This window comes from Acinetobacter kyonggiensis (genome assembly GCF_900107285.1).
GTDB lineage: Bacteria > Pseudomonadota > Gammaproteobacteria > Pseudomonadales > Moraxellaceae > Acinetobacter > Acinetobacter kyonggiensis.
In genome coordinates this window covers 57,672-115,342 of the sequence record NZ_FNPK01000004.1, presented here as the reverse complement: position 1 = coordinate 115,342, position 57,671 = coordinate 57,672, and the positions used below count along the sequence as shown (strand labels likewise).

The following is a 57,671-nucleotide window of genomic DNA, read 5'->3' as shown; positions in this document are numbered from 1 at the left end:
TAAACTGGCTTTCGATATGTTTAGCCGCACTCATCCCATAGACAAAACACTCTAAAAGTGAGTTGCTTGCCATTCGATTCGCACCGTGTAAACCTGTATACGAGGTTTCACCAATGGCATATAGTCCTTCGAGGTCGGTCTGACTGTGTTTGTCGACCACAACACCACCACAGGTATAGTGAGCGGCAGGAACGACAGGAATCATCTCTTTGGTGATATCAATGCCTAATTCTAATAAGCGAGCATAAAGAGTCGGGAAGTGCTCTGTGACAAATTCAGCAGATTTATGTGTAATGTCGAGCCAGACATGACGAATACCTAAGCGCTTAATTTCATAGTCAATGGCACGTGCCACAATGTCGCGTGGCGCAAGTTCAGCGCGTTCGTCAAAACGCAGCATGAAACGTTCACCATCTGGAAGGCGTAAATAGGCACCTTCACCGCGCATGGCTTCAGTAATCAGAAATGAACGTGCTTGAGGATGGTAAAGGCACGTTGGATGAAACTGGTTAAATTCCATATTGGCAACACGGCACCCAGCTCGATATGCCATGGCAATCCCATCACCTGTAGCGATATCAGGATTTGAGGTATAGAGATAGGCTTTCATCGCCCCACCACAGGCCAAAGCAATGGAGGGAGCTAAGAAGGTGTGTATTTTTTCAGTTTTCTCATCTAGAACATATAAACCGAGTGCACGATTCTTTACATCTTCTAAGCCCAGTTTTTGTGAGGTAATGAGATCAATCGCAATGTAGTTTTCAAAAATGGTAATATTTTTCTTTTCTTCAGCGCGTTGTACTAAGGTGGTTGAAATAGCACGACCAGTTGCATCTGCTGCATGAATAATGCGTCGCTGTGAATGCCCACCTTCACGGGTTAAATGCAATTGTTCTTGTTCATCTAAGGTGAATTGAACGCCATGCTTTAACAGGAAATCAACCGAAGGTTTTCCACCCTCTACCGTTTGTTTGACTGCTTCTAGTTCACATAAGTGCGCACCTGCGATCATGGTGTCATCAATGTGCTGTTCAATTGAATCGGTTTCATCTAGAACCGCAGCCACACCGCCTTGCGCGTAAAATGTACTTGCATCTGTTAAAGCCGATTTTGCCAAAACTGCAATGTTGAAATGATCAGGAAGTGACAAAGCCAGACTTAAACCTGCGCCGCCACTTCCCACAATGATCACATCAAAATGATGCGTTAAGTTTAAATTAGACATGTCCATCAGCTAATTTGAAAAAAAGTTTGCTAATGACAACGCTTTTTTGATCAAAAAACAAGAGCTAATATGCTAATGTATGATGAGAAAAAGCAATAAGCCAACACAATTTTAAGCAATCTTTAAGCTGTTGTTTATACAAATATAATCAAACATATTATTACTTAAGATAGACAATTTTTATGCTAAAAACTGTTTACAGACATTTATAACGCAATGGAGCGCATGCTTTACATGAAAAATCGCTATGTACAAAAAGGAATATATGCTGCTGTTTTTACAATGGCAGCGGTGCAAACACAAGCAGCATCTACAGTCGACTTTTCTAATTTAGTTGAGCAAGTGAGTCCTGCTGTTGTGAGCGTAAATGTCGTTAAAAAAATGACACAGGAAGAATTATTACAGCAGCAAGTTCCTGAAATTTTGCGTCGTTTCTTTGGGAATCAAGTGGTTATTCCGCAACCCAAAGCACCACAAGAAAAAACAGCGTATGGCAGTGCATTCTTTATTAGCAAGGATGGTTATTTACTAACTAATCATCATGTGGTGGAAGATGCATCAAAAGTCACCATTATGTTAAGCGATCGTCGTGAAATTGATGCGACAGTGGTTGGCAGTGATGAACGTACAGATGTTGCGCTCCTTAAAGTAAAGGGTTTAAATTTTCCTGAATTACGGACAGGCAGTGTTGATCGACTTCGAGTAGGAGAACCTGTACTTGCCATTGGTTCGCCATTTGGTTTTGATTATTCTGCTTCTGCTGGCATTGTCAGTGCCAAAATGCGTAACATGATGGGTGAAACTTCCGTACCGTTTATTCAAACTGACGTTGCTTTGAATCCGGGGAATTCAGGTGGCCCATTGTTTAACCAAAATGGTGAAGTGGTTGGGGTCAATTCACGAATCTTTAGTGGAACTGGCGGATATATGGGCTTGTCTTTTTCCATTCCGATTGATGTGGCGATGGATGTCGCAGACCAATTGAAAAAGAATGGTAAGGTCACGCGTTCATACTTAGGTGTGATGCTGCAAGATATCGATCGTAACCTTGCTGAATCTTATAATTTACCAAAACCAGAAGGTTCATTGGTTACACAAGTGACGCCAAACTCACCCGCAGCTAAAGCTGGCTTTAAGTCAGGTGATGTGATCTTAAAATATAATGGTTCAGCAATTTCAAGAACATCTGATTTATTGAATTATTTAAATCGAACTTTGCCAAATCAAGTCATTCAGTTACAAGTTCTACGTGATGATAAAATACGTAATATTTCAGCCACATTAACCACAGCTCCAGATGATACTCCTGCAAAAGCAGAACAAACAGCGCAACAAAAAGGGCCAGTTTTAGGGGTCACGATTCGTAATTTAACAGCCACTGAACAATCACAACTGGATGTTAAAGGAGGGATTCTGGTACAAGAAGTGAAATTAGGTGGAATTGCTGCGCAATCACGCATGATCGCAGGGGATATCATTACTCAAATTAATAATAAAACCATTCTTAATAGTGATGATTTTATTAAGTCTGTTTCTGAATTGAAGAAAGGTTCAATTGCCCGTGTTTCGATTATTCGTCAAGATCAACATGCAATGTTGGGCATGCGTATTGAATAACAGCATGTGTGTTCTGATTTGGAATTGCTACAGCTTAAAACCACTCTAAAAATGAGTGGTTTTTTTATATTTTGCAATTTTACTCGATCTCAAAATTACGTAGACTGTTTAGCTTGAACGAAATTTTCCAAAGAGTAAGGATCGTAAAAATAGATGAGTACAGTTTTTGATTTAGAAATGACCGTTCAAGCAGAACATATTGATCGTTTGGGGCATGTCAATAATGTCGTCTATATGCAATGGATGCAGGAAGTTGCCACGGCACATATTGATTCCTTAGGTTTGGGGTTACAGGAATATCTTGAATTGAAGCATGCGATGGTGGCTGTGGAGCATCATGTGCAATATCGTAAGGCTGCGTTTAAAGGCGAAACAATTATTTTAAGAACATGGTTGAATGAGATCAATGCACTGTATTCATTCCGCCAATATGTTTTCTATCGCCCGCAAGATCAGGCTGTTTTATTTTCAGGAAATACCAAATGGGCTTGTGTCGAAATTGCAACTGGTCGACCAAAAAGAATGTCTCCGACATTTACTCAAGCTTATCAACCGCTGGCTGTGGATATTAATCCCTTAGATTTTACCCATATTGATTTGAAAAATGAGTAGCTAACTCGATTTGAATTAAAATCAAAAAGCTTGGATTCAATGGATGTTCTGCGATTTAGCCATCCATACTTTGATGGGTATAATTTGTGAGACACTTTTGTAGAAGAATCGGACTATTTTTAAAAGCTCTATGTATTTTTGACTATCTACTGCTTATACTGTGCAACATCTTCGGAATATCCTTTTTTGCACGTCATAAATACTGTGTTCATTTATAAGTATGTGATTGTGTGTTTTGATTTAGAGTAGTTTATGGCAGTTGCTAAAAAGTCAGTTAATATCAACAATATACGAAATTTTTCGATTATTGCGCATATCGATCATGGTAAATCGACGCTTGCCGATCGATTTATTCAAACCTGTGGTGGTCTGCAAGCTCGTGAAATGCAAGCTCAAGTTCTTGATTCTATGGATATTGAGCGTGAGCGTGGTATTACCATTAAAGCAGCTTCAGTCACGCTTTATTATACCCATCCCAATGGTGAAGAGTATCAACTTAACTTTATTGATACTCCGGGACACGTTGACTTCTCTTATGAAGTATCGCGTTCATTGGCTGCGTGTGAAGGTGCATTACTTGTTGTCGATGCTGCACAGGGTGTAGAAGCGCAATCTGTGGCTAACTGCTATACTGCAATTGAACAAGGGCTGGAAGTTCTTCCTGTCTTGAATAAAATTGACTTACCTCAAGCTGAACCTGAGCGTGTCATTCATGAAATTGAAGAAATTATTGGCATTGAAGCAACAGATGCACCAACCTGTTCGGCAAAAACAGGTTTAGGTGTTGAAGGTGTTTTAGAAACTCTGGTCAATGTCATTCCTCCACCAGTGGGTGATCGTGATGCACCTTTACAGGCCTTAATTGTTGACTCTTGGTTCGACAACTATTTAGGCGTTGTATCTTTAGTTCGTATCAAACATGGTCGTATCCGTAAGGGCGACAAGATGCTGGTAAAATCGACAGGTCAAACCCATATTGTGACTTCTGTGGGGATCTTTAACCCGAAACATACTGAAACGGGTATGTTGGAAGCGGGTGAAGTTGGCTTTGTTATTGCTGGGATTAAAGACATTTTTGGTGCGCCAGTGGGTGATACTTTAACGCTGTCAACCACGCCAGATGTCGCTATTTTACCTGGATTCAAAAAAGTTAAACCGCAGGTTTATGCAGGTCTTTTCCCGATTGATGCCAGTGATTTTGAACCATTCCGTGAAGCATTACATAAACTACAAATTAATGACTCTGCTTTATTCTTTGAACCTGAAAGCTCTGATGCTTTAGGTTTTGGTTTCCGTTGTGGCTTCTTAGGCATGCTGCATATGGAAATCGTACAAGAACGCTTAGAACGAGAATATGATTTAGACCTTATTACGTCTGCACCGACTGTAATTTACGAATCATTAATGAAAAATGGTGAAACGATCTATATCGACAGCCCATCAAAAATGCCAGATGGCTCGATGGTTGAAGATTTACGTGAACCGATTGCTGAATGCCATATTTTAGTACCACAAGAGTATTTAGGTAATGTCATGACGTTATGTATTGAACGTCGTGGTATCCAAAAAGAGATGAAATTCTTGGGCAATCAAGTGTCTTTGACCTTTGAAATTCCGATGGCTGAAGTTGTGATGGACTTTTTTGACCGCCTGAAATCATGTTCGCGTGGGTTTGCATCTTTAGATTATAGCTTTGTACGTTTTGAAAGTTCGTCATTGGTCAAAGTCGATATTCTGATCAATGGTGAAAAAGTAGATGCTTTGGCCATGATTTGTCATCGTAATGATGCGCGTCACCGTGGTATTGCACTGGTGGAAAAAATGAAAGAGTTGATTCCACGTCAAATGTTTGATGTCGCTATTCAGGCTGCTATTGGCGCACAAATTATTGCGCGTTCTACAGTGAAAGCCATGCGTAAAAACGTATTGGCGAAGTGTTATGGTGGTGACGTTTCACGTAAGAAGAAACTGTTGTCTAAGCAAAAAGAAGGTAAGAAACGCATGAAGCAAGTGGGTAGTGTTGAAATCCCACAAGAAGCGTTCTTGGCTGTATTGAAAGTCGACAGATAATAAGGTTGAGGATATAAACCCATGGATTTTGATTTTAATTTAATCCTTGTACCAGCGACATTAATTTTCTTTTTGGTGTGGTTGTTGGATAAGTTTGTTTTTAAGCAAAGACAAACTCTAGGCAAGGGTAATGAAAACTTCATTATCACATGGGCGTATGACTTTTGGCCGGTGTTGGCTGTCGTCCTGATCTTACGTTCATTTTTATATGAGCCGTTTAATATTCCATCCGATTCTATGGTGCCGACTTTAGAAACGGGTGATTTTATTTTGGTCAATAAATACCAATATGGTGTACGTTTACCGATCGTGAATAAAAAAGTGATTGATGTCAGTGAGCCAGAGCGCGGGGATGTCATCGTCTTTCGTTATCCACCACAACCGACCATTAGTTATATTAAGCGTGTAGTGGGTTTGCCAGGGGATCATATTGTTTATGATCACGGTCAATTGACCATTAATGGTCAGAAAGTTGCTAAAGTTCCTGTTGAATTTAGCCGTGAAAAAGATATTTTAGATACACCAACATCGATTTATCATAAAGAAACACTGGGTAAGCATACCTTTACGATGCGTGAGCTTGAGGGTGTGAATGTTGCACGCCAAGCGCCATTTATCAATTATCTTGAAAATGGTAAATACTCGGCTGAAAATGGTTTATATTGGGAAGTCAAAGTTCCAAAAGGTCACTACTTTGCGATGGGGGATAATCGCGATCAAAGTGCTGACAGTCGTTTTTGGGGTTTTGTACCAGAGGAAAACTTAACAGGTCGTGCATTTTATATTTGGATGCATAAAGAGCCTGGGTTTAAATTGCCGTCATTTAGTCGTAACGGTAAAATTGATTGAGCATGATTGGAAAAATAACAAATGCCTAGAAATCAACAAGGTGCATCATATATTGGAATTTTAATAGCAATTATTGGTTTTGCTTTTTTAGTAAAAATTGTGATTGCTGTTTGGGCACCCTATTGGGATGATCGGACAATAGATGGTCAGATTGCAGAGTTGCTGCAAAGTAGTCCAAAAAATATTTCACCTTCTGAATTTGAATCCAAGATAGCGCAGCGTTTCGATATGAATGGGATACGTGATATCAAGTTTAAAGATATTGCGCAAGTCATGAATACCGATGGGCTACAAGTGAAAAAAGATTATGAGATAAGAAAGCCTTTCTTACTCAATATAGATTTAGTGTTAAAGTTCGAGAAAAGTTTTGATCAAAGGTCAGTCCAAACTAAGTGATATGCACTTAGTCAGCCGTATCGGTTATCAGTTCAAACAACCTGAATTATTGCAGCTTGCACTGACACATCGATCGGTTAGTCATAAATCTAACTATGAACGTCTAGAGTTTTTAGGTGATTCATTGTTGGGAATGATCATTGCCCATTATTTGTATCAAGCCTACCCTCATGAAAATGAAGGACGTTTAACGCGTATGCGTGCCACATTGGTTCGCCAAGAAGCATTAGGTAAAATTGCAAACGATTTGAAACTTGGCCCATGTTTGATCTTAAGCACAGGTGAGTTGAAATCGGGGGGACATCATCGAGAATCTATTCTTGCTGATACTGTAGAAGCGATTATTGGTGCAATTTATGTCGATTGTAATGATTTAAAAGTCCTGCAAGCGATTGTACTAAAATGGTATGTACCATATTTAGACCATATTGAGCCTACAGACCAACTCAAAGATCCTAAATCACGCTTACAAGAATATTTACAAGCACGTAAAAAGCCACTTCCTGTTTACGATGTTGTTGATATTCAAGGTGATGCTCCCAATCAGCATTTCAAAGTGGAATGTATTATTGATGGCTTACCTGTGTTGTATGGTGAAGGATCAAGTCGTCGCTTTGCTGAACAAGCAGTAGCGGCAGATATTTTAAAACAATTGGAGCAGTAGCTTAAATGACTACACATTCTGATCACAACGATGCTGATCACGAGCCGCAAAGCAACGGCAATGACCTAATTAATGATTTTTTTAGTTCACAAGGCACAACGATTCCAACAGATTTTAAAAGTGGATTTGTTGCCATTGTTGGACGACCAAACGTTGGTAAATCAACGTTAATGAATCATATTTTGGGTCAGAAACTTTCGATTACTTCACGTAAACCACAAACCACACGTCATAAAATTGTGGGGATTGATACACGTGAAAAATCTCAGGCTGTATTTGTTGATACACCAGGGATGCATAAAAAAGAAGTCCGTGCCATCAATAAAATGATGAACCGTGCAGCAAGTTCGGCATTGCGTGATGTCAACTTGGTATTGTTTGTTCTGGATGCTGATAAATGGACTCAAAATGATGAGCTCGTTTTGGAAAAACTGAAGAATGCTGAAATGCCAGTGATTCTGGTCATCAATAAAATTGATACACTTGAAAATAAAAACCATGCATTACCGTTGATTCAAGAGCGCGCAAAATTAATGAATTTTGCCGAAATTGTTCCTGTTTCTGCACTTCGTGGTGCGAATTTAGATCATTTACGTGACACGATTGAACGTTACTTGCCGTTCCAGCCACCTTTATATGCGCTAGATCAAATTACTGACCGTTCAGAGCGTTTCCTTGCTTCTGAAGTGATTCGTGAAAAAATCATGCGTCAATTGGGTGAGGAATTGCCGTATGATTTAACCGTGCAAATTGAGTCATTCAAGACTGAAGAAGCCACGATTAATGAAAAAACAGGTCGCCCAAAAGCAGCATGTACTTATATCGATGCGACTATTTTTGTGGATCGCCAAGGTCAAAAGGCCATTGTGATTGGTGAAAAAGGTGCGAAGCTGAAAAAAATTGGTATGGATGCACGTGCTGATATGGAAAAAATGTTTGAACAAAAGATCATGCTGACACTTTGGGTGAAAGTGAAAGGCGGTTGGTCTGATGACGAACGTGCATTGAAAAGTTTAGGTTATAGCGACATCTAAATTTTATTCGGTAATTTTTTATAGGAAGAGTAATGATGAAAGTATTGGCAGTTATAGCATGTGTTTTATTCCTGCAAGGCTGTATTCATAAACTTGTTACTGTTCCTGTAAAAATTGCTTATAAAACTACGAAGGGTGTAGTGATAGGCACTGCTGCTGTTGTGGGTGCTGTCATTCCAGATGGTGATGACGAAGATACCGATACAGACTCTAAAAAGAAAAAAGATTAGATTTTATTATTCATGCGCAATGAAATATTGCATGGCTATTTAATCCATCATCGTAAATATCGGGAACGAAGCCATATTGTGCATTTGTTTACCCAAGAGCATGGGCGTATCGATGGTATTTTAAGACAAACTCCACCGCCACAATATCAACCGATTTGTTTGCAGGCATCGGGTAAGTCGGATCTTAAAAATTTTAGCAAACTTGAAATTGTCAATCAGCCCGTTTTTTTCTTTGGTGATGCGTTTTTTTCTGGATTTTATTTGAATGAAGTTGTTCTTCGTTTATGTCCAGCCGAAGTGGAAATGCCGCAGACCTTTGTACTCTATCATCAAACTTTACAACAATTACAATTGCTGGCACAGCAGGAAAATCCCAATCTTTTTCTTAGACAAATTTTACGTCAATTTGAACATGCGCTTTTAGAAGAGCTGGGTTATGCACTCGACTTTACGACTGATGCTCAGCAACATGATATTCAAGCAGCACAACATTATTTATTTCAGCTCAATGATGGTTTTATTCCGACAGCACAGCAATCACGTGCAACCTTAACGGGGGAGCAAATTCTCTCAATGCGTGATTATGAAAAGGGTAGGGATTTTAACCGAGAGCAGTTACAATTGTTGGCTCAATTGTATCGGCAGATGATCAGCTCTCTTTTGGGAGATCGACCGCTTAAAAGCCGGCAATTGTGGATTCAAAATACTCAATCCCAATCTTAATCATCGTTAGGTAACTGTTATGGCTGCATTGCTTGGTGTAAATATTGACCATGTGGCGACATTGCGACAAGCGCGCGGAACCACTTATCCAGATCCAGTGAATGCTGCATTGATGTGTGAACAAGCGGGCGCAGAAGGAATTACCTTACATTTACGTGAAGATCGTCGTCATATTCAAGATGATGATGTCCGTCGTATGCGACCGTTATTGAAAACGCATATGAATCTGGAAATGGCTGTGACCGCTGAAATGGTGGAATTTGCCAAAGAAATTAAGCCGCAACATGTTTGCTTGGTTCCAGAAAAACGCCAAGAAGTCACCACCGAAGGCGGTTTGGATGTGTTGGGGCACTTTGAAGAAGTCAAAGCAGCGACACAAGCCTTAACGGCAATTGGTTGTGATGTGTCTTTGTTTATTGATGCGGATATTGCACAAATTGATGCGGCGATTGCTTGTGGCGCAACAACCATTGAATTGCATACTGGTGCTTATGCCGATGCAACAACAGTTGAAGCACAGCAACATGAACTTGAGCGTATTGTTCAGGGTGCAGAATATGCAGCAGCCAAAGGTTTAGTTGTGAATGCAGGCCATGGTTTAAACCTTGAAAATGTCACGCCTATTGCACAAATTGCGCAAATTCATGAACTCAATATTGGGCATTCTATTATTGCCGATGCTGTATTTGTGGGTTTGGCTCAAGCCGTTCAACAAATGAAAGCTGTCATTAAAGCAGCAAGATAAGTTTTTAGAATTATGTCGTTAATAAATTATGATGATCTCATGAAGCCAGTTTTGGGCTTCTTGGGATGTGAAACACCTCAAACATGGCTCGATGAAGCGCTGAATAACTTAGAGTTACTTATGCAAGATCATGCCAATTGTGAAAAAAAAGCAGCAGGTACTGCCATGAACCTGATGTTTCGCTACACATTTTTTACAGATTTACAGGTTAAATTGGCACAGCTCGTGCGCGAAGAAATGTTGCATTATGAGCAAGTGCTTGAATTGATGACCAAGCGTGGGCAGGAGTGGCAATCGATTAGTGCAGGTCGTTATGCGGGTGGACTACGTAAAGAAGTCCGTACTTATGAGCCTGAAGCTTTAATTGACATTATGATTATTGGTGCTTTTGTGGAAGCACGTTCATGTGAGCGTTTCTATGCACTCGCACCGCTGGTAGATCAAGACTTAGGTAAATACTACCGCTACCTTCTCAAGTCTGAATCTCGTCACTTTGAAGATTATTTGGCATTGGCATTGGATGTTGCTCAAACGTCAAAGTTAAAAAATCCTAAAGAGGATATTCAGCAGCGTATTGCGCACTTTCGTGAAGTTGAAAAAAATCTGATTTTAAGTCCAGATGATTTATTTCGCTTCCATAGTGGTGTGCCGAGTCAAGCAGCTTAATCTATAGTTGTTCAAAAAATCCTCTATTTGAATAGGGGATTTTTTATATCTGGGCATTTTTTTAGTCTTAAAAAAATGCCAACCTAAATGAATTAGATTGGCATCGGTGATTTTGCTTATTTTTTAATCTGGTACAAATTAAGCTTCGATGGTTTGTACGGCAATTTTTTTCGCAGGATCGGCTTTGCGACGTACCGCTGGAACGGGCTCACCATAATATTGACGATCAGCAAAGTAGCTTGAACGCACCATAGGTGCAGCCCAAATATTTTTGAAACCGAGTTTTTGACCGTGTGCGGTATAGCGTTCAAATTCTTCAGGGGTTACAAAACGGTCAAGCGGTGCATGCTGTTTAGACGGTTGTAAATACTGACCGATGGTGATGTAGTCCACATCATGTGCGCGAAGGTCATCGAGCAGTGCCAGAACTTCTTCTTCAGTTTCACCTAGACCAACCATCAAACCACATTTTGTCGGAACATCAGGACAGTATTCTTTAAACATTTTCAGTAAGTTCAGGGAATGCTGATAATCTGAACCTGGACGCATTGCCTTATACAAACGTGGCACGGTTTCAATATTGTGGTTGAATACGTCTGGCGGACATTCGGTCATAATACGCAGCGCAATATCCATACGACCACGGAAATCGGGTACTAAAATTTCTAATAAGGTTGTTGGACTAAGGGCACGTGCTTCTTGAATACAATCGACAAAATGTTGTGCACCGCCATCGAGTAAATCATCGCGGTCAACTGAAGTAATGACCGCATATTTCAATTTAAGATTGGCAATGGTTTCAGCCATATGGCGCGGTTCATCAGGGTCTAATTTATTTGGGCGACCATGTGCAACGTCACAGAATGGGCAACGACGGGTACAGATATCACCCATGATCATGAAGGTTGCTGTACCACCACCGAAACATTCAGGTAAGTTCGGGCAAGCCGCTTCTTCACAAACGGTATGTAATTTTTGTGCGCGTAAAGTGGTTTTAATGCGTTGAACTTCATCTGGAGCCGCCATTTTGACGCGAATCCAATCCGGTTTACGTGGCGTTTCAACCGTAGGTATAACTTTTACAGGTATACGAGCGACCTTTTCTGCGCCACGAAGTTTAACACCCTGTTCAGGTTTACGGTTTTCAGACATAGTCAACTTTTCCACTGTTTTAGACGGGGGAGATGCTAAAAAAAGCTCTTTTATTATAGCGAATTTGAGTCTAAATAGGGTGAAAACGGTATTCATTTAATAAATGTAGTTATCATGCAATATATGCTAGGTAAATACACCAAATGAGTTGTGTTTCAGTCATAATATGCAGAAGATTGGCGACAGAATTGATTAAAGGAGCGTTGAATGCCACGTAAAAAAGAGGTCGTTAGCGGAACTTTCGTTAAATACGATGCGGTAGTTCTCGGTTCAGGCCCTGCTGGTGAAGGCGCGGCAATGAAACTTGCTAAATCAGGCAAGCGTGTTGCAATTATTGATATGCGTGAGCAGTTAGGTGGTAACTGTACGCATGTGGGTACTATTCCAAGTAAAGCATTGCGTCAAACAGTATCGAGCATTATCCGTTACCAACGTGATCCAATGTTCCAAAAAGTGGGCGACTGGAAACAGTTCACCATGAAGCAAGTATTACGCAATGCCCATAAAGTGATTCAACAACAGGTTGATACACATTCACGTTTTTACGACCGAAATAAAATTAATATTTATCATGGCCGTGCATATATCCAAGATAAAAACACAGTACTGATTTTTAGTGATGATGGGATTAAAGAAACCATTATTTTTAAACAGTTGGTGATTGCGACAGGTTCGCGTCCATATCGTCCATCTGTACTTGATTTTAATCACCCACGTGTATTTGATTCGGATAAAATTTTGGATTTGGATTTTCCAATTCAAAAAATCATCATCTATGGTGCTGGTGTTATTGGTTGTGAATATGCATCGATTTTTATTGGACTCGACCATAAAGTAGATTTGATCAATACTCAGCCTAAATTGTTAAGTTATCTTGATGATGAAATTTCAGATGCTTTGTCTTACCGTTTGCGTGAACAAGGGGTATTGATTCGTCATAACGAACAAATTGATCACCTTGAAACATTTGATGATCATGTGGTCATGTATTTACAAAGTGGTAAGAAAATTAAAGCCGATGCCATTTTATGGTGTAACGGTCGTTCGGGTAATACCGATGGTTTGGGGCTGGAAAATGTTGGTATTACGCCAAACAGCCGTGGTCAAATTACGGTGAATGATCAATACCAAACTGAAGTAGAAAATATTTACGCTGCGGGTGACGTAATTGGTTGGCCATCCCTTGCTTCTGCTGCTTATGACCAAGGTCGTTGTGCAGGTGCAAATATGAGTGGTGAAGAAGGCGTTAAACCTGTAACAGACATTCCGACGGGTATTTATACCATTCCAGAAATTTCTTCTATTGGTAAAACTGAACAACAATTGACTGAAGAAAAAATTCCTTATGAAGTTGGTCAAGCATCTTTCCGTCATTTGGCCCGTGCACAAATTACTGGTGATACTGTCGGTGAATTGAAAATTTTATTTAACCGTGACACTTTGGAAATTCTAGGTGTGCATTGCTTTGGGAATAATGCCTCAGAGATTATTCACATTGGTCAAGCAGTGATGAATAGTGGTAACAACACAATTAAATATTTTGTTGAAACCACGTTCAACTATCCAACGATGGCAGAAGCGTACCGTGTTGCAACGTTAAATGGTATGAACCGTTTATTTTAAGTCTGATTTAAGTCTTAAATTGAAAACCCGTAAGTAAATGCTTGCGGGTTTTTTTTATGAAGCATAAAAATTAACTTATCCTGAGGTGAGATATTCAGATTGGCTTTGCTTGTAATTAGATCAGGGCATCTTGAGGTTAAGTTGTTTTTATTCTTCCAAGATGCCCATTCTGTAATGAAAGGAAAAGGATTAGAAAGGTCGTCCACCAGCCAAACTAATGCGTTTAAGTAAACGACGCTGATCTGAAGGGAATGGTTGTCGTGAGTGAAGGGTGACTTGGTTATCCCAAAATACGATATCACCTTCCTCCCATTGATGCTCATAACGGAACTCAGGTTTGAGTAAGTGTTCACGTAGCTTTTGAATTAAAGCATTGCCTGCCTGATCTTCATAATTGACTAATTCTACTTCTGAACGCGTATTGAGCCAAAGTGCTTTACGTCCAGATTCAGGGTGAGTGCGTACTAAAGGGTGTGGATAAGCATGTCCAATAATGGGTTGATCTTTAAAACGGTAATAGGGTGTGTCGCCATAACCACCCGTACCTTTATTGTTTTGTGAGCGGGCAAAAGGGTTGTAAGTAATCAGTTGTAATTGATCAATCTGGTTTTGGGTGTCCTTACCTAAAGCGTCATAAGCCTTAATGGTATTGAACCATGCGGTTTGCCCACCATCTTCGGGAAGTTCTATCGCATAGAGTAACGAGCCGAAAGAGGGTTGCGTTGTCCATTGGTGATCTGCATGCGGGGAAAGTTCACCATGTCCCGTGTAATCACCTTGGCCAACAGCATTCGAGACTGGAATCACATCGGGTGGGGTGCCAGTATCAGACTGTGTTGCCAGTACAGGATTATCTGCGCTTGGGCGGAAAATAGAGCCAAAATAACTGGCAAAGGCTAAGTATTGAAAATCATCTAAGCTTTGCTTTTTAAAGATTAAGATTAAATGCTCAGCAAGGGCTTGTTTCAGTCGGTGAATGGTTTCACCTGCTTGAGCTTTGCGTGCATCTAAACCGAAAACCACTGCACCTAATGCTTCATCGTGGAGAGGGATAATGCTGATTTCTTCTGGATTTTGAAGTTGTTCTGCCTGATGCCAGCGAGGAGCATCATGAATGGCTTGTGATAGTTGGGTTAGGCTGGTCATTTTTTTCTCAAGTTATTTTACTGTGAAAAAAATTTAATCAAAAATGATGCAAATATAAAATCAAAAGAATTGCTAAGCTTATGAAATAATAAATAAAATATCTAAATAAATGATTTTAAGACTTTTAATATAAACAGCAAAATAAAGTCATTTTTTTGCTGTTTTAGCTGCTGATTTTGAAGCATTAATGTGGGCAGAAAGCTTGATTGAAATATATAAAGAGTTGTGGGGTTTTGAACCACAACAGAATAGCAAGGCTGAGTGAGCCAATAACGGCTAGCGCAATGATGCTTTTTAAACCAAATAGAGAATTAGTCATGAATCACGGCCTCTTCATTGACAAAGAAATGTACCAGTACACCCAGTAAACTCAACGCGATTGAAAACATCCAAACTGCATTATAGTTGCCAGTCATATCATGATTGACACCACCTAGCCAGCCACCAAAAAATGAACCGATTTGATGAGTAAAAAAGATTAGACCACTGAGCATGGAGAGGTATTTAACCCCAAACATATTGGCCACAATGCCGTTGGTCAGCGGTACGGTAGACAACCACAATAAGCCCATGATGACACCAAAAGCGTAAACTGTCCAAACGCTCAAAGGCAACAGTAGAAAAGTAATAATGGTAATGCCACGGAGACCATATAACCACATGAGTAGATGTGGCTTGGAGTATTTTCCACCGAGCCAACCCGCACTATATGTCCCGACAATATTAAACAAACCGACCAAGGCAAGGAAAATTGTGCCTGTGGTGGCATTAAAACCATGATCGATCAAATAACCGGGTAAATGTATGCCAATAAAAACCACTTGGAAACCACAAACAAAAAAGCCCAAGGCCAAGAACCAAAACGGCTGATGGTTTTTGACAATAACCAAGATCTGTTTAAAGCTTAAACTGGCTTTATTACTATGAGCCGAGGTATGCGGAGCGACATACATTGGTGCTTTTAACATCCATGCCAATGGGATAATCAAGGCAATTAAAATTGAACTAACCACTAAGGCTGCTGACCAACCAATGTTTTGTAACAGCAATAAGGTCGAAGGCAGCATAATAAACTGCCCAAAAGAGCCTGCTGCACTGGCAATACCCATGGCAAGGCTACGTTTATCTGGGTGGGCTGCACGTCCAACGGCTGAGAGTAAAACAGGAAATGAGGTTGCAGATAACGCTAACCCCAGAATTAAACCGACACTTAAATTTAACAGTAAGCCTGTGGAGCTGAAGGCCATCAGCAATAAGCCTAAACTATATAAAGCACCGCCCACAGCAACGACAATTTTACTGCCATATTTGTCAGCAAATGCCCCTGTGATGGGTTGTACAGCGCCCCAAACTAAGTTCTGCATGGCAATGGCAAGACTGAAGACATTATGCCCCCAACCAAATTCATGACTCATTGGAACCAGATATAGACCAAAGGCATGACGTACACCCAGTGATAACGCCAGAATGAGCGCGCTTCCAATTAACATGTAAATGAGAGGTTTGGAAAAACGTGTATCTGACATAACTCATCCATGATGTAAATCTAATGTCGCTATGTTATTAGATTATGAATAGGGAAGCGATTAAATAAAATTTAAAAAAACGATAAAATTAAGTTATAGAAAATTTGAGTCAGATAAAAAAGACGATTTGAAATCATCTTTTAATCAATAAAAACTTAGAAGCGCATACCAACGCCTGCATAAACCAATAATGGGTTAATTTCAATATTGGCTTGAGATCGAATTAACTCACCATGAGTTGCATCTGTGACCGTAATTGTAGTTTCATTTTTCATGTGCGCATACGACACTGAACCGACTGCAAACCATTTATTATTAAAGTCATAAGTAAAACCAACAGTGGCGATAGGGGCAATCACATCGGTTGTTTCTAGGTCAACTTGAGGATTGGCTTTACTCTTTTTCCCTTCTAAGGAAGCTCCAGCATTGCCTTCTTTAATATTGGCAATCATGTGACCCGCTGCAATTAAGTCTTGTTCTATTTGTGGGTTAATTTCCAGCGCATTGAAGTATGCATATATGACACCTAAGCCCACATAAGGACGGAATTTATTTACACCCGTTTTACCAAAGTGATATTGGAATTCAAAGGCGGGTGTCCAAGCACGTGCGGAAGCCGCAGGGCCATGTGCTTCTAAATCGGTAATAAAAATATTATTTTTAAGATCAATGTTCAGAAATTCTAGAGGAAGCTTGCCAATTTGTGGCGTGGCAACTGCTGAAAAAGGAGCATAAATTTTTCCTTTACCTTGTAAGTCAACTTTTGGTGGAATGCCTGCTTTAATTTCAAATGAAATATGATCGCTAAAGAAGTAATTGGTCATCATGCCCAATGTCGTAACATCATCTGCTTCAAGTCCTGTTCCTTGAGCTTCCCAACGTTCTAAACCACTAATTTTAGAAGAGCCACTCAGATCTGCGGGTAAATTGCCGCCTGTAAAAAATCCCAAAAATTTTAAGGCGGCTGCAAGTCCTGCTTGGTCAACATCTGGATTTAGATTGTTTAATACGGTATCAACTTGAATGTCCCCATTTTTGGACACTTCACCATTCTTAACGGCGGTATTCACTTGAAAGGCTTGAGCTTTACCTTGCGGCATAACATGTAGCGCACCTACAGAAATTGAAAAGCGTTTAAAGCCATCACCATCTTTTAAGCTAAAATAAGGGGAATCGGCATGACTAATTACAGGTAAGGATGCAAGAGACGACATAATATAAAGTAACGATTTTTTCATTCAGGGACTCCATGTCCATTTTGTGTTTATAAGTTTTTTCTTTGATTTTTACGATTATATGAACGGAAAAAAAGTGAACAGTTATTGAAGAATATAAATATAGTTGTGTTCATGTAAAAAAATAGATTATTTGTTTCAATAGCATAGAAAATAATAATTTTATGTAACTGCATATTTTTAATTTTTGTTTAAATTGCCATGCATTTAATATTGAAATAATGATTGTTTTATTTATATATTTTTAACGTATTTTGAGGACTGATATAGGTTGTTATCATAAGGTCAGAAAATCTGATTAAACCAATAATACAGCCATGTTGGACTTTAGCGTAAAACGAGGTCTAAACAATTTGACAATCCGATCTCGCACTTGAGGGCATTTTTCCGTACAATACGGCTCATAAATTATTGAGTGAATCACATGAGCACCCAAAATACTCCCAAGAAAAAACCATTAGTCAATTTGCCTTTTCCTATTAAAAAAGAAAATGAGCAAAATCTTGATGAAGTGTTAGATGAAGTGCGTCCCCGTCCAAAACGTTATGCGGATCGTACATGGATGCCACCTCGCGGTACACGCCGTTCGATGGGAAAGCGTTAAGCTTTCAAAGAAAAAGCCATGGTGTGACCATGGCTTTTTCTTTGAGTGTTTCTTGAGTTTTAAAATATTATGGCGTGTTTGTTCTGCGGTTGTTGTTAAGATAATACGCTCTTTTTTCTTGATACATTGCCATATCAGCACGTTTGAGCATGTCTTCCATGCGTTCCCCATCTTTGTTGGTTGCATAACCAGTGGATAGGTTAAGAGGCTGAAGAGAATAAAATTGATTATCGACAAATAACAGTTCTTGCAAACTTTGCAAACAATTTTGGAGCGCAGCTTCATCGGCACCAGGCAAAAGAACCACAAACTCATCTCCACCAATGCGACATGCAGAATAAAGCGTTTGCTGAACCAATTGGGTTAAGATATTGCCCATACGTTGTAATAAACTATCACCAACATCATGTCCTAAAGTATCATTGAGTTCCTTTAGTCCATTCATATCCATAAAAATGCAGGACACAGGGCGTAGCATATTGCGTTCTAAACGATTTATTTCCGTTGTATAAAAAGCACGGTTATAGAGTTTGGTCAGCACATCGTGCTTGCCTAAATATTCAAGATAGTTCTCAGCCTTTTTTCGAGCGGTAATATCGGTAAGTGCAACTTGAACCATTCCCCAGTCATCAAGATAATCTGGAAATACGGTAAATTGCAGCAATACATGGCGGATACTGCCATCGAGTGCATAATTAATGGCTTCACGATGATGATGAATATTGCCATTCCAAAGCTCAATTAATTGTTCTCGAAAGGTTTTAACCATTTCTTGAGCAAAAACTTTGTGTATATTTTTATATAAAACATCTTTATTCGGAGCACCAAATAAATCGAGTGTTGCCTGATTGACATCAATAATTACAATATCTTTAATACACTCATTGATAAAATCATTATGCACATCCAAAAAAGTCTTAAAGTCTTCAATCCCTAAAGCACGGACGTTATCTAATTTTGTTTTGATACGACTAAAATCCTCCACCCAGAGAGAGGTCGGTGAATACATAAAGCGTGCTTCTGCCAAATGGCGGCTTTTTTCTTCAAGACGACAGGCTTCAGTGTAGGGTGTGATATCTTCAGTGGTAATCAATAACAGCGATAAATCATGTTCATGCCCTGGGAGTACGATCCCTTTGAGCTGAATATCAAGACGTTCACCCGTTAGGGTATAGTTCACCGCAGAGTTGGAAAAATGCGTTTCACCATTCCACAAAGCCATCAGCTCTTTGATATGGCTTTTGGTCATGTCACCTTTAAACACCAAACTAAGATTTTGGGATAAATGTTCAAAGTCTTTGGCTTGATAGAGTTCAAGTGTTTTGGAATTTACTTTTAATAATTTAATTTTTCTTGCACATTCAAGAATACGAGATTCATCTTCTTGTAAAAAACTGAAAAGATCTTGGACACCCTGTTCACGCCAAATATTAAATTGTTTTTTTATGTCGCTATAGTCTTCAAGCCACATTGCAATTGGTGATAGTTCAAAAAAAGGCGAATCCAATATTTCCATTGAAGGAGCTCATCATTTTTAGATCAATTTAGGTGTTGAGTATAAAACGAAAAAAATATTTTTTTAAAAGAATGTGATAATTAAAATGTAATTTTTAACAATTGAGGTATTGGTCATTGAATCTTAAATATCAATAAAAAAAAGCCAATGTAGACATTGGCTCATATTGATTGATGTTATGTAGCTGCTATTTAGCGACTTTGCTTCCGTGCTTTATTTTCAGGTTTGGGTGCAGGGATTTCTCGTTCACCTTGCCAAACATCAATAAAATCTTTTTCGTTGATGTTGTAAAGTTCCAATAAAGCTAAAATAACCCCACCAAATAACATTGCACCTTCAGATTTACTTTGCCACTCGAAAATTTGACCGTTTAAGGTGTGCAAAATATCTGAAATTTCAAAAATGCGATCACGTCCATTACTGTCCGTTGGGTACATTTGAGTATGTAAAATAATTCTTGCAGCACTTTTTTCACTTTCGGATAAATCGAGTTGATTGATCACATCTTCATCAGCAGTTGAAAAAATAATTGCATCATTAAATACCGTTCTTAAAAAATGGCGTGTCAGTTTTGGCAGTGCTCTTTCTACAAAAGGACGGAAGGAACTTGGGAAAATGACATTATGTGAAATGCCTTTAAACATTGGCGCAATTTCTTCAGTTTTATAACCCGCAATGCCACAACCAATCGAGGTAATGAAATAGGTCATTTTGGGATGGTTTTTGGTGTAAATCTTAAAATCATCAATATAGTGCTGAATTTGCGACAAGGGCATTTGTTGTAAATGTTCATTCATGGTCGGAATAGCATAGCTTTGACCTGACCAACCTCGACCCACACCTTGCATGGCACCAAAGTGCGCTAGAGCCGTATGTGCTGCACCATCTGCATGGTTGCCTGCCATATTGCTGCCGAAAACAAACACAGTGTCCTCAGGTAAGCTTTTTATAATATTTTCATCGTGATAGAGATATGACATAGGCGGATGCAATCGTGATGGTCTTTCTTCATGTTGCAATTGAAATGACAGATGGTCAAGCGAAAGATCAGCATTTTTAACATTAGCATAAAGGATGGCGTATTTAGGGCGATATACATCTGATTTTGCACTAAAATTAGAGCTAATATTTCAATTGAATTCATCTGGGTTGCATACAAATGGTTAAATGTAATATCAACCTGATTTCGTTCTCATGGTTTTGTTGAATGGGCTAAATACAGAAATATAAGGCGACTGATATTGCATGTAGATTTTTAGCCCTCATACTATCAACGTTATGTCGTTGAAGATGGATACTATGCAGGATAGTCAGCAACCTTTTGAATTAGTGACCAGCTATCAACCTGCTGGGGATCAACCACAAGCCATTGAAAAGTTAGTCAGTGGCATTGAAAAAGGCTATCACGATCAGTTGTTATTAGGAGTCACGGGGTCGGGGAAAACCTATACCATGGCCAATGTGATTTCCCAATTACAACGTCCAACGATTGTGATGGCGCATAATAAAACCTTGGCTGCGCAGCTCTATGGCGAATTTAAGTCCTTTTTCCCCAATAATGCGGTTGAATATTTTGTTAGTTATTATGACTACTATCAGCCTGAAGCCTATGTTCCATCGTCCGATACCTTTATTGAAAAAGATTCTGCAATTAATGATCACATCGATCAAATGCGCCTTTCAGCAACGCGGACTTTATTAGAACGTCGTGATGCCATTATTGTGGCATCCGTTTCTGCTATTTATGGTTTGGGTGATCCCAATGCCTATATGAGTATGCTGCTGCATATTGTACAGGGCGATCGTATTAGTCGTGACGACATTATTCGTCGTTTGGTCGAGATGCAATATACCCGCAATGAACTGGAGTTCTTACGCGGTACGTATCGTATCCGTGGTGAAATTATTGATATTTTTCCTGCCGAATCAGATCAAAATGCCATTCGTATCGAACTCTTTGATGATGAAGTGGAGTCGATTCGTTGGTTTGATCCATTGACTGGAAAACTAGTGCGTAAAGCACCACGGGTAACAATTTATCCAAAAAGTCACTATGTGACACCGAAAGATAATTTACACCGTGCAATTGGCACCATCCGTGACGAACTGAAAGAGCGTTTGGCATTCTTTAAACAACACGACAAACTGCTTGAAGCACAACGTATCGAACAACGTACCCGTTACGATTTAGAAATGATGCAGCAGTTAGGCTATACCAATGGGATTGAAAACTATTCCCGTCATTTATCAGGTCGTCCATCGGGTGAAGCACCACCTACCTTATTTGATTATCTTCCTGATGATGCTTTACTGATTATTGATGAATCACATGTGACGGTTCCGCAAATTGGCGCCATGTATAAAGGTGACCGTTCGCGTAAAGAAAATTTGGTCAATTATGGTTTTCGTCTGCCCAGTGCCTTGGATAACCGTCCAATGCAGTTTGAAGAATGGGAGCGCATTATTCCAACGACCATTTATGTCAGTGCAACACCTGCAAAATATGAGTTGGAAAAATCAGAGCAAATTGCAGAGCAAGTGGTTCGTCCTACAGGTTTGATTGATCCAGAAATTGAAGTTCGTCCAGTACTGACGCAAGTCGATGATGTGCTTTCAGAAATCAACCTGCGTAAAGATTTAGATGAACGTGTTTTAGTCACGACCTTGACCAAACGTATGGCGGAAGATTTAACCTCTTATTTAAAAGAATATGGGGTGAAAGTCGCGTATTTGCACTCAGATATTGATACGGTTGAGCGTGTGAAGATTATTCATGAATTACGCTCTGGTGTGCATGATGTTTTGGTGGGGATTAACTTATTGCGAGAAGGTCTAGATATGCCCGAAGTCTCTTTGGTGGCGATTCTAGATGCAGATAAAGAAGGCTTTTTGCGTTCAGAGCGTTCACTCATTCAAACCATTGGTCGTGCTGCACGTAATGTGAAAGGAAAGGCAATTCTATATGGTGATCGAATAACTGACTCCATGCAAAAAGCGATTGATGAAACAGATCGTCGTCGTGCTAAACAAATGGAATTTAATCGAATTCATGGTATTACCCCACGCAGTACCAAACGTCAAAATAAAAAAGACATTGATACTGGTGAGGTACTAACAGATGATCAAATTGATGGCAAAGTTTCTGATCAAGCCCGTGCTTTAAGTGCCGATGAACGGCATATTTTGGCCGATCCTAAATTGCTGGCAAAACACATGTCTAAACTGGAAAAAGAGATGTTAAAAGCATCGAAAGAATTACAGTTTGAGCAGGCAGCACGTTTGCGTGATGAAATTGTGCGTTTGAAAGCCCAAATGTTGACCTAGATTGAAATCATGATTTTATCTTCAAGAATCATTACATAACGCTACAGTACGGCTGAAAAATACTCGTTATTTTAATGGATATTCATCATTAAATAATATGATTTTCTTAATCAGGTATTTTTTATGGTTGCTAAAAATCTTCCAAAGGCAGGTTTTACACTTGCTAAAATTGCAGTGGGTGGGGTTGTGTTGATTGGTCTGGGTGCTGCAACACTGGCATATGCACAGACCAAACCATTGCAAACTGTAGACAAAGTTCAGTTAGACCGATATCTGGGGGTTTGGTATGAAATTGCGCGTAAGCCGATGTACTTTGAAAATAAGTGCAATCGTGATGTTACAGCGACCTATACTTTAAATGAAAATGGTAATGTCATCGTAAGCAACCGTTGTTTGAGTAAAGATGGGCAGTTACAGCAGTCGATTGGCGAAGCCTTCGTGCAAAATGCACCTTTTAATACCAAGTTAAAAGTTAGTTTTTTACCTGAAGCAATTCGCTGGTTATCTGTAGCGCGCGGTGATTATTGGATTTTAAAAATAGATGATGATTATCAAACCGTATTGGTTGGTGAACCACGACGTAAATATATGTGGGTATTGTCACGTTCAGCACAGCCAGATCAAGCGGTGGTCAATGAATATTTAGAATATGCAAAATCAGTCGGCTATAACTTGACCGATCTTATTCATACCAAGCAAACGCACAATAATCTTAAAATATTAAATTAATCGGTTTTTGCATGAGTGGTTTATGCGGCATTAGATGTACTTTGTAAAGCCTAAATAAAACCACGCTTATTTTAAAAAAATAAACCATGTACAGGTTTATTAAGTGCTGTCAGTGATCTTATAAAAACCATGTTTCGGCATGGTTTCTTATTGAATAGTCAAATTGAAAGGTGAATGATCAAGTTTTATCAGAGTGAAATGCTTATAATATACATGACATAAATTTAGAGGTGAAAGATGTATAAAGGCGTAGCATTGTCTGTATTGGCATCTATCACTTTTGGTGTTCTGTATTTTTATACTCAATTTTTAAAACCACTTGATAGTGAACAAACTTTTGCTTGGCGTATGTTAGCAACACTGCCATTCCTGACTTTATTTATGTGGTGGACGGGTGATTTAAAATATATCGCCGAAATTTTTAAACGTATTTTTAAGCAACCTGCTTTGTTTATTTGGTTGATCATCAGTTCAGTAATGTGTACCTCACAGCTTTGGCTGTTTTTATGGGGGCCAATGAATGGACGCGGTTTAGAAGTCTCATTAGGCTACTTTTTACTGCCCTTGGTGATGGTGCTGATAGGTTGTGTGATTTACAAAGAAAAGTTGTCCAAATGGCAACTTGCCGCAGTGCTATTTGCCTGCATGGGGGTTGGACATGAATTATGGCGTATCGGCAGTATTGCATGGGAAACTGCTTATGTTGCGGTGGCTTATCCTGTTTACTTCTTCTTAAGACGTGCTTTTAAAACGGATCATTTAGGTGGTTTTTGGTGGGATTTGTTTTTAATTCTACCTGTTGCGATTTACCTAGCAACGCTTTACAGCGACTCATTTAACTTGATTGCACAGTTTCCCCACTTAATTTTGGCAATTTTAGGCTTAGGTTTTTTAAGTGCATTTGGACTGGGGAGTTATATGCTGGCGAGTCGTTATTTACCTTTTGTCATCTTTGGATTATTAAGCTATTTAGAGCCTATATTGCTTGCTTTTTCTTCCATTATTCTAGGTGAAAGAATTAAAGCAGCTGAATGGTTTACTTATATTCCAATTTGGTTTGCGGTGTTACTGCTCATCGTTGAAGGTTCGATTCACCTAGTTAAACAGCAGCAAAAGCAAAAAGCCTTGTCTAAAAATCTTGAAAATTACCAAGAGCGCTTAAAGTAATCGTTTTTATCTTTTGGGTGTTGTTTGATAAAACAACATCTGAGCTTAATTGAGCATTTTCATCAGAAATAAAACTTTTAAGTGCTTTTGATATGAGAATCATGAAAATAATTACAACTATTTTTTCAATTTATAATGAATATGTAGGAAAATAGCCAAGTCTGGATCAGCTTTTGATTCAAACTTCTCGATAATTCCTTTACAATTGTCGGGTTTTGAAATTTATGCCTAGATATACAATTAATTAGAGGACGTATCTGTGAGCAAAGACACTATCATCGCCCTACATGCAGAGCACCAAGGTCGCTGGAAAAACCGTGAAGAAATCGCGGAACATATGATTGCCTTAATTGGTCAGTTGTATCGTGAAAAAAATATCGTGACTTCTGTATTCGGTCGTTCTTTAGTTAACCGTTCAGTAATCCAAATTTTAAAAGCGCATCGCCGTACACGTGTTATGGACGTTGAGCTTTCAGTTGTTCATACTTTTCCAATCTTAGAAGCATTGGCTAAAGTTGAAAATATCGGTTCTGCTGAAATCGATTTAGGTAAACTAGCCGTTGAATTTAATGAAAAAGGCGGCGATATCGACGCTTTTGTTGCGCAAGCAGTAGAATCGTTAAAAGGCAATGCTGAAACTGTTGAACCTAAAGACGTTGTTCTTTATGGTTTTGGTCGTATCGGTCGTATCCTTGCACGTTTAATCATTGGTCAATCTGGTCTTGGTCGTGGTTTAAACCTTAAAGCCATTGTGGTTCGTAAATCATCTGATGGTGATTTAGAAAAACGTGCGTCTTTATTGCGTCGTGATTCAATTCATGGTCCATTTGCAGGCACAATTTCTGTAGATGAAGCCAATGAAGCGATCATTGCCAATGGTAACTTTATCAAAGTTATTTATGCATCTAGCCCAGCTGAAGTGGATTACACTGCTTATGGTATTAACAATGCTTTAGTCATTGATAATACTGGTAAATGGCGTGATGCGGAAGGTCTTGCTCAACACTTGAAATGCCCAGGCGTTGCTCGTGTGGTATTGACTGCGCCAAGTAAAGGCGAAATGAAAAATGTCGTTTATGGCGTAAACCATACTGATATTTTAGATGAAGACAAAATCATCTCTGCTGCAAGCTGCACTACAAATGCAATTACACCAGTCTTAAAAGTGTTAGATGACAAATACAAAGTGATCAATGGTCACGTTGAAACTGTTCACTCTTTCACTAATGACCAAAACTTAATCGACAACTATCACAGTGCAGATCGCCGTGGTCGTGCTGCGACTTTGAACATGGTGATTACTGAAACTGGTGCTGCTAAAGCGGTTGCAAAAGCACTTCCTGCACTTAAAGGTAAGTTAACAGGTAACTCTGTACGTGTTCCTACGCCAAACGTATCACTGGCTATTCTTAACTTAACCCTTGAGAAAGAAGTTGATCGTGAAGAGGTGAATGAATACATTCGTCAAATTTCAATCAATTCAAGCCTTCAAGGTCAAATTGGTTATACAAATTCGACGGAAGTTGTATCTTCTGACTTTATTGGTTCACGTACTGCGGGTGTATTTGATGCGCAAGCAACAATCACTTCAGGTACACGTCTAACGGCTTATGTTTGGTATGACAACGAAGTCGGTTATAGCTGCCAAGTATTACGTATTGCTGAACAAATGTGTGGCGTAAGCTACCGCAAAATTCCTGCTGAAAAAAATGCATAATTTGTAAAGCAGTAAAAAAGAGCCTCATGTGAGGCTCTTTTTTTTGTTTGATATTTAAGGGCGGTTTCTTTTCTTGAAAAAGAAGGGGGGAGCATTATGAATGGAACAATTACGATGCCGTTAAAATTGTGGCAACTTGTGCTTTAATCGGTGTAGTTGGATGCCCAATCAGTTGTTCTAAGTCTTTACTGTTACTAAACATAGCGCCTTTTTCAGTTTGTATATCTGCATCGACAATCACATCGACCAAGCCAGCAGGTAAGCCAGCTTGTGTTAAAGCTTGAGTGTAATCTTCAGCACTGAGGTTTTGATAAGTGATTTCTTTTCCTGAAACATTAGCAATATCACCTGCTAAATTTGCCAATGTGAAGCTGGTTGAACCTGCAAGTTCATAGGTTTTATTTTCATGTCCAGATGTGGTGAGCACTTTTGCTGCGGCTTCAGCATAGTCTGCACGTGCTGCTGAACTAATTTTTCCTTCGCCTGCTGCACCATATAGCGTACCGATTCCAACGGTATGATTGACACCCGCTAAATAGTTTTCACTATACCAATTGTTACGTAAGAACGTGTACTGCAAGCCGCTGGCTTTAATGAGGCTTTCAGTTTCACGGTGTTCTTGTGCTAAACCGAGCGGAGAATGATCGGCATTCAGCAAACTGGTATAGGCAATATAAGGAACGCCTGCCTGTTGAGCCGTATCAATGACCGCTTTATGCTGCGGTGTACGACGACCCACTTCATTGGCTGAAATAAGCAACAGTTTATCAATTCCAGATAATGCCGAAGCTAAAGTTGCAGGTGTGTCATAATCAAAGAAACGCAGTTCAATTCCTTTGGCTTTTAAATCGGCAGCCTTGGATTTATTGCGAACCAATGCCACAATATTGCTTGCAGCGGTATTTTTTAACAGTGCATGAATAACCAATTGACCGAGCTGACCAGTTGCACCTGTGATTGCAATTTTCATTTGACTCACCTTTAATTTGTTTGTTTTGCATACTTGATGTTTTTATCTTAATATACTAGCTTACCTAATGTAAGTACGTACCTAAAAGTAAGTTTATTTCGGTTTGGAGAGAAATGATGAGTAACTATGCAACGAGTAATTTACTTGGACAAGTTTTATCCAACGAGTGTCCTTCACGTGAAATATTAGAACACTTAACCACCAAATGGTCTGTGTTGGTTTTGCGCTGTTTAAGCGATGGTATCCATCGTTTTAGTGAGTTAAGACAGCGTATAGACGGGGTCAGTGAAAAAATGTTGGCTCAAACTTTGAAGGTTTTAGAGAAAGATGGCTTTCTCATTCGTACGGTTTATCCTGTTGTGCCTCCAAAAGTTGAATATCAGCTGACTCTTTTAGGCTCACAAGCCGCGGAAAAGCTGAATCATTTGATTGGCTGGATTGAACGTAATTTGCCTGAAATTATGGAAAACAAACAGTGTGCTACGCCATCATTGTAAATATTGCTTGAGATGATGATGCCTGAGTTTTGCGAAGATGTATAAGCTCTAAAGATCTTCTTGAATCCGATAAAAGTTAAAATATTCATTAAAAAAAGAATAAAACAATGAGCCTATTTTTACGAACGGATTTGGAAAAGGTCAAGCAAGATTCATCATAGCGCTAAAATCTACCGCTATGGTTTAGTTGCTACAGCGTAAAGACGGATGTACTTATTGTTCATCCAAACAGCTTATCTTTAACCTGATTTTTAATTTTTACCTCGTCTTAAAGTGATGGTGTAATTGAAGTGCAGCTCAATAGAAAAATCAAAATTGGCGCGATCCATGTTGGGGCAGTGTGTATAGCAATACGCTGCTAGTGTGCTTTAAATTGGTCGCGATTTTTTCAAGTAAAGTCCGAAATATAGGCTGAGCTGTAGAAGGATGGTCTGGGCATGACTAAAAATCATGTAATGCTGAATAATACTATTCGAGAAATTCTTTAAAATATGGCAGAATATGCGGTTTTAAAGTATTTAGAGGATTGGCAGTATGCGCTTTGTTGATGAAGCAGTCATTACCGTAGAGGCTGGCGACGGTGGCAATGGCGTAGCCAGTTTTCGCCGTGAAAAATTCGTACCATTTGGTGGTCCAGATGGTGGTGATGGTGGGCGTGGTGGCTGCATTTATGTTGAAGCAGACAATGACACCAGTACACTCGTAGATTATCGTTATACACGTAGATTCCGTGCGGAACGTGCTAAAAATGGTCGTGGTGCGAACTGTGCAGGCCGTGGCGGTGAAGACACCATATTAAAAGTTCCAGTAGGAACAACCATCGTCGATGTAGAGTCTGGCGATATCATTGGCGATTTAGTCGCTGATGGCCAACGCGTCATGGTTGCCGCGGGTGGTCAAGGTGGTTTGGGGAATACTCACTTTAAATCATCGACGAACCGTTCACCGCGTAAATGTACTCATGGTATTAAAGGTGAGTTCCGTGAAATTCGTTTAGAGCTTAAAGTTCTTGCGGATGTTGGCTTACTGGGTATGCCAAATGCAGGTAAATCGACCTTTATTCGTGCTGTATCGGCTGCGAAACCAAAAGTTGCAGATTATCCATTTACTACAATGGTGCCTAACTTAGGTGTGGTGGATGCCGATAGTCACCGTTCATTTGTAATGGCCGATATTCCAGGTCTGATCGAAGGTGCTTCTGAAGGTGCGGGTCTTGGTATTCGCTTCCTTAAACATTTGGCACGTACGCGTATCTTGTTGCACATTATTGATGTTCAACCAATTGATGGTTCAGACCCAGCATATAACGCGAAAGCAATTGTGGAAGAATTGAAAAAATTCTCTCCAACTTTAGCGAAATTGCCAGTGGTATTGGTGTTGAATAAAGTCGATCAACTTGAAGAATCAACGCGTGAAGAATGGTGTCAGCACATTCTTGATGAAATTCAATGGGAAGGTCCTGTATTCCAAACTTCTGGCTTGATGTCGGAAGGTACGAAAGACGTTGTGTATTACTTAATGGATGAAATTGAGCAACAACGCGAACGCGAAGTTGAAGATCCTGAATACGCTGCGGCAATGAAAGCATTCCGTGATCAGCTTGAAGCTGAAACACGTGAACAAACCATTGCAGCGAAAGAAGCCTATCGTGAAATGCGTCGTCAACAACGTCTTGAAGGTCTGTTGGGAGACGACGATGAAGATGATGAAGATGGCGATGATAGCGATATGGAAGTGTTTTACGTACGTTAAGCTCTGAAATACGAGTAACTGAGGACAAGATGATAGAAGTGGTGGATGGGCAACGTCAGCTCAAGGATTGCAAACGAATCGTTGTTAAAATCGGATCATCTTTACTCACAGCAAATGGGCAAGGTTTAGATATTGCAGCAATTTCGCATTGGGCGAAACAAATTGCAGATCTACACAATGCAGGACATGAGATTATTCTCGTGTCTTCAGGTGCTGTGGCTGAAGGTATGGTTCGAATGAAATTGACCAACCGACCCACTGATTTACCGAGTCTTCAGGCATGTGCTGCTATTGGGCAAATGGGCTTAATTCAAACATGGTCGAGCGTATTGGAAAACCATGCTATTCAAACGGCACAAGTTTTATTGACCCATGATGACTTGGCAGACCGTCGTCGTTATTTAAACTCTTGCGATGCTTTACAGCATTTAATTGATTGGCGTGTGATTCCTGTCATTAATGAAAATGATACGGTGTCGACTGATGAAATTCGCTTTGGTGATAATGATACTTTGGCTGCGATGGTTGCAGGTCAAGTCCATGCCGATTTGCTGATTATCTTAACCGATCAGCAAGGCATGTTTGACTCCGACCCGCGTTCTAATCCAAATGCGAAGCTGTTCCATACGGTTCGCGCATTGGATGAAAGCCTATTTGATATGGCTGGCGGTGGTGGTAAATTTGGTCGTGGTGGTATGTTGACCAAAGTTCGTGCCGCACGTTTAGCAGCCAAATCAGGTTGTCCAACGCTGATTGCCAGTGGTGAAAGTGCTCAAGTACTTGCTCGCTTAATGTCTGGCGAGTTGCTCGGAACATTATTTATTACCGACAATGATCGTATGACTGCACATCAACAGTGGTTAGCAGCGCATTTACAAACAGCTGGTCGTTTGGTCTTGGACGATGGTGCGGTAAAAGCGATTAAAGATAATCACCGTAGCTTATTACCAGTCGGGGTAAAAGCGGTGGAAGGACATTTTGATCGTGGTGATGTGGTTGAGTGCGTTGATAGTCAAGGTGGTCGTGTCGCAGTGGGTCGAGTCAACTTTAGTTCTCGTTCTGCTGAAATTGTGAAGGGTTTATCCTCAGATAAAGTTTATCAAGTTTTAGGTGAAGCGCGTTCTTTAGAAATGATTCACCGTAACCATATGGCCATTTACTAAAAATTTCGTTATAAAAAATCCCGCTTTCGAGCGGGATTTTTTATGTGAGTTGAAAATTATTTGACATAACCTTTTTCAATCAGCGGTTTAAACAGCGAATGATGTATTTTTAATACAAATGGCATAATCATCATTTTGTATTGATTCCATAAGGCTAAACCGAAATAATTTAATATAAAGGCTAGGAAAAAAGCTCCAAGCATATCTAAAGGGAAGTGCACGCCCAAATAAACCCGAGACCATGCAACCAGCCATGCTATTGCAATCAGGATTACACCAATGGAGCGTTTTGCAGAGAAAAAATATGAAAAGGCAATACTACTGAAAATCAGCATATGGTCACTCGGGAAAGAGCCATTGGGCGAATGGTAAATAAGGGTACGCCCAACATCCATCATAAAAGGACGTGGATGATAAAAACTATGAGAAATGATTTGGCTGATCGATAGTGCCACACAAGTAAAAATGAAGGCTTTAATGATTTGTTTTTTAACTTGAAAATTCCCTCTTAGCCAGAAAAATGCAAAAAACATGATCATGATATAGAACAAATCATTGGCGATGAAAATTGCAAAATTAATCATCCAATCGCTGGCATGATTCGATGCATTAATCCATTCAAAAAGGCTAAGATTTAATTCGGTGAGAGACATAATGAAAATTGATGCAAAGAGAAAAATAACGGGTTAATTTAGCAGAATCACTTAATTAGGACATAAAAAAAGACCACAGATTTGTAGTCTTTTTGGGAGAACTCGCCTAAATGCTTATTTAAACTGAATTGTACCGTTTGCATTTACAGTTATTTTAGATTCACCCGCAGCAACATCTTGAGCATCTGCTGCTTCAGCGCCTGAAAATTTTGCCATACTCGCACGCATCATGATGGGTTGTGGGTAAGTATTATTGGTATTTAAATTTAGATTAACGAGGTTATATCCTGATTTATTCCACGCTTGACTTAAGGTTAGGGCACGTTGTTGGAAGTTTTTAGAAGCTTCTACCATTAACTCATTTTCAACTTTTTTGCGTTGGGTATCAGAAACACTGAAATTAATGGATTGTGTTTGAAAATTTTGTTGCAGTTCACTGACCAATTGGCTCGCAGCTTTAAAGTCAGTACTTTCAATTTGAATTTCGGCACGACCACGCCATTCTTTGAGTTTACGGCTATCGTTGTCATAAATTGGATAGGTGGTTTGAGAACCCGTTTCAACCTTCACTTGCGGGTATTTCTTGGCTGAAGCCATGGCTTGATTCATTAATTGTGTAATTTGCACAGCCAGTTCAGCGGGTTGTTTATTGCTTTTTTCAATGTATAAAACAGCATGCATTTCATCATTAGAAACTTTGCGAGCTGCTTCTGCTTGTATGTTGACTAGATTATAATTGAGTTGTTCGTTTTGTTGAGCAAAAGCAGGTGTCGTTAAAGTAGATGCTAAAATTAAAGATGAGAGAGTTAAGTAACGCATTTTTTGACCTATTTTTTGTAAGTAGAGTTGGAATCTAGATTGATGATCTTAAAGTGTGTTTATGTTGGATTTGAGCAGATTTTGTGGTGGCTTTGTAAAAACAGATAAAATTAAATAAATTGCATTGCTCAATATAACTAAAACAAAATTATATACTTATGAGTTAATTTACATGAAATTTAACTGCATTATAATTTATTTTCAATAAAAGCATAAAAAAATGAGGTTTTCTTTCTCCTGTCACAATGTAAGATGAGAATTCAACTTATAGATTAGCTTGATTTTTTTTAATGAAATAGGACGGATAAAGTGCCGAAAGTTGTTTATTTTTCAGAAAAATTCGGTATCATCCGCCCTCTAGTTATGACAAACAAATTTAAGTCTAACTAGATTCTATAAAGCACCGAGTCAAAGGACCACAAGTCACCCGACTTATTTCTTTCAACCCATATCAGAGATGGTAATTCGATATGAGCGTTTCTTCTGTAAATCCTGCCCCTAATTCTACTAACGAATACTATTTGACTCGCCAAAGCCAAATGGAATCCAATGTTCGTAGCTATCCACGTAAATTACCGTTAGCGATAGCAAAAGCTTTAGGCTGCTGGGTTACTGATGTTGAAGGTACAGAGTACCTCGATTGTTTGGCTGGGGCAGGGACTTTGGCTTTAGGCCATAACCATCCTGCGGTTATTCAAAGTATTCAAGATACTTTAACGAGTGGTCTCCCATTACATACTTTAGATTTAACAACGCCTTTAAAAGATGCATTCACTGAAGCATTACTTGAACAATTACCTGGTGGTAAAAAAGAGTATTGTTTACAGTTCTGTGGCCCATCTGGTGCAGATGGTACAGAAGCAGCAATTAAATTGGCGAAGACCTATACAGGTCGTAGTTCCGTGATTAGCTTCTCAGGCGGCTATCACGGAATGACGCATGGCGCTTTAGCCATGACAGGTAACTTATCTGCGAAAAATTCGGTAAATGGCTTAATGCCAGGCGTACAGTTTATGCCATATCCGCATGAATACCGTTGCCCACTGGGTCTTGGCGGTGAAGCAGGTGTAGATGCCTTAACTTACTTCTTTGAAAACTTTATTGAAGACGTAGAAAGTGGTGTAACTAAACCTGCAGCCGTGATTCTTGAAGCTATTCAAGGTGAAGGTGGTGTAGTTACAGCACCAACCAAATGGTTGAAAAAGATCCGTGAAGTCACTGAAAAACATAATATTGTGTTGATTCTTGATGAAGTTCAAGCAGGTTTTGCCCGTTCAGGTAAAATGTTTGCTTTTGAACACGCAGGCATTGAACCTGATGTTGTGGTGATGTCAAAAGCAGTAGGTGGTAGCTTACCGCTTGCAGTTCTTGGTATTAAGCGCAAATTTGACGCTTGGCAACCTGCGGGTCACACAGGCACTTTCCGTGGTAACCAATTGGCGATGGGTACTGGTCTTGCAACAATCAACACTATTAAAGAGCAAAATCTTGCGCAAAATGCACAAGAACGTGGTGATTTTTTACAAGCTGAATTTAAAAAATTAGCTGTAGAATTCCCATGTATCGGTAACGTACGTGGCCGTGGCTTGATGTTGGGTGTTGAGATTGTAGACGAACGTCAAACAGCAGATCACATGGGTTCATTACCAGGTGATTCTCAATTGGCAGCTGCTATCCAGACCGCTTGTTTCGATAACAAATTGTTGTTAGAGAAAGGTGGTCGTAACGGTACTGTAATTCGTTTACTTTGCCCATTGATCATTACGCATGAAGAATGTGTAGAAGTTATGGTTCGCTTTAAGAAAGCCATTGCTGAAGCACTTGTTGCTGTACGAGGCGCATAATGGTTGATTTTGCAGAACATCGTAAAGCATTACTCTGCAATGATGCTCAATCCATTGCTGACTACGAGTCAGCAATGGGTGAGGCGACTAAAGCAGTCGCAGCATGGTTGCACAATGACAAAATGTATACAGGCGGTAGCATTAAAGAGCTACGCAGTGCAATTGCGTTTAACCCTTCAAAAGAAGGTTTAGGTGTACACAAGTCGCTTGAACGTATGGTGGAGCTTTTCCTCAATAAAAGCTTGAAAGTACATCATCCGCACTCACTTGCACATTTGCATTGCCCAACGATGGTCACTAGCCAAATTGCGGAAGTGCTCATCAATGCAACCAACCAATCGATGGATTCATGGGATCAAAGCCCAGCGGGTTCATTGATGGAAGTTCAATTGATTGATTGGCTTCGTCAAAAGGTTGGTTATGGTGCGGGTCAAGCAGGTGTGTTCACTTCTGGCGGTACACAGTCTAATTTGATGGGTGTATTGCTGGCACGTGATTGGTGCATTGCGAAAAACTGGAAAGATGAAAACGGCAAGCCGTGGTCTGTTCAGCGTGATGGTATACCTGCGGATGCAATGCGTAACGTCAAAGTTATTTGTTCTGAAAATGCACATTTCTCTGTGCAAAAGAACATGGCAATGATGGGTATGGGTTTCCAATCGGTTGTGACTGTCCCTGTGAATGAAAATGCACAGATGGATATGGATGCCTTGGAAAAAACCATGGCTGATCTTCAAGCAGCGGGTAAAATCGTGGCATGTGTGGTTGCGACGGCAGGTACAACCGATGCTGGTGCGATTGATCCATTGAAGAAAGTACGTGAAATCACCAACAAATATGGCGCGTGGATGCATATTGATGCGGCATGGGGCGGTGCACTCATTCTTTCGAATGACTACCGTGACATGTTAGATGGTATCGAATTGTCTGATTCAGTGACTCTTGATTTCCATAAGCATTATTTCCAAACCATTTCTTGTGGTGCGTTCTTGTTGAAAGACGAAGCGAACTACCGTTTCATGCATTATGAAGCTGAGTACTTAAACTCGGCTTATGATGAAGAACATGGTGTGCCAAATCTAGTGTCAAAATCACTACAAACGACGCGTCGTTTCGATGCGTTGAAATTGTGGATGACCGTTGAATCATTAGGCGAAGAGCTTTATGGTTCAATGATCGACCATGGTGTGGTTCTCACACGTGAGGTTGCTGATTATATCAATGCAACTGATGGTTTGGAGATGTTGATTGATCCACAATTCGCTTCTGTATTGTTCCGTGTGATTCCTGAGGGTTATCCAACAGAATTGCTTGATACATTGAATCAAAACGTCGCAGATGAATTGTTTGCGCGCGGAGAAGCGAATATTGGTGTTACTAAAGTCGGTCAAGTTCAATCCTTGAAAATGACCACTTTAAGTCCAGTAGCGACTTTAGATAACGTGAAGAATTTGCTTAACCTTGTGTTAGCAGAAGCAGAGCGTATCAAAGGGCCAATTCAAGCTGGTACTTATGTGACAGCAATTGACTAAGCGCATGTAAGCATTTTAAGTTAAAAGAAAAGCCAGTTTTATAACTGGCTTTTTTGTATAAGTTAGGGGGGAAAGCATAAAAACATCCCTTTTGGATTTTTGATCATTTCAATAGCACTTTTTAAAGTAAGCTGTTCATCATAAAATGTGTGAGTAAATATCCTTATTCATATGATTATTCATTAATTTAAAAGTGTTAAATCAATCAATTTTAAATGATCAGTGGATGATAATATTGCTTTTTTAAATTGCTTTAATGGATGGGTTTTTGCGCTTAAGTCATTACTTTTATTCTGTATTAACTTGATTAAAAACAAGGTTAGTCATACTGCTAAAAATTTATAATGAGTAAAAATGAGGTCATAAATATTGCAGCATACATATTTTCCAATGTTGAGCGAATTTATAGACATGTATTTAAAAACGGTAGGCTAGTGACTTTTTTTAATTTTAAAATTAAGCTGCCCAGATTGGGCTGAATCCAATTTTTCCAAGTAATTTTCGATACATATTCGGGTGGTGATCTGTCAGAAAACATGCTTTTATAGATTAATTTATAGTCAAATATTCGGTGTGGTTTACAGTAAATAGCTGCAAACCATCATGTTTGCCAAGTCATCATAGTTAATATTGCATTGATTATGAGCTGTATAAAACATTGTAGGATGATCTTTTGTCATAAACATCCTCTTTGAATCTGTCTCTAAATTTTTAAGTCAAAACAAAGTTTTATGTATTTTTATAAAGTGCGTGAATATGCTGAGTAGCTGCATAAATTTACTTAAAATATACAGATCATTAAAGTGTCATAAAGCTGTAACTTCATTGTCATATTTTAAACTCAAAATGCAGAGATCGAAAAAGTACAAAACTTTATAAAAAAGTAGCGTGCTTCAAAATTGCATCTAATGAAGAGAGAAAAGAATGCGCTTAAATCACCTCGCACTTGCTTTAGCAGTTTCAGGAGCAGTTGTAGCAACAACAGCAAATGCAGCTCGTGACACAATCCAAATCGCTGGTTCTTCAACTGTTTTGCCATACTCAAGTATTGTTGCAGAAGAGTTTGGTAATACTTTCCCACAATTTAAGACACCTGTTGTTGGTTCTGGTGGTACATCTGGTGGTTTAAAGCAATTCTGTCAAGGCGTAGGTGATAACACGATCGACATCGCTAATGCATCTCGTAAAATTAAAGATACTGAATTAGCTGCATGTAAAAAAGCTGGTGTGAATCAAATTATTGAAGTAAAAGTCGGTTATGACGGTATTGTGTTTGCATCTAACTCAAAAAAAGCTGCTTATAAACTTCGTCCACAACATGTATTTGCAGCACTTGCAGCACAATTACCATCAAATGGTAAGTTAGTTGCAAACCCATACACGCATTGGAATCAAATTGACAAATCACTTCCGAATGAACCAATTACATTGGTTATTCCAGCTTCTAACCATGGTACGCGTGAAGTGTTCCAAGAAAAAATGGTTGAAGCAGGTTGTGAATCTTATACATATTTCAAGAATTTAGACAAAGATGCACAGAAGAAAGCATGTTCTACTTTCCGTAAAGATGGCAAAGTGATTGAGATTTCTGGTGACTATACTGAAACATTGGCACGTTTAAAGACTTCTCCAAGTGCAGTTGGTGTATTTGGCTTAGGTTTTTATGATCAAAACCGTGACAAATTACGTGTAGCGACAGTAAACAATGTTGTACCATCAGAAAAAACAATTCTAAATGGTTCTTATCCTGTATCACGTCCATTGTTCTTTTATGTGAAAGGTGAACACCTTAAATCAATCAAAGGTTTACAGCAGTACTCTGAGTACTTCTTAAACAAAAAAGTTTCAGGTAAAGGTTCTAAATTAGAAAAAGCGGGTCTTATTTCAATGTCTGATAAAGAACGTGCAAAAGTTCTTGCAGATTTTAAAGCAGGTAAAGCTGTTAAGTAATTAGGATGAATAAGCTGGTGCTAGGATAGTTCTTAGCATCGGCTTTTTTGCAAAAATAAGGTTTTTTCAAAGCATGAAAATTGAAAAAATGCCGGAGAATACATGAATCTGCTACTCATAGGTGTGTTATTGGCATTGATTGCCGTAGCCTATCAAATCGGGTTATCTAAAAGCCGTAACCTAGCAGGTAAGGGAAATAACTCTGCGAAGTTGCACTCTCGTCCCGGATATTACGGTGCACTGGTTGCTTTATGGTGTGGTATCCCTGCTTTTTTAATTTTACTTGTTTGGAATCTAGTTGAAGCCAACGTTTTACAATATTTAATTTTACAAAATGTTCCAACAAATATTACCGCAAATTTAGATGTCGCGGGTATAGATGTACTGATTGATCGTATCAAAGCAATTGCTTCTGGTTTTGGTGTGAGTGACACACCCGCAGCTTATGAAGTTGCAGCAGCAGAGCATTTGGCTAAGTTCGAAAAAGTAAGTGAATTGGCAAAGTTTGCTGTCGTCATTTGTGCTGCAATGCTCGGTTTGGTTTGGGCGAAGAAAAGGGTCAGTCAAAATTATCGTGCACGTAATCAAGTTGAACGTACCATCAATGTTATTTTGATTTTATGTTCAGGGGTTGCAATTCTGACAACGATTGGCATTGTGATGTCAATGTTTAAGGAAGCGGTTCATTTTTTCAATTTTGTTTCTCCAGTTGATTTTTTCTTCGGAACAGAATGGAACCCTGGTTTTAGTACATCGGGTAATGCTGAAGGAAGTTATGGTTTATTGCCACTGATCTGGGGCACACTGATGGTCAGTGGTATAGCCTTACTGGTTGCCGTACCATTGGGTTTAATGATTGCAATTTACTTGGCGGAATATGCATCGCCAAAATTTAGATCTTGGGCAAAACCCGCCATTGAAGTGTTAGCAGGTATTCCGACCATCGTTTATGGTGTATTTGCACTGATGGTGATTGGACCCGCTTTAAAATTAATTGGTGAAGTGATTGGTGTTGAAATTAATGTAACCAGTGCTTTAACAGCAGGTTTTGCAATGGGGATTATGATTATCCCATTTGTATCTTCACTTTCAGATGACATTATTACTCAAGTCCCACGTTCACTACGTGATGGTTCTTTAGGTTTAGGCGCGACAAAATCTGAAACGATTCGTCAAGTGGTACTGCCTGCCGCATTACCTGGGATTACAGGTGCATTTTTATTGGCTGTATCCCGTGCTGTCGGCGAAACCATGATTGTGGTGCTTGCGGCAGGAAATAGCCCATTACTGCATGTTAATCCTTTTGAGGCTGTATCGACAGTCACCGTAACGATTGTGAAGCAATTAACGGGTGATACAGATTTCGCAAGTCCTCAAGCCTTGGTGGCATTTGCACTCGGTTTGACCCTGTTTGTAATTACGCTGTGTCTTAATATTGTAGCACTCTATATTGTGCGTAAATATCGTGAGCAATACGAATGAGTACATCAAATACATCTCCAGCGGATCAAAATGTATTTGATCCTCGTGCAGCTGCGGAATTACGCGAAAAACGTAAAGCTAAAATTGCAAGTTCATTGTCAAAGCGTCATCGTAAAGAAAAAACATTTCGCTTTGTCGGTTTCTCTTCCGTGGTCATCGGACTTGCTTTTGTCGCTTTATTGTTTGGTAGTATTTTGTATAAAGGCCTTCCAGCATTTTGGCAAGCCAGTATGACGGTTCCTGTTTATTTTGATCCTGCATTGATTGACACTGGCCCTAGACCAACTCAGAAAGTTGGCGAGTCTCCAGCACTCTACCAAGAGCGTTATGTAGAATGGCAAACTAAAATGGGGATGGTTGATTGGGATGCTTTGATTGCCAATGGTTTAATCAGCAAAGATCCATCATTAGCCAATTATCGTGATGAATTAAGTAGTTTATATACCAGTTCAGAAGCTTATCGAATTCGAGATATGGTCTTTAAAGATCCAGCTTTAATTGGTGAAAAAGTTGAATTGAATTTATTAGCAGATGCCAATATTGATGTCTGGTTAGCGGGGAATATTGATCGCTCATTACCAGATGATCAGCAACAATTAAGCCCAGAAATCCGTCAGCTTTCTGATGATCTTGCTGCAAAAGGAATTATTCAGCGTACATTCAATACGCAACTTTTCACCAATCCAGATTCGCGCAGTTCACCTGCAACAGCAGGTTTGGCGGGTGCATTCATGGGCTCATTGTTCATGATGCTAATCGTGATTTTTATCTCGATTCCATTGGGAGTGGCAAGTGCGATTTATCTAGAAGAATTTGCACCTAAAAATTTCATTACCGATATTATTGAAGTGAATATCAATAACCTTGCGGCTGTACCATCCATCGTCTTTGGTTTGTTGGGGGCTGCAATCTTTATTGGTTGGATGCATTTACCTATTTCTGCACCGTTGGTGGGTGGCTTAGTTTTAAGTCTAATGACACTACCAACCGTGATTATTACCACTCGGGCTTCGTTAAAAGCAGTGCCACCATCTATTCGCCAAGCAGCTTTGGGAATTGGTGCATCACGGATCCAAACAGTTTTTCACCATGTTTTACCTTTGGCTTTGCCTGGAATCATGACGGGTTCTATTATTGGTGTTGCACATGCTTTAGGTGAAACCGCACCATTGTTATTGATTGGGATGAGTGCATTTGTTGCCAATATTCCCGTATCACCTTTAGATCAATCAACGGCTTTACCCGTCCAAGTTTATTTGTGGCAGGGCAATGAATTACGTAACTTCTTTGAAGGACGTACTGCTGCTGCGATTATTGTCTTACTGGCACTAATGGTAGGTTTAAATAGCCTTGCGATTTGGTTACGTAAGAAATTTGAAGTGCGCTGGTAGAGAGGGCAATATATGAATACTGTAACTGCATCAAAAACAAATTCCTTAGAACAGGACGAATCAGTGAATCAAGAACAGAAACAATTTATCTCTCCCGAAGTGGATAAAAAACGTCAAGGGACTTCATTTGTTTCTCAATTTGATACCCAAACTTCGGCAAAAAAAGACGCAAAAACGGCTAATGTGAAAATTAGTACTTCAGATGTACATGTATATTATGGTGAAGCAGAAGCAATCAAAGGGATTGACCTAAATATTTATGAAAATGAAGTGATTGCTTTTATTGGCCCATCAGGTTGTGGTAAATCGACTTTTTTACGTACTTTAAACCGTATGAATGACACGATTGATTCGTGTCGTATAACCGGTAAAGTGATGTTAGATAATCAAAATATTTATGATCCAAACCTTGATGTAGTTTTATTGCGCGCACAAGTGGGGATGGTATTCCAAAAGCCAAACCCATTTCCGAAGTCCATTTTTGACAATGTCGCTTATGGTCCAAAACTTCACGGTCTAGCACGTGATAAATATGACCTTGAAGAAATTGTTGAAAACAGTTTGCATAAAGCGGGTCTTTGGAATGAAGTGAAAGATCGTTTAAATCAGCCGGGTACAGGTTTGTCTGGTGGTCAGCAGCAGCGTTTATGTATTGCACGTACTATTGCGGTGAGTCCAGAAGTGATTCTAATGGATGAGCCATGTTCTGCACTTGATCCAATTGCAACGGCAAAAATTGAAGAGCTGATTTCAGATCTTTCTACACAATATACCATTGCAATTGTGACTCACTCAATGCAACAAGCAGCGCGTGTTTCTGACCGTACTGCTTACTTCCATTTAGGTGATTTAATTGAAGTAAATGCAACTGAAAAAGTCTTTACCCAGCCAGATCATCAATTAACAGAAGCGTATATTACAGGTCGTTTTGGTTAAGACTTAGTTTCGTTAAAAAAAGAGCCATAAGGCTCTTTTTTTATGTCGTAAGATTAGAAGATATTGATGAAAATCGTAAAGATGAATTTTAAAATTAAGAACCAAACTAAAGCTAAAGTGATGGCATTGTAGTGCTTACTTATTTTAATGGTAACTAAGATAATTAAGCCATAACAGATTAAAAAAATTAAGCTATCAATATAGTGTCCAGTTACTTTGGCTGTCATCAATCCATAAGGAATGAGCAATAACAGATAAATACTAAAAAGGGGCATCCAAATAGGGAGGATTTTAATCGCTTGTTGCCAGTGTTTTTGCTGAATTAGTTTAAAAGCATATTTGAGTGTACTTATACGGTTATCTTGAATGCTAAGTGAGAAAATTATTGCTATGCCGTAAATTAAGGTCATATAAAATAATAAAGATTGAACATTAACGAACCATAGACTTTGATAGGTCCAGAGAATAATAGGCAATAATAAGGTGGAAATGAACCAGTATAAATTGCTCGATTTTAAATGTAATTTATACGCGCTACTTTGCCAAACACCTAAACTGATATAGATCGCGAAAATAATAAATAAGCCAAGCAGAGGGTTTGAATTTAATGAAATGAGGCCAGCATCTGAATCGATCAAGGATAAAAGTTGCTTCCCAAGGTGTAGCATATTGCCCACAATAAAGGTATTTATGACCAAATATAATAAAATACAGTGCAGTAAGGAGCCTTGCCATTCAGATTGTGAGCGATTGAATTGTAGATAATTGATTAAGAAAATACTGGCAATCATCCAGCTATGTAAAATATAGAGGCTCCATTGCAAAAGTGGAGACGAAAAAAAGTCTGAAAATCTAGAATCACCGTAAATGATGCCAATACTAATGAGGGTGGTGCTTACTAGAATGCTGATCCAAGCTAATACAGGTGCAGTGATTAAGCGTGTCCACGTCATTTGCCAAGCACTAAGGGAAGACATCCTCAATTGATCCCAAACATGCGATTTAATATCGCTGCTGATACTACGTTTGATTAAAATAATGAGCACAAAATTTGAAATAATATAAGCAATATTTCCGACGATAAATAAGTAATTAAAAAACTGACTCGGATTGGCTCTAAAATTATCAGAGTTATATCCCCAGAAAATAAAAAAAGCATAAAGTGTCATGATCCCAAAGATTAAGGCGGGGCTAAAATTGAGCCATAAAAGGCGTTGATGTTCAGCATTAATTCTAATTTTAGGGACTTTTATTGGTGGTTGATTCATTTTATTGTTCTCCCTGAAATAAACTATTGCGGTAACTTTGTAATAAAGATTCTTTCAGTGGTTCTAGTCCAATTAAAGGCAACTGTTGTTGTACTAAATAACGGATAAGCTCAACTCTACATTGCGCCTGACTAGAAATAGTGGCCGTCACTTGAAGTTGATTAAATTGTAAGTTTTGGATATGTGGTGCTTGTTCAATCAGTATTTTAGCTTCATGGCTAATTTCTGAAAAACGTAAAAGAATGGGAAGCGTTGCATCAAGGATTGAATGATGCATGATTTGTTCATAAGACTCTAAAGTCTTATGCTGCTTAATTTTCCCCTCTTGAATTACCAGCATATGCGTACAATATTCATCAAGTTCAGATAAAATATGACTGGAAATTAAGAGCGTCATACCTTCATCACGAAGTTGCTTGAAGAGTTGTGAAAGCTCATAACGTGCTTCTGGGTCTAAGCCACTGGCAGGTTCATCTAAAATTAATAATTTGGGACGATGAATAATCACTTGCCCGATTCCAACACGTTGTTTTTGTCCCCGCGATAAATGTGCGACTTTATCATTTAATTTATCGGTTAAATTTAACAACTTCGCAGTAGAAATAAGGGTGTCTTTTAGTTGCTCATCTTGAATGCCTCGAGCCGATGCAGCATATGTCCAACATTGTAGAACAGTTAAATTTTCAGAAAGTCCAAAAATATCAGGTAAATAACCAATTTTAGTATAACTTTGTCTCGGGTTATCTAAAATGGGCTGATTGTCGAGTAAAACAGAACCTTGTTGTGGGATTTCCAAGCCTGAAATACACCGCATTAATGTTGATTTTCCAGCCCCATTGGGTCCAATTAAACCTGTAATAGTGTTACTGTCTAGCTGAAGGTTTATGTCATATAAAACTTGTTTATTTTCATAATAAAACTGTAAATTTTGAATATTGATCATTCAATGACTCATTAGATTTGTTTAGGACGTTTTTAATTTTTATCATCATAATAGGGTTTGTTGACATTTCACAGATGCTTGCGACAGAGGACATTTTTTAGACGTTACAAGGCATGTTTTGCGAAATTTAGTCATTCTAAATGATGAGCAGTGACTAAAGCTGCGCAAGATAACGCAGTAGCGGAAAAAATGTCCCTGTCCTGTAAGGTTATCACTAAAACTTCCCCAAACTTCGTTATGAAACTTGACAAGGGGATCGACCATTGTCTGCATTTCATGCCTTGTTTGAGTTGTTTTAGTGAATAACGCAATGCATGGCTGAAATGTCAACAGACCCTAGATTTACTTTTTTATTTCATGCCTTGTTGAGGGGGAAAGAAATCCATTTAATTAGAGTAAAAGAATGCAATCTACTGAGGTCTTAGTGATCCTAAAGTATGGCTGAGAAAATTTTGCTTGAAGAAAATACAGTTGAGCTATTGAATTTTGCCTTAAAAGACCACATCTTAAGAACATAAATATGAATATATGAGTTTGATACCTTTATGTTATTCCACACCCCGAAATTACCTGCTGAAATTCGAATCAGTCATTTAAATGCGCGTGTAAATGAACAACGTAAAAAAATTGCGCAAACCACAGCGTCTAAATTTGAACTATTACAACTTACTCAACAGCTTTCAAAAGAAGCACGCTTACGTAAAAAGAATAATCAAAAAGTTTATGTACTTGACTTTAAAGGCGATACAGCGGCATCTGCTGTAGAAAGTTTACGTGAAGAAATTACCTTAATTTTAGCAACTGCAAAAGTGGGACGTGATCGAGTGGTACTTCGCTTGGAAAGTCCAGGTGGTATGGTGCATGGTTATGGTTTAGCGGCTGCACAACTGGTACGTTTACGTGATGCTGGGTTTAACTTAACCATTTGTGTGGATAAAGTTGCAGCCAGCGGTGGTTATATGATGGCATGTATTGCTAACGAAATTGTTTCTGCGCCATTTGCTGTGGTGGGCTCAATTGGTGTGGTTGCTCAAGTACCGAACTTTAATCGTTTGTTGAAAGAACATCATGTCGATTTCGAACTATATACCGCAGGTCAATTTAAACGTACGGTAACGATGTTTGGTGAAAATACGGCTGAAGGTAAAGCAAAATTTGAAGAAGAATTACAGCAAACGCATGAACTATTTAAGCACTTTGTTGAAAAATATCGCCCACAATTGAATGTTGAAAAAGTGGCTACAGGTGAGCATTGGTATGGTAAAGATGCACTTGAGTTAAACTTGGTGGATAAGCTACAAACCTCAGATGAATATTTGCTGAGTCTATTGGCACAACACGATGTTTATGTGATTGATACACGTCGTAAGCCAACTTTAGGTGAGAAGTTAGGCTTACAAGCAGCACAAATTGCAGATGGTTTAGTGCCTGCAGTTATGAATAAAATCATGGAAACTTTAGCAAATAGCAATTCAAGCTTAGTCCAAATGCGTGATCCGAAACTTTAATTCATTTAAGCTTTAGATTGCATTAAGCCAGTGGTCAAACCCTCCACTGGCTTTTTTATTTTATGCTGTACCTTGTTTATCTTTGATTAGAATAACTGCGCCAGAAATAATCGCGCCAATGGTTGCCAGCAACATATCTTGATGAGCATCCCAGATATCGCCTTGTTGTCCATTATAGTTTTCCGCATCTTCTGGAGATAAACCCATCGCAATCCACCATTCAATCCATTCATAGATGAGGCTGCTTGCCATGACAAATTGAATAATTAGTAGAAATAAAACCGATGGTTTTAGGCTGGGAAGCCAGACTTGAAATAAGCGATAGAAAAAAGGATACAGCAATACGCCATAAGCAATATGAACTAAACGATCGTACATATTACGTGACCAGCCCATAAATTGGTTCAAATCAAAATTGAATACTTCTTTAATCCATTCATTGTAAGGCACATAAGAATATAAATAGTGTGCACCCAGAATGTGAATCAGTAAAAAGCCAAGGTATAAAGTAAAGCTGTAAAAGCTTAGTCCAATTTTTTTAAAACAAATGAATAGGGCAATCAGCATCAATACTGTACCAATCTGATGCAGTATATAAGAGGATAATTCGAGCGGTTGAATACTTGCAATAATAATCGCAATGGCTAAAAAACCTAAAAGAAGCCAGTGTTTTAAGCTGAATTGGTATTCAATCATCTTGTTATTTTCGACTATAAAGTATTGGAATTATAATGAAAAAGCGAAGCCGAAGCTTCGCTTTTTGGTACTAAAATTTAATTAGATTTTAGCAATTAAATCTTTAATTTGTTTGGCTTGTTCAGCAGCATTACCTGTATAGGTGGCAGGCGTCATTTCCGCTAAACGTGCACGATCCGCAGCAGGAACAACTGCAAGCTCATGACCATTAACGAAGTCCACCATCATTTCACGCGTCATGGCTTGACCACGAGTAAGGGCTTTTAATTTTTCGTATGGTTTTTCTACATTGTAACGACGCATAACGGTTTGAATTGGTTCAGCCAAAACTTCTTGAGCATGGTCTAAATCTTCAGCAATACGCGCAGCATTTAGCTCTAATTTACCAATACCTTTTAAGCACGCATCAAATGCAATTAAGCTTTGTGCAAAACCAACACCCATGTTACGAAGCACAGTCGAGTCAGTTAAGTCGCGCTGCCAGCGAGAAATAGGCAGTTTTTCACCCAAGTGAGCCAATACTGCATTGGCTAAACCTAAGTTACCTTCAGAGTTTTCAAAGTCAATTGGATTCACTTTATGCGGCATTGTTGAAGAACCAACTTCACCTTCTTTTAAACGTTGTTTGAAGAAACCTAAAGAGATATAACCCCAAACGTCACGGTTAAAGTCGATTAAAATAGTATTGAAGCGACGTAACGCATCAAAAAGTTCCGCCATGTAATCATGTGGTTCAATTTGCGTGGTGTACGGGTTAAATGCTAAACCTAAAGATTCAACAAATGCTTGTGAATGCGCAGGCCAGTTAATATCTGGATAAGCTGAATAATGCGCATTGTAGTTACCTACAGCACCATTGATTTTACCCAAAAGTTCAACATTGTTAAATTGCTTGATCTGGCGAGCAAGGCGGTAAGCCACGTTTGCCATTTCTTTACCCAAAGTGGTTGGGCTTGCTGTTTGACCATGTGTACGAGACAACATAGATTGTTCAGCATGTGTTTCAGCCAAAGTCGCAATTGCATCGATAATGCTTTGCATAGAAGCAACAAGAACATCACGACCATTTTTTAACATAAGGGCGTGAGACAAGTTGTTGATGTCTTCAGAAGTACATGCAAAGTGAATAAATTCACCAGCATCTTTTAATTCATCAATATGCGCAATTTTTTCTTTTAGGAAATATTCAACCGCTTTTACGTCGTGGTTGGTGGTACGTTCAATCTCTTTAATGCGGTTTGCATCGTCTTCAGAGAAATCAGTCACGATGGCATCTAAAGCAGCATTGGTTGCTGCTGAAAAAGCTGGAACTTCAGTGATTTCAGGACGGTTTGCAAGCGCTTGTAACCAACGCACTTCAACAGTCACACGAGCATGGATTAAACCAAACTCAGAGAGGAAAGGACGGAGAGCATCACATTTGCTCGCGTAGCGTCCATCTAATGGAGAAAGTGCGGTTAAAGCGTTCATATAGATTCCTTGGATTTTGGAATTAAACCGAAACGAAAGCACGTCACAGATCAGATTTGAACCACCTGATACTGTAAACGAGCAAGATCTTGAATATCTTGGAGCAGCTTACGCTTACTGAAAATCATGCCCCATGAACTGCCACCCAACTGACGCCATAAATGTGCCATTTGTAAGCCAGTAAAGAGGGAAGCGCGAATACGATTGGTGTGAGAAGCGTCTTTGAAGGCTTCTGCATTGCCTTTCACCATAATGCGTGGATTAATTTGTCCCGCAGTTTCAATATAGGTCTGGGCAAGGTTGGCAATAATGCTGGGATGCAGATAATTATTGTCAAAGAAAGACAGTTGTTTCAGAATTTTCTGTTGAGACTGTTCAATAATTTCGACAAATTTAGGATTGCCATAGACTTTTTTTTCTAACTGCAATAGTGCCATAGCATAGCTCATTGGCAATTTAGTGTTAGGAAGTTTAGGTAAACGCGACTTAGGAGACGTATTAAATGGTTGTGTAATACTATTTTCTAGCGTTTTTAAGCCTAAAGAAAGATCGGCAAGTTGATTAAAAAAATACAGTGTTTGACAGGACTCATTGGCACTTGGGCGGATATTTAGGCTGGCTTTGATGAGTTTTTCTAAGTAGAAATTACCACTTTCACCCATACTTTGCTGCCCCGACATGGCAGTCATATGCGTCAGCTGTGTCGCTTGAAACACAGCTGCTAATGCCAAAGCTCTATTTTGGCGAACATTCAAAGTTTGAGGCTGTTGAAAGGGTAACTCAGCCATGCCTATCGCTTCCTTTTAAATAAAATCAGGTTTTGGCGCATTGGTATGATGAATCACACCGCCACCTAAACAAACTTCATCTGCGTAGAACACTACACTTTGTCCTGGAGTCACCGCACGTTGCGGTTCATCAAATTCAACCCGTACACCGTGTGGTGAATGAGGATCTTTAAATAAGACACAGGCTTGATCAGGTTGGCGATAACGCGTTTTAGCCGTACAACGGAAACCCGTTTCAGGAATCGTTTGTTCGCCAGCCACCCAGTCAATTGCTTCACTCCAAAGTATTGTACTTTGCATGAGTGGATGTTCATGACCTTGACCAATAACGAGGCGGTTGTTTTCAATATCTTTATAAAGAACAAACCATGCACCTTCAGATTCGCCTTTTAAGCCCCCTAAACCGATGCCACCACGTTGACCGAGCGTATAGTACATTAAGCCGTGATGTTCACCAACCTCTTTACCCGTATCTAGTAGAATTTTTCCAGCTTGTGCAGGTAAGTATTGTTTTAAAAAGTCATTAAAGCGACGTTCACCAATAAAACAAATGCCCGTTGAGTCTTTTTTCTTGGCGGTGGCTAAACCCAGTTCTTCTGCAATTCTGCGAACTTCAGGTTTTTCAATTTCACCGACAGGGAACAATGTTTTATTAATTTCACGACCATGTACCGCATGTAAGAAATAGGTTTGGTCTTTATTGTTGTCTACACCACGTAATAAAGGTGCATATTCATCACCTTTAGAATTGGTTTGGGTTTCACCACGACGGCAATAATGACCTGTAGCAATGAAGTCTGCACCCAGATTCACTGCATGATCTAAAAATGCGCGGAACTTGATTTCTTTATTACATAAAATGTCAGGATTTGGCGTACGACCCGCAGCATATTCAGCTAAGAAGTGCTCAAATACACGATCCCAATATTCCATCGCAAAGTTAGCAGTATGGAGCTTGATGCCAATCTTGTCACAAACAGCTTGTGCATCGGCTAGGTCTTCCATTGCCGTGCAATATTCCGTGCCATCATCTTCTTCCCAGTTTTTCATGAAAAGTCCTTCAACTTGATATCCTTGTTGAAGAAGAAGTGCTGCAGAAACAGAAGAATCTACACCACCAGACATACCGACGATGACACGTTGTTGCATAGGATTAGGCATCCAAATTTAAAATTAAAGGAGAGTTTTGGTGCTCATAAACGAGCGATAAAGGATATTTTTGACCAGATAAAGCATCTTTTACGGCTTTAGTCACTAAGGGACTACGTGCTCGTGCAGATTCAACAAGTTCATCTACAGTCATCCACACCGCACCAACTATATCTGTATCGAGTTTAGCTTCAGGATGATGTTTAACGTCACGCGCTAAGAAGCAAAAACGGTAATAGGTGCGGTCGGGAAACATTGGCGGTGTATAGGTGTATATACCGAGCAATGATTCAATTTCGATTTCATAGCCAGTTTCTTCCATGGTCTCGCGAATAGCTGCTTGAATAATGGTCTCGCCACATTCAACATGACCCGCAGGCTGATTGAATACAGTATGTGTAACACCTTCAGTATGTTCTTCAACAAACAGGAATTTTCCGTCTTTTTCAACAACTGTGGCTACGGTAACGTGAGCTGTCCAAGCGGTCATAAAAAAGAACCATGGGAGTAAAGGGGTATTCTACAAAATTTAGGGCGTGGTGGCTATGTTGAAAGATTTTTTCTTATGAATGATTCGAATTTTCTTTAAATAAGGTTTATAATTTTTAATCAATTGGAAAATCAAAAAAAATATTAGGAATATAAGAGTTGAAATATAAAGTAATTTTTGCTACTGCTCTTACTCTGATTGCAACAAGTATTATGGCAATAGCTCCTGTTCATTCTAACTTTCAAGGGACATGGGCTACAAGTACTAGAGTATGTAATTTAAATCAAAGTGATATGACAAGTGATGATTTTAATTTAAAAATAACTGACCACAAACTTGTCTTTAAGGGGTGGAATTTTAATCGTGTTGAAAAAATTCTAGAGATTCATTTGAATAGACCAGAAAAAGTTGTTTATTCAGGTCAATTTACAGAAACTTGGGAAATGACTAATAGTGACGGCATGATAGATTCAGAGGTTTTAGTACTTAAAAACGGTGTACTAAAATCGCCTGAATCCAATGTTAAGTTCATAAAGTGTAAGTAATAAAAAAATAATTTTTACAATTATGTGTTATTAAATACATAGAATGTTTCTATATTTAGTAAAGGAAAATTTCATGAAGATAAAATATATAATAATTAAAATGTTAAGTTTATCTATCCTGCTAATCGGGAATCAGACTTTTGGATCAACTGCATTTAAAATTGTTAAGCCAAGCAATAAAATTGGTGATGGTCGTTGCTATATGAATGAATGCAGTTACAGTAAAATTGTATCATCAAAAATTATTAAGCAAGATCATAAAGAAACTAGAGTTAGGGTATCATTGTTAGGTGGTTCTTCCTATAATGAAAATGGTAATTATCCTTCATTTGGAATACCACCAAAAAACATTCAATGGAATAAAGAATCTCATCAAGTTACTGCTATTTGTTCATATAAAAATCCTGCAATAGTGATGGGGAATCAAGTTGATGATTTAGATTTTTCAATGATACCTGGGGTTTTAGAAAGTTCGGCAAATCTATATTTTGAAATTTGCCACAATTTTTACAATGGTTACTATCAAGGAGCCAAAAAATTTGGCTACGTAAATTAAATTTTTATTTATAGATTAGTAATTTAATTATGTCCTAAAATTTCTATTTTAGGACATTTAAAATTTTTACTGTTGGAAATGGATTTCTAAGTCTTTAAGATAAATCTCTTATACAAGGTTAAATTTGATCAAAATAATTCCCCGCTACCTTCACATAGTTCTGTGCCGAATAAGGTAAAAATTCCAGTTCTTTTTCTGTCAGTGGGCGAACTTGTTGTACTGGGCTTCCAACATACAAATAACCACTTTTTAAGACTTTACGGGGTGGCACTAAACTGCCTGCACCAATCATGACATCATCTTCAATAATCACATCATCTAAAACAATGGTATTGATGCCAATTAAAACGCGATTACCCACAGTACAACCATGTAAAGTCACATGATGACCAATGGTAACATCTTCACCAATAATCAGTGGTGAACCATTGGGTTTAGCTGTATTTTTATGGCTGACATGCAACATAGCATGGTCTTGTACATTAGAGTTTTTGCCGATTTTGATATAATTGACATCACCGCGGATCACGGCAAAAGGCCAGACTGAAATATTTTCAGCCAAAGAAACTTCACCAATGACAACGGAAAGATCATCAATATAACAAGTAGCATCAATTTTAGGATGATGATCTAAATAAGGGCGAATATTCTTTTTCATGATGAGCAGTCAATATTGAAGGGCTAGAGGAATTATAAAATAAAAAAGCACTCATACCGAAGTAGAAGTGCTTTATCTTTAGTTTAAGGCTCAATTAAAAGCATTGCGGCTTAATTAAAATAAGTTACTAAAGAATTGTTTGATATGGTCAAGCATTTTTGCAAAGAAACCGGCTTCTTCAACATCTTGAAGTGCAACGAGGGGTTTTTCTGAAATCACTTTACCATCTAGGCTAGCAACATATTTGCCAACCACTTGACCTTTTTTCAGCGGAGCCGTGAGTTTAGGTTGCACAACCAATTGCGTTTTGATGGCATTGGCTTGACCTTTAGGCAAGGTAACATTGAAGTTTTCAGCTAAGCCAATTTTTACTTCATTTTCTTTACCGTACCAAACTTTGGCTTTGGCTAAGACTTGATTTGCAGGCTGTACTTTTACAGTTTCAAAGTTTGCATAACCCCACGCTAAAATTTCACGGGTTTGTGATGCACGCTCGTTCATGCTTGGCGCACCAAAAATCACTGAAATTAAACGCAGTGGGCCGCGCTTAGCAGAAGTGGTTAAACAGTAACCCGCTTCATCGGTGTGACCGGTTTTTAAACCATCTACACTTGGGTCGGTATAAAGCAAGGCATTACGATTACCTTGTTTAATGCCATTAAAAGAAAATTCTTTTTCAGAGTAAATTGGGTAATATTTCGAACTGTCATGAATGATATGTTGCGCAAGCGTTGCCATATCTTTTGCAGTTGAGTAGTGACCTTCAGCTGGCATACCTGTTGAATTGATAAAGCTGGTATTGGTCATGCCAATACGTTTTGCTTCTTCATTCATCATGTGAGCAAAAGTACCTTCATTACCCGCAATATGTTCTGCCATGGCTTTAGAAGCATCATTACCTGATTGGATGATAATCCCACGCAGCATTTCTAATGCCGTTGCAGTACCGTTAAGTGGCACGTACATACATGATTCCGTGCTACTACCACGACACCATGCAGATTCGTTCATGCGAACTTTTTCATCTTCCGTGAGGTCGCCACTTAACAACTTTTGTTCGATGATATAACTGGTCATCATCTTGGTCATTGAAGCAGGCGCTAATTTTTCATTTTCATTTTTTGATGCGAGGATTTGCCCCGTCTCATAGTCCATCAAAACATAAGATTTATTATTGAGTTCTGGAGGTGCAGATAAGACAGTTGCTGCGTAAGTAAAACTTGGTAATAGTAATAATGCAGCAAGGGCGCTTTTGTGGGTCATTCGAGGTGATTCCAGTATCTTGATATAAGCACAAAGAGCTTAGCATTTTAGGATAAAGCCACACCGACTTCTACGGGGAAATCGGCTTATTTCAAAAGTATTGTAACCAATTTGTATCAATTACTGTATGTGGTCAATTCTTGGCAAATTTCTTTATTTTTAACATCACCTGCTTTTTTCGCATCCGACTTTGCTTCAGCTAAAATGCTTTTAAAGCTTTTCTGTTTGCTTAGCTTTTGCAGTGCATTGACGGGGTCTTGTTCTTGCGGTAAGTATTCTTGTGCAAGTTTTGCATAACCTTTTTTGAATTGATCATTTTCTTTGATCAAACTTGGGCAAACTTCGGATAAAACATAAATAGCAGCAAGTTCTTGTTGGGTGATTTTTTGAGTTGGGGTAACTTCAATATTTTCATTTTGTTGCGTAGCTGCATGGGTAACAGAAAAGGTCATGAGCGTAGTGGTCAAAAGACCTAAAGAAAGAGATTTGAACATAGATAATTTCATTGAAACAGACCTAAATTATTTAAAAACAGAACAATATAAATAAGCTTAACTATATTTTTATGAATTGTAAGTACACAAATGTATCGAAGCTGTTGAAAATTGCAGTCACAATGAAGGGAATTTTGCATCTAGTTTGTAGATAAAAAATAGGGCATGAAAATGAATATTTCCGTGCCCTGAGAACATACTTAATATGGCAGATCGCCTATTTAGAAATGCCTTATGTATTATGCTTCGTAATTTACTACATCATCACAAACTGATTTTTGTTCATCCTTACTGGTTTCTTTTGCAGCTTGACGCGCTTCGTTCAGAATTGATTTATATTCAGTGTCAGATTGGATTTTATCGTAAGTCATAGATTTATCTGAATAGTTTTGCAGATAAGATTGAATCAGCTGATGCGTGTTGTGATCAAATTTTGCATTTTTACCAATGATAGCAGGGCATACTTCAATCATGACTTGAGCTGAAGCAATATCTTCTTTAGCCATGGTATCGGCTTCAGCTGGTGTTAAATCCTCATTAGCTAAAACGGCTTGTGATAATAGCGCTGCAACGCCTAAGCTCAGTAAGCTACGAAATGAAATCAATTTAATCATTTTTTAGTCACATATTTTGAATGGATGTCGGGCGTTAAATATATATAATTCTTTATATAATTCAATCAAATGTTCTTACCAGTCATTTTTAACCATTACGAGATTTTTTAAGTGAATATATTAATTGCCAACGATGATGGTGTTTTTGCTCCCGGTATTCAAGCGCTTGCGCATGCTTTAGCCCCACTGGGTCGTGTGGTTATTGTTGCACCTGAAAGTGAGCGTAGTGGTTTTTCCAGTGCCTTAACTTTAGATCGCCCATTACGTCCCATCCAAATTTCATCTGATGTTTGGGCTGTAAATGGAACGCCAGCAGATTGTGTGTACTTATCCATGAATGGTTTATTCGATTTTGAATTCGATCTGGTGGTCAGTGGGATTAATAGTGGCGCCAACTTAGGTGATGATGTTCTTTACTCTGGAACAGTGGGTGCTGCTTTTGAAGGTCGGTTAATGAAACAACCTGCGATTGCAGTCTCAATGGCAGGACAAAATGTTCGTTCCTACGAGCATCCCAAAGATTATGCAATTGCTGCCCAATGGGTACATCATTTTATTGCCGCAGGTTTACCTGTATTACCGCCACGTCATATTTTTAATGTGAATATTCCAGATGTGCCTGTATTACAAGGTGCAAAAGTTACCTACCAAGGTCGACGCAGCCAATCAAAACCGATTACCAGTCATGTAGACCCACGTGGTCGTCAAGTCTATTGGATTGGTTTGTCTGGTGAGGCAGTGGCTGATCCGCAAAAAGGCTTAACTGAAATAGAATCCGATTTTTTTGCAGTGGCGAATGGTTTTGTGAGTATCACGCCGATTCAAATGGATGCGACAAATTACGAGATTTTAAATACATTACAAGCACAGTTTTCCAAATAGTGCCAAGTAGTGTTATAACTTTGTGAAAATGCAGGACTGAAATTATTTTTCACATACTTTTTTGCTAATCTTAGCGTAAATCAATAAATACATTTGTATGTAGAGAGGAAGATTAATGCACTTGGTGTCACAATATCGCTTATTTGCTGTGCCTTCAGCCTTGTTGAAAACCATAGTGTTGTCTACGGCTGTTATTTCCACTGTTATTTTGAGTGGTTGCGCTTCAAAACCACAAATTAATAATGTAACGCGTTATGCAACAGCACCAGACTATTATACCGTTCGATCTGGAGACACTTTAAGTGGGATTGCTGCACGTTATGGTTTGGGTTATGTCAGTGTTGCTGAAATGAATGATATCGCGTCGCCGTATCGTATTTATGTGGGGCAATCTTTACGTTTAAAAGATTCGGGTTCACGCCGTAGCACAACAACACAGGCAGTGACACAAGCTGCACCGATTCAACGTCAAACTGTGCAACTGCCAACCACCTCAACTAAACCTGCTGCGCCTGTGGCAGCGAATATTCCAACAGCACCAGTATCATCCTCTAAAGTATCGGCTTTACGTTGGGTGAAACCAAGCAATGGCTCAGTCATCCAAAACTTTAATTTAGCCAATAATATTAAAGGCATTCGTTATGCTGGAAATATCGGTGATGCTATTTATGCAGCAGCCGATGGGCAAGTGGTTTATGCAGCAGATGGTTTGAAAGAATATGGTAATTTGATTTTGATTAAACATGTGAATGGTTATATTTCAGCCTATGCACATAACAGTAAAATGAATGTGAAAAGTGGTGATAATGTGACCGCAGGTCAAAAAATTGCAGAAATGGGAGCATCTGGTACAAGCCGTACAATGCTGGAATTCCAAGTGCGTTTAGATGGTAAGCCAATTGATCCAACTAGTGTTTTACCTGTTAATTAAATAAATTAATACAATGCATGAATTTCACCGTATAATACAATGAGTTGCTTTTATCGCAAGGTAAAGCATCTCATAAGTTCAGAGGGAAATTTATGTTAGATCAACTTCGAGCAATGGGTGTATTTGCTTGTGTTGTAGAAAAAAATTCGTTCAGTGGTGCAGCCCGTGATTTAGGCATCACCACAAGCGCTGTTAGTCAGCAAATTCGTTCTTTAGAACAAGAGATGGAAGTTACACTTTTGCATCGTTCTACCAGAAAGTTGAGTTTGACTGAAGCGGGACAAGCTTTTTTCCACAGCTGTCAAGAAATGCTCGCTGCTGCAGAGCGCGGAAAAATACGAATCAATGAGCTGCGTGATGACCTGATTGGTGATTTACGTATTGCAACGACACCAGAACTGGCTGCAAATCATGTTATTCCAGCGTTGTCACATTGGATGTCGGCTCACCGTGGTTTAGCAGTTCATATAGAAGCAGATAATCAATATATTGACCTCATTGATGGTCGTATAGATATTGCATTGCGAATGAGTTCAAAAATTGAAGATAGTAATTTGCATATTGTACCGCTTGCTCGTGTTGAGCAGGTTTTGGTTGCATCACCAAGTTATTTGAATCAATCAGCACCAATTTCACGTCCTGAAGATTTAAAAAATCATGACTTAATTCCAATTAATGTGATGAAAAATTATCAAAGTTTTTCATTTAAACATGGCATAACCAATGAAATTATCAGTTTAGACATGCGATCTAGGTTGACTTCAAATAATGTTTTGGTTGCCAAAGCATTGTGTCAACAGGGGCATGGTATTGCTCGAATTTTATATTTAGATGTACAAAAAGATTTAATCAGTGGTGCTTTAGTTGAAGTGTTACCAGAGTGGAATTTACCCAGTTTTACTTTGTATGCCATTATTGCAAAATGTGAACAACAGCCAATGAAAATCCATCGTTGTCTAGAAGCATTAAAACAATATTTCTGCCAATTACCTGGTGGTAGAATCTATCAAGATGCTTCATAAAAGCAAATAGGTATTAAAAAAAGCCGCTATTAGCGGCTTTTCATATTTTTAGATTGCGTATTTAACGAGATAAAAACTTAAGCTAAAAATGCTTTAATCATTTTCACCAGTCGTGCAATAAGTTGATCTGCTTGTTCTTGAGTGATGTTTAAAGTTGGCAGTAGGCGAACAACGGAACCCGCAGTGACGTTAATAATCAGATGATATTCATCGCGTGCAATATTCACCAACTCAGCACACGCTTTTGGTAATTCAATACCAATCATTAAACCAAAACCACGTACCGTCACAGCTTGATCGACTAACTGTTGCTTAAGTTGGTCAACAATATAAGCGCCCATTTTTGCAGCATTTTCAACAAGGTTTTCTTTTTGAATCAGATCAATAACCGTATAAACAACACGTGAACCCAATGCAGTTCCGCTGTAGGTTGAACCATGATTACCCGCAGTCAGTACACCAACACCACGCCCTTGGGTCATCACTGCACCAATCGGAAAGCCATTGCCTAGACCTTTAGCTGTAGTTAAAACATCTGGAACGATGTTGGTGTGCTGGTAAGCAAAGTATTTACCTGTACGACCATTACCTGTTTGAACTTCATCAAGCATCATTAACCAGTTGTGTTGGTTACACATTTGACGAATTTCATCTAGGTAGCTAAAGCCTTGAGGTGCTGTATTTACACCACCTTCACCTTGAATCGGTTCAACAAAAATAGCCACAATATCTGGGTGATGAATGGCTGCTTCCTGAATGGCTTCCATATCACCAAAAGGTACGCGAATAAAACCTTCCACCAGTGGGCCAAAACCTTCTTGAACTTTTTTATTGC

General features: G+C 39.0%; 55 protein-coding genes (2 of these 55 cut by a window edge). 32 read left to right on the top strand and 23 right to left on the bottom strand.

All coding sequences use genetic code 11. The features are described from left to right. On the bottom strand, positions 1 to 1,231 hold the 5' portion of the coding sequence (nadB, locus tag BLV99_RS04820) for an L-aspartate oxidase (RefSeq protein ID WP_167356300.1). It extends 413 nt beyond the left edge of the window; the window shows 1,231 of its 1,644 coding nt (coding positions 1-1,231); its start codon is at positions 1,229 to 1,231; its stop codon lies off the left edge, out of view. 228 nt (positions 1,232 to 1,459) lie between these two features. Here nadB and BLV99_RS04815 point away from each other — a divergent pair, with 228 nt between their 5' ends. The 11 genes from BLV99_RS04815 (at position 1,460) to BLV99_RS04765 (ending at position 10,831) form a co-directional block, all read left to right on the top strand. Further along, on the top strand, positions 1,460 to 2,842 hold the full coding sequence (locus BLV99_RS04815; RefSeq protein ID WP_092688254.1) for a Do family serine endopeptidase: 1,383 nt from the start codon (positions 1,460 to 1,462) through the stop codon (positions 2,840 to 2,842). A 153-nt stretch (positions 2,843 to 2,995) separates the two neighbouring features. Continuing rightward, the gene (locus BLV99_RS04810) at positions 2,996 to 3,454 is read left to right on the top strand and encodes an acyl-CoA thioesterase (RefSeq protein WP_092688251.1); all 459 of its coding nucleotides are present in this window, start codon (positions 2,996 to 2,998) and stop codon (positions 3,452 to 3,454) included. Between the two features lie 252 nt (positions 3,455 to 3,706). Then, a complete protein-coding gene (lepA, locus tag BLV99_RS04805; protein WP_092688248.1) occupies positions 3,707 to 5,524 on the top strand; it encodes a translation elongation factor 4 in 1,818 nt (605 codons plus the stop codon). Positions 5,525 to 5,545: 21 nt separating this feature from the next. Next, entirely contained in the window at positions 5,546 to 6,373 is an 828-nt protein-coding gene (lepB, locus tag BLV99_RS04800; RefSeq protein ID WP_086184978.1) for a signal peptidase I, read from the top strand. A 21-nt stretch (positions 6,374 to 6,394) separates the two neighbouring features. Continuing rightward, positions 6,395 to 6,769, top strand: a complete 375-nt coding sequence (locus BLV99_RS04795; protein ID WP_092688245.1) for a DUF4845 domain-containing protein — start codon at positions 6,395 to 6,397, stop codon at positions 6,767 to 6,769. After that, a complete protein-coding gene (gene rnc / locus BLV99_RS04790; RefSeq protein ID WP_004648388.1) occupies positions 6,741 to 7,433 on the top strand; it encodes a ribonuclease III in 693 nt (230 codons plus the stop codon). Before BLV99_RS04795 ends, rnc begins: the two co-directional genes overlap by 29 nt. Positions 7,434 to 7,438: 5 nt before the next feature. Next, positions 7,439 to 8,467, top strand: a complete 1,029-nt coding sequence (gene era / locus BLV99_RS04785; protein WP_004648389.1) for a GTPase Era — start codon at positions 7,439 to 7,441, stop codon at positions 8,465 to 8,467. 32 nt (positions 8,468 to 8,499) lie between these two features. Continuing rightward, a complete protein-coding gene (locus BLV99_RS04780; protein WP_092688242.1) occupies positions 8,500 to 8,697 on the top strand; it encodes an NF038104 family lipoprotein in 198 nt (65 codons plus the stop codon). A gap of 12 nt (positions 8,698 to 8,709) precedes the next feature. Further along, complete coding sequence (gene recO, locus BLV99_RS04775; protein ID WP_092688239.1) at positions 8,710 to 9,420, top strand: DNA repair protein RecO; 711 nt, start codon at positions 8,710 to 8,712, stop codon at positions 9,418 to 9,420. Between the two features lie 19 nt (positions 9,421 to 9,439). Further along, positions 9,440 to 10,165: a pyridoxine 5'-phosphate synthase gene (gene pdxJ / locus BLV99_RS04770; protein WP_092688236.1), complete on the top strand. Its 726-nt coding sequence runs from the start codon at positions 9,440 to 9,442 to the stop codon at positions 10,163 to 10,165. 12 nt (positions 10,166 to 10,177) lie between these two features. Continuing rightward, entirely contained in the window at positions 10,178 to 10,831 is a 654-nt protein-coding gene (locus tag BLV99_RS04765; RefSeq protein WP_092688233.1) for a MiaE family protein, read from the top strand. Positions 10,832 to 10,969: 138 nt separating this feature from the next. Here the strand turns inward: BLV99_RS04765 and lipA are convergent, their stop codons facing one another. Continuing rightward, positions 10,970 to 11,983 carry a lipoyl synthase gene (lipA, locus tag BLV99_RS04760; RefSeq protein ID WP_092688231.1) on the bottom strand — a complete coding sequence of 338 codons (1,014 nt, stop codon included), beginning with the start codon at positions 11,981 to 11,983 and terminating at the stop codon, positions 10,970 to 10,972. A 207-nt stretch (positions 11,984 to 12,190) separates the two neighbouring features. Here lipA and sthA point away from each other — a divergent pair, with 207 nt between their 5' ends. Then, positions 12,191 to 13,606 carry a Si-specific NAD(P)(+) transhydrogenase gene (gene sthA, locus BLV99_RS04755; RefSeq protein WP_074946312.1) on the top strand — a complete coding sequence of 472 codons (1,416 nt, stop codon included), beginning with the start codon at positions 12,191 to 12,193 and terminating at the stop codon, positions 13,604 to 13,606. A 189-nt stretch (positions 13,607 to 13,795) separates the two neighbouring features. Here the strand turns inward: sthA and BLV99_RS04750 are convergent, their stop codons facing one another. The 4 genes from BLV99_RS04750 to BLV99_RS04740 all read right to left on the bottom strand — a co-directional run bounded on the left by BLV99_RS04750 (position 13,796) and on the right by BLV99_RS04740 (position 17,516). Continuing rightward, positions 13,796 to 14,752 carry a TauD/TfdA dioxygenase family protein gene (locus BLV99_RS04750; RefSeq protein WP_092688229.1) on the bottom strand — a complete coding sequence of 319 codons (957 nt, stop codon included), beginning with the start codon at positions 14,750 to 14,752 and terminating at the stop codon, positions 13,796 to 13,798. A 184-nt stretch (positions 14,753 to 14,936) separates the two neighbouring features. Next, positions 14,937 to 15,071 (bottom strand): hypothetical protein, encoded by a 135-nt coding sequence (locus BLV99_RS18600; protein ID WP_280138265.1) that lies wholly within the window; start codon positions 15,069 to 15,071, stop codon positions 14,937 to 14,939. Beyond that, on the bottom strand, positions 15,064 to 16,278 hold the full coding sequence (locus tag BLV99_RS04745; protein WP_092688226.1) for an MFS transporter: 1,215 nt from the start codon (positions 16,276 to 16,278) through the stop codon (positions 15,064 to 15,066). The genes BLV99_RS18600 and BLV99_RS04745 overlap by 8 nt, the downstream gene beginning before the upstream one ends. Before the next feature lie 155 nt (positions 16,279 to 16,433). Continuing rightward, complete coding sequence (locus tag BLV99_RS04740; protein WP_092688223.1) at positions 16,434 to 17,516, bottom strand: OmpW/AlkL family protein; 1,083 nt, start codon at positions 17,514 to 17,516, stop codon at positions 16,434 to 16,436. A gap of 421 nt (positions 17,517 to 17,937) precedes the next feature. Here BLV99_RS04740 and BLV99_RS04735 point away from each other — a divergent pair, with 421 nt between their 5' ends. Further along, complete coding sequence (locus BLV99_RS04735) at positions 17,938 to 18,117, top strand: hypothetical protein (protein WP_092688220.1); 180 nt, start codon at positions 17,938 to 17,940, stop codon at positions 18,115 to 18,117. Between the two features lie 67 nt (positions 18,118 to 18,184). Here the strand turns inward: BLV99_RS04735 and BLV99_RS04730 are convergent, their stop codons facing one another. After that, the gene (locus tag BLV99_RS04730) at positions 18,185 to 19,633 is read right to left on the bottom strand and encodes a sensor domain-containing diguanylate cyclase (RefSeq protein WP_092688217.1); all 1,449 of its coding nucleotides are present in this window, start codon (positions 19,631 to 19,633) and stop codon (positions 18,185 to 18,187) included. Between the two features lie 191 nt (positions 19,634 to 19,824). Continuing rightward, positions 19,825 to 20,613, bottom strand: a complete 789-nt coding sequence (locus BLV99_RS04725) for an A1S_2505 family phage non-structural protein (protein WP_092688215.1) — start codon at positions 20,611 to 20,613, stop codon at positions 19,825 to 19,827. Positions 20,614 to 20,932: 319 nt separating this feature from the next. Here BLV99_RS04725 and uvrB point away from each other — a divergent pair, with 319 nt between their 5' ends. The 4 genes from uvrB (at position 20,933) to BLV99_RS04705 (ending at position 26,570) form a co-directional block, all read left to right on the top strand. Then, positions 20,933 to 22,957 carry an excinuclease ABC subunit UvrB gene (uvrB, locus tag BLV99_RS04720; protein WP_086184988.1) on the top strand — a complete coding sequence of 675 codons (2,025 nt, stop codon included), beginning with the start codon at positions 20,933 to 20,935 and terminating at the stop codon, positions 22,955 to 22,957. Positions 22,958 to 23,080: 123 nt separating this feature from the next. Further along, positions 23,081 to 23,686 carry a lipocalin family protein gene (locus BLV99_RS04715; RefSeq protein WP_086184989.1) on the top strand — a complete coding sequence of 202 codons (606 nt, stop codon included), beginning with the start codon at positions 23,081 to 23,083 and terminating at the stop codon, positions 23,684 to 23,686. A gap of 237 nt (positions 23,687 to 23,923) precedes the next feature. Continuing rightward, the gene (gene rarD, locus BLV99_RS04710; RefSeq protein WP_086184990.1) at positions 23,924 to 24,853 is read left to right on the top strand and encodes an EamA family transporter RarD; all 930 of its coding nucleotides are present in this window, start codon (positions 23,924 to 23,926) and stop codon (positions 24,851 to 24,853) included. Positions 24,854 to 25,112: 259 nt separating this feature from the next. Further along, a complete protein-coding gene (locus BLV99_RS04705) occupies positions 25,113 to 26,570 on the top strand; it encodes a glyceraldehyde-3-phosphate dehydrogenase (protein WP_086184991.1) in 1,458 nt (485 codons plus the stop codon). A gap of 109 nt (positions 26,571 to 26,679) precedes the next feature. Here the strand turns inward: BLV99_RS04705 and BLV99_RS04700 are convergent, their stop codons facing one another. Continuing rightward, positions 26,680 to 27,540 carry an SDR family oxidoreductase gene (locus BLV99_RS04700; protein WP_092688212.1) on the bottom strand — a complete coding sequence of 287 codons (861 nt, stop codon included), beginning with the start codon at positions 27,538 to 27,540 and terminating at the stop codon, positions 26,680 to 26,682. Positions 27,541 to 27,656: 116 nt separating this feature from the next. Between BLV99_RS04700 and BLV99_RS04695 the strand changes: the two genes are divergently transcribed. From BLV99_RS04695 to proB, 3 genes are all read left to right on the top strand, one after another. Further along, on the top strand, positions 27,657 to 28,037 hold the full coding sequence (locus BLV99_RS04695) for a winged helix-turn-helix transcriptional regulator (RefSeq protein ID WP_092688209.1): 381 nt from the start codon (positions 27,657 to 27,659) through the stop codon (positions 28,035 to 28,037). A 534-nt stretch (positions 28,038 to 28,571) separates the two neighbouring features. Continuing rightward, a complete protein-coding gene (cgtA, locus tag BLV99_RS04690; protein WP_092688206.1) occupies positions 28,572 to 29,789 on the top strand; it encodes an Obg family GTPase CgtA in 1,218 nt (405 codons plus the stop codon). A gap of 29 nt (positions 29,790 to 29,818) precedes the next feature. Beyond that, the gene (gene proB / locus BLV99_RS04685) at positions 29,819 to 30,952 is read left to right on the top strand and encodes a glutamate 5-kinase (protein ID WP_086184995.1); all 1,134 of its coding nucleotides are present in this window, start codon (positions 29,819 to 29,821) and stop codon (positions 30,950 to 30,952) included. 56 nt (positions 30,953 to 31,008) lie between these two features. On the opposite strand, the gene BLV99_RS04680 is transcribed toward proB, so the two are convergent. Beyond that, positions 31,009 to 31,605 carry a phosphatase PAP2 family protein gene (locus BLV99_RS04680; RefSeq protein WP_092688202.1) on the bottom strand — a complete coding sequence of 199 codons (597 nt, stop codon included), beginning with the start codon at positions 31,603 to 31,605 and terminating at the stop codon, positions 31,009 to 31,011. Between the two features lie 114 nt (positions 31,606 to 31,719). Continuing rightward, positions 31,720 to 32,424, bottom strand: coding sequence for an SIMPL domain-containing protein (locus BLV99_RS04675; RefSeq protein ID WP_086184997.1), 705 nt, complete (start codon positions 32,422 to 32,424; stop codon positions 31,720 to 31,722). 470 nt (positions 32,425 to 32,894) lie between these two features. Here BLV99_RS04675 and BLV99_RS04670 point away from each other — a divergent pair, with 470 nt between their 5' ends. From BLV99_RS04670 to pstB, 6 genes are all read left to right on the top strand, one after another. After that, the gene (locus BLV99_RS04670) at positions 32,895 to 34,268 is read left to right on the top strand and encodes a diaminobutyrate--2-oxoglutarate transaminase (RefSeq protein WP_086184998.1); all 1,374 of its coding nucleotides are present in this window, start codon (positions 32,895 to 32,897) and stop codon (positions 34,266 to 34,268) included. Further along, positions 34,268 to 35,800, top strand: a complete 1,533-nt coding sequence (locus BLV99_RS04665) for a pyridoxal phosphate-dependent decarboxylase family protein (RefSeq protein ID WP_092688199.1) — start codon at positions 34,268 to 34,270, stop codon at positions 35,798 to 35,800. The genes BLV99_RS04670 and BLV99_RS04665 overlap by 1 nt, the downstream gene beginning before the upstream one ends. A 924-nt stretch (positions 35,801 to 36,724) precedes the next feature. Further along, positions 36,725 to 37,750, top strand: a complete 1,026-nt coding sequence (locus BLV99_RS04660; RefSeq protein WP_086185000.1) for a substrate-binding domain-containing protein — start codon at positions 36,725 to 36,727, stop codon at positions 37,748 to 37,750. 102 nt (positions 37,751 to 37,852) lie between these two features. Beyond that, positions 37,853 to 39,232: a phosphate ABC transporter permease subunit PstC gene (pstC, locus tag BLV99_RS04655; protein ID WP_092688196.1), complete on the top strand. Its 1,380-nt coding sequence runs from the start codon at positions 37,853 to 37,855 to the stop codon at positions 39,230 to 39,232. Beyond that, positions 39,229 to 40,623: a phosphate ABC transporter permease PstA gene (gene pstA / locus BLV99_RS04650; RefSeq protein WP_092688193.1), complete on the top strand. Its 1,395-nt coding sequence runs from the start codon at positions 39,229 to 39,231 to the stop codon at positions 40,621 to 40,623. The genes pstC and pstA overlap by 4 nt, the downstream gene beginning before the upstream one ends. A gap of 12 nt (positions 40,624 to 40,635) precedes the next feature. After that, positions 40,636 to 41,559, top strand: coding sequence for a phosphate ABC transporter ATP-binding protein PstB (gene pstB, locus BLV99_RS04645; RefSeq protein ID WP_086185003.1), 924 nt, complete (start codon positions 40,636 to 40,638; stop codon positions 41,557 to 41,559). A 53-nt stretch (positions 41,560 to 41,612) separates the two neighbouring features. Here pstB and BLV99_RS04640 read toward each other — a convergent pair whose 3' ends face one another. After that, positions 41,613 to 42,827, bottom strand: a complete 1,215-nt coding sequence (locus BLV99_RS04640; RefSeq protein ID WP_092688190.1) for a hypothetical protein — start codon at positions 42,825 to 42,827, stop codon at positions 41,613 to 41,615. Position 42,828: 1 nt separating this feature from the next. Then, positions 42,829 to 43,770 carry an ABC transporter ATP-binding protein gene (locus tag BLV99_RS04635; protein WP_092688187.1) on the bottom strand — a complete coding sequence of 314 codons (942 nt, stop codon included), beginning with the start codon at positions 43,768 to 43,770 and terminating at the stop codon, positions 42,829 to 42,831. 545 nt (positions 43,771 to 44,315) lie between these two features. Between BLV99_RS04635 and sohB the strand changes: the two genes are divergently transcribed. Next, a complete protein-coding gene (sohB, locus tag BLV99_RS04630) occupies positions 44,316 to 45,278 on the top strand; it encodes a protease SohB (protein WP_086185006.1) in 963 nt (320 codons plus the stop codon). 60 nt (positions 45,279 to 45,338) lie between these two features. Here sohB and BLV99_RS04625 read toward each other — a convergent pair whose 3' ends face one another. The 5 genes from BLV99_RS04625 to BLV99_RS04605 form a co-directional block, all read right to left on the bottom strand. Then, a complete protein-coding gene (locus BLV99_RS04625) occupies positions 45,339 to 45,974 on the bottom strand; it encodes a DUF2238 domain-containing protein (protein WP_092688184.1) in 636 nt (211 codons plus the stop codon). Positions 45,975 to 46,055: 81 nt separating this feature from the next. Beyond that, the gene (gene purB, locus BLV99_RS04620; RefSeq protein WP_086185008.1) at positions 46,056 to 47,444 is read right to left on the bottom strand and encodes an adenylosuccinate lyase; all 1,389 of its coding nucleotides are present in this window, start codon (positions 47,442 to 47,444) and stop codon (positions 46,056 to 46,058) included. A 50-nt stretch (positions 47,445 to 47,494) separates the two neighbouring features. Further along, complete coding sequence (gene hflD, locus BLV99_RS04615) at positions 47,495 to 48,232, bottom strand: high frequency lysogenization protein HflD (RefSeq protein ID WP_092688181.1); 738 nt, start codon at positions 48,230 to 48,232, stop codon at positions 47,495 to 47,497. A gap of 15 nt (positions 48,233 to 48,247) precedes the next feature. Next, complete coding sequence (gene mnmA, locus BLV99_RS04610) at positions 48,248 to 49,381, bottom strand: tRNA 2-thiouridine(34) synthase MnmA (protein ID WP_092688423.1); 1,134 nt, start codon at positions 49,379 to 49,381, stop codon at positions 48,248 to 48,250. Positions 49,382 to 49,385: 4 nt separating this feature from the next. Next, positions 49,386 to 49,871, bottom strand: coding sequence for an NUDIX hydrolase (locus BLV99_RS04605; protein ID WP_092688178.1), 486 nt, complete (start codon positions 49,869 to 49,871; stop codon positions 49,386 to 49,388). Between the two features lie 158 nt (positions 49,872 to 50,029). Between BLV99_RS04605 and BLV99_RS04600 the strand changes: the two genes are divergently transcribed. Further along, positions 50,030 to 50,416, top strand: a complete 387-nt coding sequence (locus BLV99_RS04600) for a hypothetical protein (RefSeq protein WP_092688175.1) — start codon at positions 50,030 to 50,032, stop codon at positions 50,414 to 50,416. 73 nt (positions 50,417 to 50,489) lie between these two features. Next, complete coding sequence (locus BLV99_RS04595; protein WP_139243524.1) at positions 50,490 to 50,972, top strand: hypothetical protein; 483 nt, start codon at positions 50,490 to 50,492, stop codon at positions 50,970 to 50,972. Between the two features lie 118 nt (positions 50,973 to 51,090). On the opposite strand, the gene BLV99_RS04590 is transcribed toward BLV99_RS04595, so the two are convergent. From BLV99_RS04590 to BLV99_RS04575, 4 genes are all read right to left on the bottom strand, one after another. Next, the gene (locus tag BLV99_RS04590; RefSeq protein ID WP_092688169.1) at positions 51,091 to 51,630 is read right to left on the bottom strand and encodes a gamma carbonic anhydrase family protein; all 540 of its coding nucleotides are present in this window, start codon (positions 51,628 to 51,630) and stop codon (positions 51,091 to 51,093) included. Between the two features lie 114 nt (positions 51,631 to 51,744). Further along, a complete protein-coding gene (gene dacC / locus BLV99_RS04585; RefSeq protein WP_086165970.1) occupies positions 51,745 to 52,893 on the bottom strand; it encodes a D-alanyl-D-alanine carboxypeptidase PBP5/6 in 1,149 nt (382 codons plus the stop codon). Between the two features lie 116 nt (positions 52,894 to 53,009). Further along, positions 53,010 to 53,399 (bottom strand): MCR_0457 family protein, encoded by a 390-nt coding sequence (locus BLV99_RS04580; protein ID WP_086185768.1) that lies wholly within the window; start codon positions 53,397 to 53,399, stop codon positions 53,010 to 53,012. A gap of 227 nt (positions 53,400 to 53,626) precedes the next feature. Continuing rightward, entirely contained in the window at positions 53,627 to 54,001 is a 375-nt protein-coding gene (locus BLV99_RS04575; protein ID WP_086185769.1) for an MCR_0457 family protein, read from the bottom strand. 111 nt (positions 54,002 to 54,112) lie between these two features. Between BLV99_RS04575 and surE the strand changes: the two genes are divergently transcribed. The 3 genes from surE (at position 54,113) to BLV99_RS04560 (ending at position 56,836) form a co-directional block, all read left to right on the top strand. Continuing rightward, complete coding sequence (gene surE / locus BLV99_RS04570) at positions 54,113 to 54,883, top strand: 5'/3'-nucleotidase SurE (RefSeq protein ID WP_092688166.1); 771 nt, start codon at positions 54,113 to 54,115, stop codon at positions 54,881 to 54,883. Between the two features lie 115 nt (positions 54,884 to 54,998). Continuing rightward, on the top strand, positions 54,999 to 55,814 hold the full coding sequence (locus BLV99_RS04565) for a peptidoglycan DD-metalloendopeptidase family protein (RefSeq protein WP_092688163.1): 816 nt from the start codon (positions 54,999 to 55,001) through the stop codon (positions 55,812 to 55,814). Positions 55,815 to 55,906: 92 nt separating this feature from the next. Next, positions 55,907 to 56,836: a LysR family transcriptional regulator gene (locus tag BLV99_RS04560; RefSeq protein ID WP_086165965.1), complete on the top strand. Its 930-nt coding sequence runs from the start codon at positions 55,907 to 55,909 to the stop codon at positions 56,834 to 56,836. A gap of 77 nt (positions 56,837 to 56,913) precedes the next feature. On the opposite strand, the gene BLV99_RS04555 is transcribed toward BLV99_RS04560, so the two are convergent. Next, positions 56,914 to 57,671: the 3' portion of an aspartate aminotransferase family protein gene (locus tag BLV99_RS04555; protein ID WP_092688160.1), read on the bottom strand. 454 nt of this gene lie beyond the right edge of the window; only the last 758 of its 1,212 coding nucleotides appear in the window; its start codon lies off the right edge, out of view; it ends in the stop codon at positions 56,914 to 56,916.

Bases quoted from the DNA above. Each gene is read 5' to 3' on its own strand.
- pstC (WP_092688196.1), top strand. From the start codon at position 37,853: ATGAATCTGCTACTCATAGGTGTGTTATTGGCATTGATTGCCGTAGCC.
- BLV99_RS04750 (WP_092688229.1), bottom strand. From the start codon at position 14,752: ATGACCAGCCTAACCCAACTATCACAAGCCATTCATGATGCTCCTCGC.
- BLV99_RS04765 (WP_092688233.1), top strand. From the start codon at position 10,178: ATGTCGTTAATAAATTATGATGATCTCATGAAGCCAGTTTTGGGCTTC.
- cgtA (WP_092688206.1), top strand. From the start codon at position 28,572: ATGCGCTTTGTTGATGAAGCAGTCATTACCGTAGAGGCTGGCGACGGT.
- BLV99_RS04635 (WP_092688187.1), bottom strand. From the start codon at position 43,770: ATGATCAATATTCAAAATTTACAGTTTTATTATGAAAATAAACAAGTT.
- BLV99_RS04700 (WP_092688212.1), bottom strand. From the start codon at position 27,540: ATGAAAATTGCAATCACAGGTGCAACTGGTCAGCTCGGTCAATTGGTT.
- BLV99_RS04730 (WP_092688217.1), bottom strand. From the start codon at position 19,633: ATGGAAATATTGGATTCGCCTTTTTTTGAACTATCACCAATTGCAATG.
- BLV99_RS04640 (WP_092688190.1), bottom strand. From the start codon at position 42,827: ATGAATCAACCACCAATAAAAGTCCCTAAAATTAGAATTAATGCTGAA.
- era (WP_004648389.1), top strand. From the start codon at position 7,439: ATGACTACACATTCTGATCACAACGATGCTGATCACGAGCCGCAAAGC.
- BLV99_RS04715 (WP_086184989.1), top strand. From the start codon at position 23,081: ATGGTTGCTAAAAATCTTCCAAAGGCAGGTTTTACACTTGCTAAAATT.
- BLV99_RS04565 (WP_092688163.1), top strand. From the start codon at position 54,999: ATGCACTTGGTGTCACAATATCGCTTATTTGCTGTGCCTTCAGCCTTG.
- BLV99_RS04660 (WP_086185000.1), top strand. From the start codon at position 36,725: ATGCGCTTAAATCACCTCGCACTTGCTTTAGCAGTTTCAGGAGCAGTT.
- BLV99_RS18600 (WP_280138265.1), bottom strand. From the start codon at position 15,071: ATGACTAATTCTCTATTTGGTTTAAAAAGCATCATTGCGCTAGCCGTT.
- BLV99_RS04595 (WP_139243524.1), top strand. From the start codon at position 50,490: ATGAAGATAAAATATATAATAATTAAAATGTTAAGTTTATCTATCCTG.
- recO (WP_092688239.1), top strand. From the start codon at position 8,710: ATGCGCAATGAAATATTGCATGGCTATTTAATCCATCATCGTAAATAT.
- hflD (WP_092688181.1), bottom strand. From the start codon at position 48,232: ATGGCTGAGTTACCCTTTCAACAGCCTCAAACTTTGAATGTTCGCCAA.
- BLV99_RS04780 (WP_092688242.1), top strand. From the start codon at position 8,500: ATGATGAAAGTATTGGCAGTTATAGCATGTGTTTTATTCCTGCAAGGC.
- BLV99_RS04590 (WP_092688169.1), bottom strand. From the start codon at position 51,630: ATGAAAAAGAATATTCGCCCTTATTTAGATCATCATCCTAAAATTGAT.
- uvrB (WP_086184988.1), top strand. From the start codon at position 20,933: ATGCAGGATAGTCAGCAACCTTTTGAATTAGTGACCAGCTATCAACCT.
- purB (WP_086185008.1), bottom strand. From the start codon at position 47,444: ATGAACGCTTTAACCGCACTTTCTCCATTAGATGGACGCTACGCGAGC.
- proB (WP_086184995.1), top strand. From the start codon at position 29,819: ATGATAGAAGTGGTGGATGGGCAACGTCAGCTCAAGGATTGCAAACGA.
- sohB (WP_086185006.1), top strand. From the start codon at position 44,316: ATGTTATTCCACACCCCGAAATTACCTGCTGAAATTCGAATCAGTCAT.
- BLV99_RS04575 (WP_086185769.1), bottom strand. From the start codon at position 54,001: ATGATTAAATTGATTTCATTTCGTAGCTTACTGAGCTTAGGCGTTGCA.
- BLV99_RS04625 (WP_092688184.1), bottom strand. From the start codon at position 45,974: ATGATTGAATACCAATTCAGCTTAAAACACTGGCTTCTTTTAGGTTTT.
- lipA (WP_092688231.1), bottom strand. From the start codon at position 11,983: ATGTCTGAAAACCGTAAACCTGAACAGGGTGTTAAACTTCGTGGCGCA.
- lepB (WP_086184978.1), top strand. From the start codon at position 5,546: ATGGATTTTGATTTTAATTTAATCCTTGTACCAGCGACATTAATTTTC.
- BLV99_RS04795 (WP_092688245.1), top strand. From the start codon at position 6,395: ATGCCTAGAAATCAACAAGGTGCATCATATATTGGAATTTTAATAGCA.
- mnmA (WP_092688423.1), bottom strand. From the start codon at position 49,381: ATGCAACAACGTGTCATCGTCGGTATGTCTGGTGGTGTAGATTCTTCT.
- BLV99_RS04735 (WP_092688220.1), top strand. From the start codon at position 17,938: ATGAGCACCCAAAATACTCCCAAGAAAAAACCATTAGTCAATTTGCCT.
- BLV99_RS04810 (WP_092688251.1), top strand. From the start codon at position 2,996: ATGAGTACAGTTTTTGATTTAGAAATGACCGTTCAAGCAGAACATATT.
- BLV99_RS04740 (WP_092688223.1), bottom strand. From the start codon at position 17,516: ATGAAAAAATCGTTACTTTATATTATGTCGTCTCTTGCATCCTTACCT.
- BLV99_RS04605 (WP_092688178.1), bottom strand. From the start codon at position 49,871: ATGACCGCTTGGACAGCTCACGTTACCGTAGCCACAGTTGTTGAAAAA.
- sthA (WP_074946312.1), top strand. From the start codon at position 12,191: ATGCCACGTAAAAAAGAGGTCGTTAGCGGAACTTTCGTTAAATACGAT.
- pstA (WP_092688193.1), top strand. From the start codon at position 39,229: ATGAGTACATCAAATACATCTCCAGCGGATCAAAATGTATTTGATCCT.
- BLV99_RS04725 (WP_092688215.1), bottom strand. From the start codon at position 20,613: ATGTCATATCTCTATCACGATGAAAATATTATAAAAAGCTTACCTGAG.
- pstB (WP_086185003.1), top strand. From the start codon at position 40,636: ATGAATACTGTAACTGCATCAAAAACAAATTCCTTAGAACAGGACGAA.
- lepA (WP_092688248.1), top strand. From the start codon at position 3,707: ATGGCAGTTGCTAAAAAGTCAGTTAATATCAACAATATACGAAATTTT.
- BLV99_RS04580 (WP_086185768.1), bottom strand. From the start codon at position 53,399: ATGAAATTATCTATGTTCAAATCTCTTTCTTTAGGTCTTTTGACCACT.
- pdxJ (WP_092688236.1), top strand. From the start codon at position 9,440: ATGGCTGCATTGCTTGGTGTAAATATTGACCATGTGGCGACATTGCGA.
- BLV99_RS04680 (WP_092688202.1), bottom strand. From the start codon at position 31,605: ATGTCTCTCACCGAATTAAATCTTAGCCTTTTTGAATGGATTAATGCA.
- BLV99_RS04695 (WP_092688209.1), top strand. From the start codon at position 27,657: ATGAGTAACTATGCAACGAGTAATTTACTTGGACAAGTTTTATCCAAC.
- BLV99_RS04560 (WP_086165965.1), top strand. From the start codon at position 55,907: ATGTTAGATCAACTTCGAGCAATGGGTGTATTTGCTTGTGTTGTAGAA.
- dacC (WP_086165970.1), bottom strand. From the start codon at position 52,893: ATGACCCACAAAAGCGCCCTTGCTGCATTATTACTATTACCAAGTTTT.
- BLV99_RS04665 (WP_092688199.1), top strand. From the start codon at position 34,268: ATGGTTGATTTTGCAGAACATCGTAAAGCATTACTCTGCAATGATGCT.
- BLV99_RS04745 (WP_092688226.1), bottom strand. From the start codon at position 16,278: ATGTCAGATACACGTTTTTCCAAACCTCTCATTTACATGTTAATTGGA.
- BLV99_RS04675 (WP_086184997.1), bottom strand. From the start codon at position 32,424: ATGCGTTACTTAACTCTCTCATCTTTAATTTTAGCATCTACTTTAACG.
- BLV99_RS04815 (WP_092688254.1), top strand. From the start codon at position 1,460: ATGAAAAATCGCTATGTACAAAAAGGAATATATGCTGCTGTTTTTACA.
- BLV99_RS04670 (WP_086184998.1), top strand. From the start codon at position 32,895: ATGAGCGTTTCTTCTGTAAATCCTGCCCCTAATTCTACTAACGAATAC.
- rarD (WP_086184990.1), top strand. From the start codon at position 23,924: ATGTATAAAGGCGTAGCATTGTCTGTATTGGCATCTATCACTTTTGGT.